Origin of the sequence: Gemmobacter fulvus (genome assembly GCF_018798885.1) — a bacterium.
Taxonomy (GTDB): domain Bacteria; phylum Pseudomonadota; class Alphaproteobacteria; order Rhodobacterales; family Rhodobacteraceae; genus Gemmobacter; species Gemmobacter fulvus.
On record NZ_CP076365.1, the window covers coordinates 57,672 to 114,585 of the forward strand.

A 56,914-nucleotide genomic window follows, 5' to 3' on the forward strand; every position below is an offset into this window, starting at 1 on the left:
GAAGGTAGGTATGATCGACACCGAGCAACTCGGCCGCCTCACCGCTCGTCAAGCTGCGCATCACCTTCTTCGCATCGGGTGGGAAGTGCGCTGCACGTTGTGCATGCAGGTTCGAAGCCAAGAGTTCGGCGTAGTGACCAATGGCGACGTCCAGGTCTTTGTCTATCTCGGTCATGCCCCGCTCGATCCGTGGGCGCGATTTTTATGTGACCGCGCGTTATTTTTCGAGACTATTGCCTGACCGATCAGATTCGCGCAAGCACTTTCTAAATCTGGTGTCAGCCACTGCGTGACGCACAAGAGTAGCCCAAGCTCGCGGACAGGCTTGCCCATGTAGCTAGTTTGATATACATTACTGATCGTATATCCACGCAGGAGGCCAAAATGCAGGTCGCAAAATGGGGCAACTCGCTTGCCGTCCGCCTGCCCGCCGAGCTTGTTCGGGAGCTTGGCCTCAAGGAAGGCGATCAGATCGACCTGGTCAAGGACGACCGCCAGGTCAGAGTCCGTCGTCTGGCGCGCGCGGATGAGGTGCTGACGGGTCTGCGCCAGTTCCGGGGCAAGCTGCCCGCTGCAGAGCGCCTGAGCCGCGATGACGCGCATGAGCGCTGAGTTCGCGGATACGAATGTCGTTCTTTACCTGCTCGACGACGGCTCGAAGGCCGATCGCGCCGAGGTCATCCTGGGGCAGGGGCCCCGGATCAGCGTTCAAGTCCTGAACGAGACGCTGGTCAACTGTCGCCGCAAGGCTGGCCTGAGTTGGGAGGAAGCAGGGGCGTTTCTCGAGGGCGTGCGCGCCTTGTGTCCCGTCGAAGACCTGACCCTTCAGACCCATGACGTCGGCCGCGCCTTGGCGGAACGCTACGGCTTCTCGATCTACGACGCGATGATCGTGGCCAGCGCTTTGGTTGCAGGCTGCACCACGCTGTGGAGCGAGGACATGCAAGATGGCCTGCTGGTGGAAGGCCAACTTCGCATCATCAACCCCTTTGCGCGAGCGGACAGTTTCTGAGCTTGTGTCGCGTTTGGTTCCCGATTTCAATTGAAGCGATTAGCTGAAATCTGAGCGGTCGCGTTCGAGCTTATCATTTCACTAAAGGCGCTGCGGTGGGGCAGGGGGGTCACAATCCCGCGGCCTTGGTCAGGTTCACCCGGAACCTGTCGCGGCGTCGCTGGTATCGGCGGGTCATCTCTGCGCTGGCATGACCAAGCTGCTTTTGAACGTAGCGCTCATCAACTTCCGCGCTGCTGGCAAGGCCTGCGCGCAGGGAATGGCCCGAGAACAGCCGCACGCGCTCGGCTTCAGGCAGATCAGGGCGTAGCCCGGCCTCGCGGGCGCAGGACTTGATCAGCCGGGCGACGTGCTTGTCCGACAACCGCTCGCTCGTAGCTTTCAGGCCGTTGCGTGACGTGGCGACGAAGATCGGGCCGAAGTCGATCCTTGCGTAATGCAGCCACTGCGTCAGGGCATGGACCGGGCAGGTCTGATCTGATGAGCCGCGGGCGATTTCGACCTCGCGCCAACCGGTCTTGCCGCGCAGGGTGAGGAGCACGCCGTCCTCCAAGATCTCGACCCAGCCGCCGGAGTCAGGCGTGTCATCCTTGCCGTGGTCGAGGCTGACAATTTCGGACCGACGCAGGCCACCAGCAAAGCCGATCAGCAGGATCGCCCGGTCGCGCAGGCCGCGCAAATCGTGGGGGAGGGTTGCCAGCATGTCGCGCAGGTCTTCCGGCAGAATGGCCTCTTTCTGTGCTGGTGGCCGTGCGTGCTTGCGGCGGATGCCAGCCAGGACGCTGGCAATGTGCCGATCTTTGCGGTCGAGCCGCTCTCCGCGCTGCGCATAGCCCCAGGTCAGGCCAGACAGCCGCCGTTCTATAGAGGAGGCCGAGAGGGCAGGTGCTTTGCCGCTCGGCGCTGCCAGATCGGCGATGTAGAGGCCGATCAGCTGGGACGACGAGGGGAGAGGGTCCGCGCCACGCATCCGGCACCAGCGCGCGAAGTGGGCCCAATCCTTGGTGTAGGCCTTCAGCGTGTTCTCCGACGCCGCCTGACGCGCATAGTCACGCGCCGTTTCGACCAGGCGGTCGAGCGTGCCCGAGCCAGCGACATGGGAGGGCAGGGCGATCGTGTCGCGCTCCGTATCAGCGCTGTCGTCCCGCTCATGGCGATCGGGACGTTCCGGGGGTTCTGAAGGCGATTTCTCGGGCGTTTCGGTCATACCGTCGAGCATACTCCCGGCACGTCCGATAATGCAACATTATTGGACATAATGGCGCTGACAAAGCTGCGGCGCTATTGGTGCATTTAGCTGGTAGAAAGCGCCGTCATAATGTAGGCTGCCGGCATGAGAAAACCGCGCGCCGAGCCTTTGGAAACCTTGCCGATGCTGCCCCCGCTGCCGGGCTGGATCGGTGCTGCCCCGGCAGAAACCCTTGAGGCAGCGGCCTTCCGCTCTGGGGCCGCGCTGGCGCATCTGAGCCAAGTGACCGCGGCCGGGGATGTGCCTGTGGCGCTGTGGCGGGACCGCTTGGCTTTGGTGGCGGCCGGGAACTGCGCTGAAATGGCGGGGCGCAGGGAAGGGCCGGGCGCCTTGCGCGATGCCCTGCACCTGACGGGTCCGGGCGACGACCCCGGCCCGGCGGGACGGCTTTTGCAGCAGTGGTCACGCGCGGTGGCCCGGCCTGTCTCGGTCGCGCATCTGACCAATGCGCTGCAAGGGATCGTGGCCGAGCGGATCGCGCTGTGCCTTGATGCCATGGGGCAGACCCCGGTCGACCGCGCGGCGCATGTCATTGAGGCGGTGCTGACAGATCACCCGCGGGCCGAAACTGCGGCGCTGATCCTTGCCGATGCGGTTCTGGCAAAGGGGGTGGGGGCAACGCATGTGCTGCCACTTCTGGCGCTGACGCTCAGGCCCCGCGACCTGCGCCTGCGGGGCGATGATCTGCGTCTGGCCTGTCACCGCGCCGTGGTCTCTGCCATCGGCGGGCAGGTGCTGCCACTGGCCGGGGACTTGGCCCGGGCGGCGGCCCGCCTGCGGGCGGTGGCCCCAAAGCTGCGCGCCAAGGCGGCGGGCCGGGCGGTCGATCTGTTCCTGTCGCGCGATGCGCTGGCGCCGGGGGCATTGGCCTTTATGTCGGATCGGGCCGCGCGACGGCTCTGCGACCGACTGGTTGCGCTCGGCGCCGTGCGCGAACTGACAGGGCGGGACACGTTCCGTCTGTACGGGGTCTAAGCATGGGGCGGCGCGAGGACACAGAACTTGACCGCGAATTGGCCGTTCTTCCCCCTGAGATGCGCTGGCGGGAATGGATGCGACGAATCGAGGCGGTGCTGTTTGCAAGCGCGACCCCGGTGGCGCGCGAGGATCTGGCGCGGGTCGTGGGGCAGGGGGCCTCAGTCGATCTGTTGATCGAGGATCTGGCAGTGGATCTGGAGGGCCGACCCTATGAGGTGGCACAGGTGGGCAAGGCGTGGATGCTGCGCACGCGCGCGGCCTATGCCCCAGCGATCCGCGCCGCGGCGGATGTGGACGGCCAAGCGCTGAACCTGTCAGAATACGATCTGGCCGTGCTGGCGGCGATCGCATTCCACCAGCCGGTAAGCCGCGACGGGCTGAAGGACATCTTCGGCAAAGAGATCAGCCGTGATCTGATCGGCAGGTTGGCCGAGCGTGACCTGATCGGCACCGGCCCGCGCGAACCCCGGCGCGGCGCGCCCTACACTTTTGTCACCACCGAGACCTTCCTTGCCACCTTCGGGATGGCGTCCTTGCGCGACCTGCCCGATCCCGAGCAACTCGCAGATGCCGGCCTCGCGGGCAGGTCGGAGGCTCACGACATTTAAGGAGCGGGTTGAGCTTCGGCCGCAGATCGGCGGGCTTCATGAAGCTGGGTCGCTGCCCGCAGCAGGGCGGCCAGATCAGTCGCTCTGGGGGAGGAGGCCCGCCGCAGCCCTGCAGTTTCAGCAAGCTGATCCGTGAGTTCCTTGACCAATCCGTTGTGGTTTCCAGCGGCATTGGCAAGCCGGACCCAAAGGTTCAGCGGGCCACCACCTTTGTGGCCAACTATTCCGCTCTGCCCTTCCGACAGCCGCCGGAAGAAATCGTGGCGAATCCGATGCGACAGTTGCGGGATCGTTGATGTCGTCGTACCGACGGGCACCGGGCATATTGCAATCCTCTCTGGCAGGGTTTTCCGTTTGCCCCGGCCCACGCCAAGTGCGAGCCCTGCTGTGTCAAGACGAAGCAGATCGTCGATCAGCCGCTCGAGACGCCGGGCGCCTGGGTTTGCCGGGTCCGTCGGTTTGGCGAGAGGAGCGTCGCAGAAGGCGCAGTATTGCTGTGAAACAAGGCGATCCTGTCTGAACGGCGCAAGGCCCTGACCGCAAGACGGGCAGCGGTCGCGCAATCGGCAGCCATGGCGAAAGCAGGACACGCGGGTTGCCAGAGTCCAACTCTGCCGGAAATAGGGCGCCTCGTCTTCCCGCAGGCAGGTGGGACAGAACTGCAGCCAACAGGACTGCGCCGTCGATGTCCCTGCATCTTGCGGCCGGCTCCGCAGCTGCAAGCGCACGCTCGACAAGGGACTGTGGGCCAGACAAAGTCCGTCAATATCTTCGGGGCAGATCGACGTATGGTCGAGCAGGATGCGGCGAACTGCCTCCGGAAGATGCCGGTCAAGTTGTGCCGACCATGTCTCGCCGGCCACTCCGAGCACCGCTCCAAAATAGCGCGGCGGCACACCATTGGCATGTGCAAGCCGATGCAGCCAGCTTGACAAAAGCTCGCCAGGAGCCGGCCTGATGTCCACCGGCCAGCGATGTCCCGCCGCCACTCTATAGCGGCGGGCCGGGGAGACGATGATCCTCGGCGCATTGCTGGTCATGTCATTGAATGGCGCAAGGCCGAGTTCCGTCGCCGTGACAGCGGCACATAGCCGAGGGCCATGACGGTGCTGGACGTGATCCGTTCCTCACCGCTCTCAATAGCTGCAACCGCCGCCCGGGTGACGATGTCGACCACCTCGCCAATCAGCCCTTCCGACAGATCATGGATCATTCTGGCAAGGGGCAACCGCGAGAGGTTAGAGGCTTGGGCAAGCGGAATGCTCGCCTCGAGACTGTCGAGAAGGGCTGCAAAATCCTCGTCGAAACCCCACCGCGGCACTGGGACCGTATCAAATCGTGATCCCATTTCATCGGTGTCGTGCAGCGCATCGTAGACGGCGATTTCGCCGACAAGCACGGGCGAGATGTCATGCACCCGTGCGATCCGCCGCAGGAACGAGAAGATTGCCTTCACATCCTGCCTGCGCCCACGCAGCGCACTATAGAACTCGTCGAAGATGAGCAGGCGCGGCTTCAGGCTGTCGAGAAGATGATCGACCTGTTCGCTGGCGCGGGACAGGCTGCGCCAGCCGGCAGCCTGCGGGGCGCGCAGTCCGGACAGAATGCTGGCGTAGAAATGCGACAGGCCTGCCCCCTCCCGGGTCTGGATCACCCAGACCCTTTGCCGGTCGGCACGGCGCAGATGTTCGACGGCGAAGCGTTCGGCGATCATGGTCTTGCCGTTGTGATAGGGACCAGCAATCAACAAGCCGCGTGGGCGGAGTGATGGCGGACGTTCCAGCAGCTGCCGCAACGCATCATGTGCCGCAGAGGCACCGGGATGGCCTATCCAGCGTGGCGCCCGAATATGAGCAATGCGGGTGGCAGCATCCGCATCGAGCAACGCTGAGGTTGATGGTAGGAGATGGTCGGCCATGCTACCAGGTCTCCACAGGAAAGACGCGGCGGGGTCGGTCAGGTTCTGGTCCGGTATGGGTCGCCTCTGAAACGTGCCCGACATTTTGATACGCCTTCGGCGCGTCTGCGGCGTGTCGGGCCCGGGTCATTTCCCGCAGGTGAGCCTTCGTGGATCTGGCCCCGGCGACCGTTGCCGCGATTTCCCGGCGCAGAAGCGTCTTTTCCTGCGCCGGTCGTTGTTGGCTCTCTCGCATGCGCGCTCGGTCGGCTTCATGCTGCCAAAGGGTGATTGGCATGGTCACCCCGTCCCGCCGCTTTACCGGACGCCAGATCCGCGTGTCGGGATCGGCGATGTAGATCCGGCTGATGTCCCGGGGGTCGTAGCATAGATCCAGAGGTGGCAACCGGTCACGGCGGGCGACGAGAGGCCCAAGCCATTGCTCGAAGTAGTCGATGGCGAACACGCTGACGCCTTGGGGAGAGATGCGGCGTGTTGTGCGGGGGAGAAAGTTGAGCAGGACTTGGTCAGGATCATCGATCGGCCGGTCCGTCGGTGGAAGTCGCCGCTCCCATTCGAGGCGAGGCACGGTCAGCTTGCGCGCGTTCTGGGTCTGGTTGTGATCGATGATTGCCAGGGCAATGCAGCGCTCGAGGGCCGCGAAGGTCAGACTTGCCCGCTTGTCGGACGAATAATCTCCGCGGTCCGCGATCGACCGACCGGTCTTGCCGGGAAGGGAGCGAAGCACCGTGTTCACCTTGCCCAGGAGCCGTTCGACAACGCCACCCCGGTGAACCGTTCCCTTGTTCCGGGTGCGGACGCTGATGCCGAAATCGGCACATCCCGTCGTGAAGGTGCTGCTCTGGAACTCCTTAGCGGAGTCCACGACGATCTGCTTGGGCCGGCCATGCATCGCCCATGGATGGGCAATCCCGCGTTCTGCCAGCCAGTCATCCTTGCGGCACATCGCGTGCGCAAGGCACAATGCCACCGAGAGTCGGGAAGGGCGCTCGAGGGTGAGGCAAAAGCCGATGATTGCACTGGTCGCCACATCGGCGGCGATGGTCAGATAGGGTCTACCCACGAAAACGCCGTGGTCGTCGATCACCTCGACGAACTGGATATCGGCCGGCGTGTGATCGATCTGGACGACGTCAAGGGAGTGGCTGGCGCGGATATATCCCGGACGCGGCTTCAGGCGGTGCAAGTGTTTGCCACCGGAAAGCCGCCGCCGCGCGATCTCCTCGGGGGAGAACAGTTTGGCAATCCGTCTGGCAACCGTGACATAGGCCGGGGGCTTTAGCCCTTCGTCGGCACAGCGCGCGCGGATTTCGTCGACGATCGGGGCGAGATCAGGTTGCTCCGGCTGCAGCCACATCTCCCGCAACGTCTCGGAAATGATGGCTTCAACGCCGATCGATATCCTCGCACGCCGCGCACCGTTTGTTCGCGGCAGAACCGACGACACACGTCGCTCCCCACGATACCGGGCGAGGTGATTGTAGACCTGACGGGTCGACAGGCGCAGTTCCACCGCTGCCCGGCTGACAGCCTCCCGCATTGGCAAGTCCCCGTCCAGAACGCGGTCCAACTCGCGGGCAATCCGAACCGCCTTCGACCAAGCTTCCTCTGAAGCGCGGGAAGCTGCCCGTTCCAAGGGCCGATCTTTGCTGAGCGTTGTCATTCCGCCGTGCCCTTCGAACCCTATTGAAGCCCTAAATGAAATTGAAATTGCAAAGCAAAAACCCTCGCCGCTTCCAGAGCTACCTTGTGGAAATCATGTGAAAACCACGCAGTGAAATCGTGAAGGAAAAGCGACACCGGCTTTTCGGGCCGACCGAGGCGGGCAGGGATCTTGCTCCCAGAGGCGCGACCAGATCTGCCCAATGGCTGCCAGAGGTAAAATGACCCCTTTGCCCCGCCACATGGCCCCGTAGCCTCCATCAAGCTGGGGCAGGCGCAGGTGGCCCAAAGTTGCCGGTTGGCATCCAGGAATACGACGACAGACACGTGCCGGGTGGTCCGCAACGGCGGCGGCTGAGCGGGGGCGCCCCTGCACGATCGGAAAGGCCTGCCACATCGGTGGCAGGGCCTTTTTCCGTTTGATGCCGCGCCGCAGCGCGACGGCCTTAAGGTCTTGCGGTGCCGATCCTGATCAGCACCCGGTCAACAGCTGCAAGGAACAGGTCGACGTGTTCGGCCTGGCAGATCAGCGGCGGGCGCACTTTCAGCGCATCCTCGTTGGCGCCGGTGGTGCTGACCAGCACGCCGTCGTCACGCAGCGCATTCACGACATCCTGAGCCATGGCGCGGCGGGCTGCCGGGGCCATGCTCTCGGTGCCCATGTCCACGCCGAAGAAGAGACCGGCGTTGCGGATGGCCCGGATCCCGGGCCGCTGCTTGGCCAGCCGTTCCAGACCGGCCCGCAGGCGCAGGCCCATGGCAAATGCGTTCTGTGGGATCTGGTCACGCTGCAGGATCGTCAGCACGGCATCGGCGGTGGCGATCCCGATCGTATTGCCGGCAAAAGTGTTCGAATAGCGCGCCGTGGTGCCGAAGCGGTCCATCGCTGCGTGCCGACCGACAACAGCGCCAATGGGAAAGCCGTTGCCCATCGGCTTGCCCAGTGTCACCAGGTCGGGTACCACGCCGTGCCGTTCAAAGCCCCACATATGAGCACCGGTGCGCCCGAAGCCCGGCTGCACCTCGTCCGAGATCACGAGCCCGCCTGCTGCGCGCACTGCGTCGACGCCGCCTGCGATGAAGCCCGGGGGATCGACCCAGACACCGTCGCTGGAGAAGATGCTGTCGAACAGCAGGGCTGCAACGCCAATGCCGCGGCGGTTCAGATCGGTGATGGCCGCACGCACCTGCGCCTGGAAATAGTCCGCCGCCTGGGCGTCGGGAATACCCGCCGGGCCGGGCAAGGTGACCATGCGCACGTTGGGGCTCAGCATGACCGCGTCGCCAAGGTTCGGCGACACGGCCGCAACGGCGGCACTGGTGCCGTGATAGGCGTAGTTCGACACGATCACGCCCTCGTTGCCGGTGACAAGGCGGGCGATGCGCAGGGCAAGGTCATTGGATTCACTGCCGGTGCAGGTGAAGACCACACGGTCCAGTTCGGGTGGAAAGGTTGCCACCAGCCGCTCGGCATAGTCGACAAGCCTTGGTTCCAGATACCGGGTGTTCGCGCTGATCCGTCCGGCTTGTTCGGCCATGGCGGCGTTCACTTCCGGGTGGCAGTGACCCAACGATGGGACGTTGTTGTAGAAGTCCAGATAGGCGCGCCCGTCCGGATCATAGAGCCACATGCCCTCGCCCCGGAGGAAATGCACCGGGCGGCGATAGTGCAGCCGGTAGGAGGCGCCAAGGACCCCGTCACGGCGGGCGATCAGCGCCGCTTCGCGCTGGGGAAGTTGGGCTTCGCCTGGGCGGTAGCGGTTGGGCATAAGGTCGGTGGACATGTGCATGCGCCTTTGAAGGGGTGGCTTGATTGGTCCGTCAGGGACGGTGGGAGATTGCGGCCTCGACGGCAATTGCGCCTGACCGTTGGTCCAGGTCGGTCAGGATGCCGAGGCCGCGTTCAGCCCGTGCAACGTTCTTCTTGATATATTGCGCCTCGGCCGGGAACAGGTGCGCGCGCCAGTGGTTTATCAGGATCAGCGCGCTTTGCCGGGCCTTCATCAGGCCGACGAGCAGGCTTGTTTCGACCCCTGAAAGCGGGATGACCGAGGCATAGCCGGCAATCAGGTCGCCGGCCCCGCCTAGGGGCAGGGCTGGATCGGTGACGACATGACCAGCCGCGATGGCAAGGTCCTGAATCCGGGGGCTGTGGCACCCATCGCCAAAGTCGATGAAGCCAAGGCCCTGATCCGTGACCATCATGTTGAACGGGCTGGGGTCGTTGTGGGTCACTTGCCAGCACAGATGGCCAAGCCGGGGTTCGATGGTTTCCACGTAGTCGCGCATCGAATGGCTGACCTGCACTGCAGTCGGCCCCGGCGGCAGGTGGCCGACGAATTCCATAAGCCGTGGCCAGCATCCGATGTGCCACAGAAGCGGGCGGTCGGTGGCTGGTAGGTGCAGCGGCGCAAGGGCCAGATCGAGCCGGGCCAAGGCCGTGCCCGTCCGGAACAGGAGATCGGGCGTTGGGTCCGCCTGATTCAGCGCAGTTCCGTTCAGCCGGGTCTGCAAATAGCCGCAGATGCCTTCATCCACGAACATCAGGTCACCGCTGAGGGTCGGAAGCACGTCAGGGGCAACAAAGCCCGCTGCCCCGCGAACCCCGACGATGGCCTGTGCCTGAAAGGCAAAGCTGTCCAGCGCCTCGGGTCTGGTCGACGTCTTCAGGATCAACCGGCGGCCATCCACCAAATCGACTGCCACGGTACGCTCCACCTCGGAGGACAGGGTGGCCAGCGATCCGTTCAGGCCATAGTAGCGCTGCAACAGCGCTGCCGAGCGGTCCGCTTCCGACGCATCCGCCTGAACGGCGAGGGCTGCGGCGGCCGCACGGAAGCAGGTTTCGGTGGCGGGATCATGGCGCGCATCCAATTCGAAGTATCCTTGCCGGACCGGGACCGGTCGCCTTGCCGTTTCAAAGATTGCAGCGCCCCGGTGCCGGAGCGCCACCAGTTCAAGCGCTGGATCAGAGGCCGAACACGCCGGGCAGGTGCGAGACGTCGGGGATTTCGGTGTATTCGTAGAAAGGGTTGGCCGGTTCGTGGCCACGGTTGACCCATACCTTGCTTTTGATGCCGAGATCATAGGCCGACATCAGGTCGTGGCGGAAGGACGAGGACACATGGGTGATGTCCTCGGGCCCGCAGCCCAGCGTGTCGAACATATATTCGAACGCCTTGAAATGCGGCTTGTAGGCGCCTGCCTCTTCGGCGGTCAGAACGGCATGGAACGGCGCGCCGAGCTTGGCGATGTTCGACGGAATCTGCACCTTCATCGAGTTGGTGATGGTGACCAGCGGAATCTCCTTGGCCAACTTCGCCAGCCCCGCCGGGACATCTGCATGCGGGCCCCAGGTCGGAATGCGGTTGTAGATCATCAGCGCGTCTTCTGCCCGGAAGGCCAGGCCATTGCGGCGGCAGGCACGTTCCAGCGCGTTGTGGACGACGTCGGCATAGGGCTTCCAGTCCTGCATCACCTCGTCAAAGCGGTAGCCCTGGAAGTTGCGGATGAACTCATTCATGCGCGCTGCGTCCAGCAGGTTGCCGTAGAGATCGCGGGCGGCCTCCGCCATCTGGAAGTTGATCAAAGTGCCGTGGGTGTCGAACGTCACGTATTTTGGGCGAAAGCGTTCCATGTCCTTGGTTCCTGTCAGATTTGCCTGTTGGCCAAGCTTAGGCGCAGGCCTCTGGCAGAATCTGCCGCAATACCCGGACATGCAGTACATACCCCTCCAGTCGACCGCCAAACCGGCACGGGCTTTTGCAGCGCTGTCCGGGCAAACAGTGCTCGCCCCAACCGAAGAGAAGCCGGAACCGCGACAGGCCCTCAATCGGATGGCGCTGTTGCAGCTTTGCGACCTGTTTTGGGGTCAGCGGGCGCGGCCTGATCCGGCGAAGGGGGGTGAAAGCCTGACGGTTGCCTGCAACTCACGGGTCGCACGCGTCACCTGGTGCCGCGTGCGGCTCTGACCTGGCGCCGGGCCTGGACCGAGGTCACGCCGTCCGAGAATGGGGTGCGGCCCGCTACGACAGATGTGCAAAGATCTTCCTCTCTGCCGTCGCACTCGCCGCAACCGTCATGTTCTGGCTTTGACGATCAATGGGTCTGGAGTCTAATTCACATCTGTTTAATCTGAACGCACATTGCGGGTATCGGAAACCGGATCACGCAAATCTTATTGTGCAAGGTGTGCCTCTTTAATTTTTTGTCTGATTGCTGAATGCGTATGTCTTTTATCTGATCACATAAGGCGTGTCTCGCCAAGCACAATCCTGAACACACATCCCTGATGCCATAAAACGCATCTCACACATCCTTTCTCCGGACACTGAACGCTGAACGCGAGGCTCCGCACGTTAAACAAACAAGGCTTTAAGTCCATATTCACAAGGAAAATCCACCTCTGATCACGTGGCTCGGGGTGCGCCGTCCCTGGTTAACCTTGTGTATTGCGCGATCAGCGAAACGCATTCAGTGGCGGGGGATTTACGCAAGACGGTGCAATCTGAAAGGGAATAAACCTCGCAGAGATTGTGCTTGAAAGGGAGGTGTAGGAAGGGGTAAGGAAGAGTGGCAGGAAATGCGATATGTCTACAAATAATCGGTGGCGGAAGTTGGTGGTAAAATCAGAGCCTCGCAAAGCGCGACTGAAGTCGCAGCCCAATGTCTTGGCGGGAGTTGGCAATGGAATTGCTGACCCTGCAGCGCAGCAAGGCGCCGGATGCCGTCGGCAAGCTGTGGCGCTGTTCCGCAAGGTTGCGGAACCTCAGGAGGGCGCGCGCCATGGTTAAGCTTGGATCGCGGCCCATCGGGTTGGCAGAGGCGGTTCTCGGCGAGATCAACGTCCTGCGGCCTCAACGGGGCGGGGTGAAGGCGGGCAACGCCGCGCCCAAACACGGGTTCAGCTTTTCGAGCCGGGCCAGCCAGCTGTGGCGGTTTTCGCTGGGCTCAAGCGCGGCGGTGCTGAAGAAGATCGGCAAGGGCGGGACGGCCAACGCCAAAGAGCTGGCGGCGCAGATGGACTATCTGTTTTCGAAGTCGGCCTCGATCTTCGGCAACGGGGTCGTTCTGGATGCCGATGCCAAGGGGCTGACCAAGGACGAGCGCAACGAGATCGTCGGCGACTGGGTCGAGGATTGGCGTGGCGCGCCGAAGAACGGCCACACCACCCATCTGCTGATGAGCTTCCCGTCGCATGTGCGGCCGGAGAAGGCCAAGCTGATCGCCGAGGCCTGGGCCTTCGAGATGTTCCAGTCGGGCGCGCATCAGGATGATGTCTGGGCCTATGTCGCGGCCCTGCACAGCGACAAGGCGCATCCGCATGTCCACATGGTCGTCAACAACCGGGGCACGGTGAAGGACAGCTGGTTCTACATGGCCAAAGAGCATGCCTTCAATCTGGAGGTCATGAAGGCGCGCATGGTGGTGATCGCGGCCGAGGAGGGTGTGTTCCTCGATGCCACCTCGCGCGCCGAGCGTGGCTTGCTGACTTATGGGCCGTCGCGCGCAGAAATCGAACGGGCCCGCGTTGAAGGCCGGGCGCCCGGGGAACGGCCGCGCGAGGGCAAGGCTCTGGAGGATGCCTTGGTCACAATGACGCGCACGGCGGAAGCTATGCGCAGCCTGCAGCATGTGGCGGCACTGACCGGGCTGCCGGAGATTGGCGAGAAGATCGCCAGGGCGGAAGAGGCCCTGCGGCGGGGTGGGGTGTTGCAGCCGTTTCCGGGTGATGTGGCGACAGCGGAGCGGGCCGATCTGGACCGGCATTTCAGCGGCTGGATGGCAGATGCCGAGGGCAAGATCCGGAAGATGCCGGTCCCCGAGCGCAAGGACATGCGGGATGAGCTTTATGGCTATGCCATCGACATCGCCAAGGGCCTGGGCGATGCTCGTGGGGCGCAGCTGTTGCAGATGCTGCCGCAGACCAAGCTTTACGCGACGGCTCTTGAGGGGGACCGGCTGACGCAGGGCAAGGCGGTTGTTGACCTGGAGCCTGGGGCCACGGATCGGCTGAAATCGGACATTGTCGGCAAAGCGGTGGGCTTGGGTCTCAGCGGTGACCGGGTGGCCGAGCGGCTGGAAACCGGTGCCGCCAATGCCTGGGAAGAACGCGATTGGGTGCGCAGTGACTTGGCAACCCTGTCCGGGCGGCGGCGTGCCGACCTTCGCACCCCGGATCAAAGCCGGACGGTCGTCGATGATCTCGACGGTTTCTACGAAGCGGTGGCCAAGTTGATTGAGCATGCCCGCGCGCATGAGGTGGTGCCGGACAATGCGCGGTTGCTGCGCGCCCTCGGGTCGATGGGCCGTATCATGCAAGCGGATGGCAAGGTGGAGTTCCGGGGAGATGCCCATGCGCAGCGCTTCGCCGATGAGCTGCGGCAACGGTATGGCAAAGGGATTGTGGCGGAACTCGCCAGCGGGCGGACGGATGCGCTGGCAGGGGAGTTCGAGGATGCGGACCAGCGGAAGTGGATCGCGCGGGCGGTTGTTTCTGCAGCCAAGTCGCATGTGGCGTTCGGGTTGACGCTCAAAGAGGCACGGCACGCTGAGCGAGATCTGATGGGGGGATCGAAACGCGACAGAGATTGGGAGCGATAGCTGTCATACTGGTGGAAAGCGGGTGATCGCCACGCGTGCCAGATTGCAGTTTCGCCATTGGCAGACATTTATGCTTTGCCTTGACAGGCGAACAGAAAATCTGGGATGCCTTTGGGCATGGGGATGCGCGACCTCCCCACGAGGCGTCAGCTGAAGATCGCGTTCCACTCCTGTCCATCTTTTCCGAGGGGGAACGCAGATGCCTGCACCTGACGCCATTTCCTGTGAACAGTTGACCCGCCTTCTGGGCACCCCGAAATCTCCGACCCTTCTGGATGTTCGCCGGGAGGCTGTTCGTGCCAATGACCCGCGCCAATTGCCTGGGGCGCGTGTTTTGGCGGAACATGAGCTTGCACCAGATCCCTTGGCTGCCCTTGCCAGAGACCTGGCAGGCCCCGTGGTCGTGGTTTGTGCCGAGGGGCATCGTCTGAGCCAGGGCACTGCGGCGTGGCTGCGACACGAGGGGGTGCAGGCGGAATATCTACTCGGCGGTCAGGCGGCATGGGCGGCATCAGGATTGCCGTTGGTCGACCCAGGCAAGATCACCGCGCGTGACGGGCGGGGCCGATCCCTCTGGGTGACGCGGTCACGTCCCAAGATCGACCGCATCGCCTGCTCCTGGCTGATCCGTCGCTTCATCGACCCGCGCGCGGTGTTCCTGTTTGTTGCCCCGGGCGAAGTCCAGGGTGTGGCAGAGCGGTTCTGCGCGATGCCCTATGACATAGAAGACGTGTTCTGGAGCCACCGGGGGGATCTGTGCACCTTTGATGTGCTTCTGTCCGAATTCGGCCTGTCGACCCCGGCGCTGGACCGGCTGGCCACCATTGTGCGGGGGGCCGATACAGCGCGGCCTGATCTCGCGCCCGAATGTGCGGGGCTTCTGGCGGCATCATTGGGGCTGTCGCGGATGTATTCCGACGATCTCGCACAGCTTGAGGCCGGGATGGCGCTTTACGATGCCTTCTACCGTTGGGCGCGTGACGCAACCGACGAGGCGCACAACTGGCCAACCAAGGCGGGAAAAGCAAAATGAGCGATCACAAGGATTTTCCAACATTGGGCGAGGCCACACGGGTCTGGGCAAGGATTGCAGCCCTGTCCTTTGGCGGGCCTGCGGGACAGATTGCGGTGATGCACCGTATCCTCGTTGAGGAGAAGCGCTGGCTGGGTGACGGGAGGTTCCTGCATGCGCTGAACTTCTGCATGCTGCTGCCCGGCCCCGAGGCGCAGCAACTGGCGACCTATATCGGCTGGCTGATGCATGGGGTGAAGGGGGCCCTGATGGCAGGTCTGCTGTTCATCCTTCCCGGTATCCTCGCGATCATGGGACTCAGCTGGGTCTATGCGATCTGGGGGGATGTCGCCGTTGTTTCTGCGCTGTTCTTCGGGCTGAAGGCCGCAGTGCTTGCCATCGTGCTGCAAGCCGTGGTCAGGGTGGGCAAACGCGCGCTGAAGAACAATGCGATGCGCGGCCTCGCCGCGGCCTCCTTCGTGGCGATCTTTGCGTTTGGCGTGCCGTTTCCGCTGATCGTGGCGGCGGCGGCGCTGATCGGCTGGTCAGGCGCAAAGGCGGGGATTTCTGCGTTTCAGGGCGGGGGCGGGCATGGGTCGGTCGGCAAGGCCCATGTCGACGATTCCGCCACGCTGTTGGGCGCGGAACATGGTGATCTGACCAGCGCGGCGCGCGCAGGCGCCTTCTGGGCGGGGGCGGTTGCCTTGGTCCTGTGGATCGTCCCTGTGGTGGCGCTGCTGCTGTTGGCACCGGACAGCGTGTTCACCGACATTGCCACCTTCTTTTCCAAGTTGGCGGTGCTGACCTTTGGCGGGGCTTATGCGGTGCTGGCCTGGGTCGCACAGGAGGCTGTCGGCACCTATGGCTGGCTGGAACCGGGCGAGATGCTCGATGGTCTTGGCATGGCCGAAACAACGCCGGGGCCGTTGATCATGGTGCTGCAATTCGTGGGGTTCATGGGGGCCTTCCGCGAGGCGGGCTGGGCCATGCCGTTGCTGGCGGGCACATTGGGCGGACTGCTGACCACATGGGTCACCTTTGCCCCCTGCTTTGCGTGGATTTTCCTTGGTGCGCCGTTCATGGAGGGCTTGCGCTCCAACAAGGCCCTGTCGGCCGCCTTGTCGGCTGTGACTGCCGCTGTGGTGGGTGTGATCCTGAACCTGTCGATCTGGTTCGCAATCCATGTGGTCTGGCGCGAGGTTGCGATGGTCGACGCGGGACCGCTGTCGCTGGAACTGCCCGTCATGCGGTCGATTGACTGGATTGCGGCGGCGCTGTCAGCCTTGGCTTTGGGGGCCGTGTTCCGGCTGAAGCTGGGTATGGCAACCGTGCTGGGGGGCGCGGCAGTGTTGGGGCTGGCTCTGCATCTGGCGGGTTGGGTGTGAGCCTCAGGCTTCCCTGACCATTGACGCGGAGGCGGTCGCAGCGTTGCCGGACTGGTCGGCTGTCATGACCAGCCGGTTCCGGGAGGTCAGTCCCCAGCTTTCGCCCGCATCACCTGGCCTGCCGGGAGGTTCCCGGCAGGACCACGCGTGGGGCTTATTGTGCGGCGCCGATGGCGGTCAGGCCTGCGATGGCACAGGTGGTGTCGATGTCGCCCGACGGCGCGCCGCCGACGCCGATGCCGCCGACCAGCGCCTCGCCGATGCGGATCGGCAGGCCGCCTGCCTGAATGACCATCCGCGCGTCCATGTCGCGCAGCCCGTCATTGGCTGGTTTGCTGGCGATGAACTCGGCCAGCCCTGCCGTATCGCGGCCCAGGGCGGCGGAGGTGAAGGCCTTGCCGGTCGCGCTCGCGCCGGTATGCGGGCCGGAGCCGTCGGCCTTCAGCACGACCTTGGTGGCGCCGTCGCGGGCCACGATGGCCACACTGACGGTATGGCCCTCGGCGGCGCAGGCCTGCACGGCGGCGTCGGCGGCCTTCACCGCCAGGTCCAGCGGCAGATAGGGTGCCGTCGGCAGATCTTGTGCGGCGACGGCGAAAGGGGCCAGCAGGGCAGTGGCCAGAACGGGGATACGGATCATCGGGGGTCTCCTGTCATGGGGGGATGACAGGACCCTAGCCGCACCGCGCCGGGCCGGGTATTCGTAGGCCTGACAGGTGGTCTCCGTAGAACTACGGAGCGGTGTTTCCCTCCAGCCAGAGACGGGTCATTTCTGCCTGCGAAGTGGTGCCGAGCTTGGCCCCGATGGCCGCACGGTGGCTTTCCACCGTGCGGGGCGACAGGCCCAGCCCTTCGGCGATCTGGCGGGTGGTGAAACCTGCGGCGATGCGGTCCAGCACTTCAGCCTCGCGCGGGGTCAGGGCCGAAAGCAGCGCCAGTGTCTCGGCCCGTTCGGCACGGCGATCCAGCTGCAGATCAAGGATCGCCTGTGCTTTCTGGATGGCGTCGATCAGATCCTGTTCATCGACCGGCTTCGACAGGAAGTCGATCGCGCCATTGCGAAAGGCGCGGCGGCAGGCCTCGATATCACCATGGCCCGACATCACGATGGTCGGCCAGTCGATGGCCAGATCGGCCAGCCGCTCCTGCAGCTTCAGGCCGGAAATCACCGGCATGCGGATATCGAGGATCAGACAGCCCGGCGACAGCTGCGGCAGGCGGACCAGAAAGGCTTGCGGATCGGCAAAGCCGGTCACCGGGATATCGACGGTCGACAGCAGCAGCGTCAAGGCCTGCCGCACCGCCGCATCATCCTCGACCAGATAGACGGGATGGATCATGGTGCCCTTTCCAGCGGCAGGGTGATGCGGAAGCTTGCACCTTGGGCGCTGTCTTCCAGCACGATCTCGCCCCCGGCGCGTTCGACCAGCCGCTGGCTGAGCGCGAGGCCAAGCCCGGTGCCATCCGCCCGGGTGGTGGTGAAGGGGGTGAAGAGCCGCGCCCGCAGATCCCGCGCGATGCCGGGGCCGTTGTCGCACACCGTCAGCGCGGCGATACCTGCCTGCCCGCGCAGGGTGACATGGATCTGCCCTGCGTTCCTGTCTCTCAGGGCCTCCAGCGCGTTACGCAGGAGGTTGAAGCCGACCTGCTCCATCTCCACCGGATCGGCGCGGACCGTGACCGGATCGGCGGGCAGATCGAAGGTGAGCGTTACGCCCTGCGCCCCGGCCTGCGGTGCGAGCAACGCTGCAACATTGTTCCAGGCATCGCGCAGGTCGAAGGTCTGAACCGGGGCCGCCTGCGGGCGTGACCAGTTGCGGAACCGTTCCAGAATGGCCGAGGCGCGGCGGGCCTGGGTCACGGTGTCGTCCAGCACCGGGGCCAGTCGGCCCCACTCATCGCGCGCAAGCAACCGCCGTCCGGCCTGTGCCTGCGCCAGAATGGCGGTCAGCGGCTGGGTCAGCTCATGCGTCAGGCCGCTGGCCAGCTCTCCCAGCGCATTGACGCGCGCGGCATGGGCCAGCCGCGAGTCGAGCGCACTGAGCCGCGCCTGTTCCAGGGCCTGACCCGCGCGCTGCCGCTGACGCAGAAAGGCCAGTGCGGCCCCGGCCAGAAGCGTGGCGACCAGCACCGTCAGCCCGCTGCGCAGGGGCGGGAAGAGATCGGCCATGGTGATGCTGCGGGCGGTCTCCAGCAGCAGGGGTTGCGAGGCGCTGCCGAGGGTCCTGGTCAGCCCTGCCTGCGCCGCCGTGCCGTGCTGATAAAGCCGCGTCCCATCCGGCAGCGACAGGGCCACATGGATCCCGGACCGGTTCCACAAGGCCCCGGCATCGTCCAGCAGACGGGCCGCGTCGATGAAGATCGTCAGCCCATAGCGCGCGGCTTCGGAATTGGGGCTGCGCTTGACCATGATGTAATGGCCGGTTTGACCCGGATCGGCGAGAAGCGCGATCTCTCCGTCGGAGGCCTGCGCCGCCGCCCGGACCTGTGCTGCAAGTGCCGGGGTCAATGCGGCCCCCACCGAAGCCCCGTCTGACGCCAGCGGCATCAGCGCGATGGCACTGATGCGCGGATAAAAGCGGGTGATCGTCGCCGCCACCTCCAGAAACAGCCGCTGTTCGGGATCGTCACTGGCCACTGCAATCGCGGAAAGCGCTGTCAGATGCGCGTCATGCTGATCGGCGCGCTGCGAGGCAAGGCGATGCAGCACGGCGGTTTCCTGCATCAGTTCGCCGGTCAATGCCCGATGCTGCAAGCTGCCCATGGTTACCAGCAGCAATGCAAGCAGACCGGCCCCCAGAAGGGCCAGCCTTGCAGGGCTTTCCAGAAAGGGAACGGGGCGCGTCATGGTATCAGTCTGGCAGGTTGGGCGTTCTAGGGGAATGGGCTGATGCGGCAGCGGATGGCGCGCAGCTAGGGGGCCGATGCGCGTGTCGTCATCTTCAGCGATCAGTGTCCGCACTCCGCTGACTGGCAAGCACATCCTGAAGGGACGTGAGGCCATCGACTGCAACCCGCAGCTTCCGTAAAGCGCTTTGCGGCGCGCAACGTGGGCGGGATCACCACAGTCCAGAACGTCGCGCATGACGACAGCGACGCCGATGGTATCGTATGGGCGTGATCGTGGCGCCCACGCAGGGGCCGTTGCTCCGGCTACCCCAGCGGCCGCACGCGGGTCACGTAATCGGCCACGAAATCCGAAAACTGCGTCAGCCGCACCGGCAGCCGGTCATAGGGCGGGTAATATAGCGTGAACCAAAGCTCGGGCGGGATCCAGTCGGGCAGGATCTGCTGCACCCGGCCCGAGGACAGGCCCGCCTCCAGCATGAAGCGCGGCAGCAGCACGATGCCTTCGCCGCTTTCGGCCAGACCGGCCATCAGGTCGCCATTGTTGGTGGCGATATGGCCGCCCGCCCGGATGCGCCGCAGGGTGCTGCCCGCGCGCAGCTCCCAGGTTTCGGCCTGTGCATCGCTGTCATGGGCGATACAGGCATGCTGGGCCAGATCATCGGCATGTTGCGGGATGCCCTGCCGTTTGAGGTAATGCGGCGAGGCGGCGAGGATCCGCTCCACCCGGCAGATCTTGCGCCAGATGCTCAGCGTGTCGCGCGGGGGGCGAGAAATGCGGATCGCCAGATCGAAACTGTCATCCACGCTGTCGACAAAGCGGTCGGTCAGCGTCACCGAAAAGGTCACACCGGGATAGAGCACCCGGAACTGCGCCAGAATATCGGGCAGGAAGCGCAGGCCGAAGGTCATCGGCGCGTTCAGCCGGATCAGGCCCGCCGTCTCGCCATGCCGTTCGCGCAGCTCGTCATTGGCCAGCGCCAGATCGCGGACCAGCGGCGTGATCCTGGCCGCATAGGCCGCCCCGGCGGCGGTCAGCGACACGCGCCGGGTGGTCCGCACGAAAAGCTGCACCCCGAGCCGGTCCTCCAGCGCGGCAATCGCCCGCGTCACCGATGGCGGCGTCATCGCCATGGCCCGGGCGGCCCCGACGAAACTGCGCGCGCGTGCCACTGCCAGAAACAGCCGCAGGTCTTCGATCTCGCCCATGGCAGGCCTCCTGCAGAACGGGCAGGCCCGGAGGGGCCTACCGGGGGGCACTGTGATTGTTGCGCAAACTGAAATCAAGAATGGAAAATTATTGCCATTCTGCCGTGGCTGCCTTTCGGCCATGCTGACCGCCAGAGCGCCGCCCTTGCTGCGGCCAGACAAGGAGTGTGTCATGTCCATCCTCATTCACGGCAACATGAGCCGGGGCCGCAGCCAGAAGGGCTGGGCCGAGGCCTTTCACAGCTTTTCCTTCGGGGATTTTCTGGATCCGGCCCGCATGGGCTTTGCCCGGCTGCGGGTGCTGAACGAGGATCGCATCGTGCCGGGAGCCGGGTTTGCGCCGCATGACCATGCCGATATGGATATCCTGACGCTGGTTCTGGCGGGGCGCATCCGCCATGAGGACAGTCTGGGCACAGTCAGTGATCTGGTGCCGGGCATGGTGCAGCTGATGCGGGCGGGCAGCGGCATCACCCATTCCGAGGTGAATGCCTCGGACCGCGAGCCGGCGCATGTGGTGCAGATCTGGCTGATCCCCGACCGGGCCGGGGGGCCGCCCTCCTATCAGACCCTGCACCTGCCGCCGGGCGACGCGCTGATCGCGGCGGGTGATGGCACGGCGCCGCTGCATCTGGGGTCGGACAGCCGCATCCGGCTGGCGCAGCCGCGGGACGGCACGGTCAGCCGGATCGTGGTGGCTCCGGGCCGGGCGGTGTTCGTGCAGATCCTGGACGGCATGGCGCGGATGGAGGGTGAACGGCTTGTCGCGGGCGACGGGCTGCAACTGACCAGCACCCCGCCCGATCTGCACTGGCAGAGCGATGGCCGGATGCTGATTTTCGACATGCCGGCCTGAGCGGTGGCGGCGGGGGCCCAATGTGGCCCCCGATGCGGCCCCGATGCGGCGATGAAACTGCCCGGCGGCCCCAAAACTTTGCCCGCAGCCTATTGAACACCCACAATCATTGCCTTCATAAGGGACGGGCTTCCCCTGTCAGATCCGGCCCGCCGCTGCGCTGTTTGGTCGATCCTGTGTCACACAGCATCTGGCCTGCGGGGCACCCTGTCTTTTGCCCCGCAACGAGGAGCCGCCACCCCCGGATGATCGAGCAGAACCTGATCCTGATCCTCGTCGCGCTGCCGTTTCTGGCCGCGCTGATCTGTGCCACGCTGTCGGTCCATACGCATGATGCGGCGGCCTGGGTGTCGGGCCTGTCGATGGTGGCGGGGCTGGGGATCCTGCTGGGCTTTCACGGGGCCATCACCGAGGGCACGGTGCTGCGCGCCACGCTGCGCTGGATCCCGTCGCTGAACCTGAACCTGACCTTCCGACTGGACGGATTTGCCTGGCTGTTTGTCACGCTGGTGCTGGCCATCGCGGTTCTGGTGGTGATCTATGCCCGTTATTATCTGGCGAAAACCGATCCGGTGCCGCGGTTCTATGCCTTTCTGATGGGCTTTACCGGGGCGATGCTGGGCATGTTGCTGTCGGGCAATCTGCTGATGCTGGTGGTGTTCTGGGAACTGACCTCGATCCTGTCCTTCCTGCTGATCGGCTATTGGCATCAGGGGCAGGCCGCGCGCGATGGCGCGCGCATGGCGCTGATCGTGACGGCAACCGGCGGGCTGTGCCTGCTGCTGGCGATGCTGATGCTGGGGCAGATCACCGGCAGTTACGATCTGGATCGGGTGCTGGCCTCGGGGCCGGTGATCCGCGCGCATCCGCTCTATCCGGTGGTGCTGGCGCTGTTCCTGCTGGGGGCCTTCACCAAATCGGCGCAGTTCCCGTTCCATTTCTGGCTGCCCGGCGCGATGGCCGCCCCGACGCCGGTTTCGGCCTTTCTCCATTCGGCCACCATGGTCAAGGCCGGGGTGTTCCTGCTGGTGCGGTTCTCGCCCGCGCTTGGCGGCACCGAGCTGTGGTTCTTTGCCGTCACCGGCACCGGCATGGCGACGCTGATCCTTGGCGCGGTCATCGCGCTGTTCCGGCATGATCTGAAGGGGCTGCTGGCCTATTCCACCATCAGCCATCTGGGCCTGATCACCGCCTTGGCCGGGATCGGCAGCACCGGGGCCATTCTGGCCGCGATCTTTCATATCGTGAACCATGCGGTGTTCAAGGCCTCGCTGTTCATGGCGGCGGGCATCATCGACCACGAGACCGGCACCCGCGACATGCGCCGACTGAGCGGGCTGATCCGCTTCATGCCGGTGACGGGCACGCTGGCCATCGTCGCCTCGGCGGCCATGGCCGGGGTGCCGCTGATGAACGGGTTCCTGTCGAAGGAGATGTTCTTTGCCGAGGCGGTGGATTGGCACAATGGCACCTGGCTGGACGATGCGCTGCCCTATCTGGCCACCTTTGCCAGCGTCTTTGCCGTGGCCTATTCGGTGCGCTTCATCGCCACGGTGTTCTTCGGCCCGCCCGCCGAGGGCCTGCCCAAACAGCCGCATGAACCCTCGGCCTGGATGCGGCGGCCGGTGGAACTGCTGGTGCTGGTCTGCCTGATCGTCGGCATCCTGCCCGCCGTCACGCTGGGGCCGATCCTGAACATTGCGGCGCGCGCGGTGCTGGGGCCGGATCTGCCCTATTACGACATTGCGATCTGGCATGGCCTGACCCTACCGCTGATCATGAGCCTGGTGGCGCTGGCCGTGGGTCTGCTGCTGTATGCCGTCTTCGCGCGCCGCATTTCCGAAGGGCCGGAAGGCCCGCCGCTGCTGCACCGGATCCGGGCGCAGCGGCTGTTCGAGCGGCTGCTGCTGACCCTGTCGTGGAAGGCGCCGCGCGCGCTCTACCGGCGCATGGGCACCGAACGGCTGCAACCGCAGCTGCGGCTGATGGTGCTGATCGCCATTGCCTGTGCCCTGATCACGCTCTGGGGCGGGCTGCGCCTGGCGGCCACGCCGCTGGCGACCGGGCTGAACCCGGCCTTCGGGCTGATGTGGCTGGTCGGCATCGCCTGCGCCATCGGCGCGGCCTGGCAGGCCAAATATCACCGCTTTGCCGCGCTGGTGCTGCTGGGCGGGGCGGGGCTGGTCACCTGTCTGACCTTCGCGTGGTTTTCGGCCCCCGATCTGGCGGTGACGCAGCTTCTGGTCGAGATCGTGACCACGGCGCTGCTGCTGCTGGGGCTGCGCTGGCTGCCCAAACGCCGCGCCGAAATCGCCGAGGACAAGCTGATGCCCGCCCGGCTGCGCCGCATCCGCGATCTGGTGATTGCGGTGGTGGCGGGCGGCGGCATCGCCGCCATCGCCTATCTGGTGATGACCCGGCCGCTGATCCCCAATGTCGGCGACTGGTTCCTGCGCAATGCCTATTACGAAGGCGGCGGCACCAATGTGGTGAATGTGATCCTGGTCGATTTCCGCGCCTTCGACACCTTTGGCGAGATCACCGTTCTGGCGATTGTCGGGCTCACGGTCTTTGCGCTGCTGCGCCGGTTCCGCCCGGCGGCAGAAAGCGTGGGCCTTCCCGATCCGCAGCAGGAGGCGGCGGATGAGGAGCTGCGTGATTATCTGCTGGTGCCTTCGGTGATCATGCGCTGGATGTTCCCGGCGATGATCGTGATGTCGGCCTATTTCTTTCTGCGCGGGCATGATCTGCCGGGGGGGGGCTTTTCGGCGGGGGTGACGCTGGCGATTGCCTTCCTGCTGCAATATCTGGGCCATGATGTCCGCTGGGCCGAGGCGCGGCTGACCGTGCTGCCGATCCGCTGGATGGGCTTCGGCCTGCTGATCGCCGGCGCGACCGGCGTCGGCGCCTTTGCCTTCGGCTATCCGTTCCTCACTGCCCATGCGCAATATCTGACCCTGCCGCTGATCGGGCAGGTGCCTGCGGCGACGGCGCTCTTGTTCGACGCCGGGGTGTTTGCGCTGGTGGTCGGGGCGACGGTGCTGATGCTGATCGCGATTGCCCACCAGTCGCTGCGCTCGGCCCGCCTGCGCGAACATGAGGCCGAGATGGCCGAAGCGGCGTCCCCGGTCCAGCCCTCTGCAAACACGGAGGTCCGGTGATGGAGCTTGTCCTGTCTGCCGCCATCGGCATCCTCGCCGCCTCGGGGATCTGGCTGTTGCTGCGCCCGCGCACCTTCCAGGTGATCATCGGGCTGTGCCTGCTGTCCTATGCGGTCAATCTCTTCATCTTCTCGATGGGGCGGCTGGCCTTGGGCGCGCCGCCGATCATGCCGCGCGGCGGCTTCATCAACCCTGCCGCCTATGCCGATCCGGTGCCACAGGCGCTGGTGCTGACCGCCATCGTGATCAGCTTTGCCACCACCGCGCTGTTTCTGGTGGTGATGATTGCCTCGCGCGGGGTCACCGGCACCGACCATGTCGATGGACAGGAGCGTGAGGAATGACGGCCGGTCTCGATCATCTCGCCATCGCCCCGGTGCTTGTGCCCTTCTTTGCCGGGGCCCTGATGCTGCTTTATGATGACCGGCGGCGACGGGCCAAGCTGCTGATCAGCCTTGGTGCTGCGCTGCTGCTGCTGGTCATCGCGATCGAGCTGCTGATCCGGGCCAAGGGCAGCGCCCTGTCGGGCGGCAATGACATCGGCTTTTACCTGCTGGGCGACTGGGCGATGCCCTTCGGCATCGTGCTGGTGATCGACCGGCTGTCGGCAATGATGCTGGTGCTGACCGCCCTGCTGGCCATTCCGGCGCTGATCTATGCGGCGGCGGGGTGGCACCGGCAGGGCCAGCATTTCCACTCGTTGTTCCAGTTTCTGCTGATGGGGCTGAACGGGGCCTTTCTGACCGGCGACCTGTTCAATCTGTTCGTGTTCTTCGAGGTGCTGCTGGCAGCCTCTTACGGGCTGCTGCTGCATGGGTCGGGCCAACTGCGGGTGCGGGCCGGGCTGCATTACATCGCGGTGAACCTGACCGCCTCGCTGCTGTTCCTGATCGGGGTCAGCCTGATCTATGGCGTGACCGGCACGCTGAACATGGCGCAGCTGTCGACCATGGTGCCGCTGCTGCCCGACAGCGAACGCCCGCTGTTCCATGCCGGGGCGGCCATCCTTGGTTTGGCCTTCCTGATCAAGGCGGGGATCTGGCCTTTGTCCTTCTGGCTGCCCACCGCTTATATGGCCGGGGCGGCCCCGGTGGCCGCGATGTTCGCCATCATGACCAAGGTCGGGGTCTATGTGATCCTGCGCCTGTCGATGCTGATGTTCGGCGCCGGGGCCGGGGCCTCGGCGGGGTTCGGCGGGCCGGTGCTGATCGCGGGCGGCATGGCCACGGTGGTCTTCGGCTTTCTGGGCGTGCTGTCGGCGCAGGGGCTGGGCCGGATGGCGGCGCATCTGGTGCTGGTCTCTTCGGGCACCGTGCTGGCGGTGACCGGCTTTGCGCTGGCGGGCGGCGGGCCCGAGATGCTGGGCGGCGCGCTGTTCTATCTGGTCGGCTCCACCCTTGCCACCAGTGCGCTGTTCCTGCTGCTGGAACCGATGAGCCGCGAGGAAGGCGGCATCGCCGCCCTGCTGGCCCTGACCGCCGATGCCTATGGTCTGGACGAGCGCGAAGAGGACAGCCAGCCCGAAACCGGCCTTGCCATTCCCGGCACGCTGACGGTGCTGGGCCTGTCCTTCGGCATCTGCATGATCGTGCTGGCTGGGCTGCCGCCGCTGCCGGGCTTCATCGGCAAGGTGGCGATCCTGCAAGGCGTGATGGCCAATCCCGAGGTGCCGCAGGCGCTTGGCTGGCCCTTCGTCGCGCTGCTGCTGGTTTCGGGGCTGGCCACGATGATCGGGCTGGTGCGCATCGGCATCCAGACCTTCTGGGCCTCGGACGGGGTGGTGCCGCGGGTTCTGGCGCTGGAGATCGCGCCGGTGCTGGTGCTGTGCGGCATGATCCTGCTGCTGACGGTCAAGGCTGACGAGACGCTGCGCTACATGCGCATGACAGCGGCGGCGCTCTATCGCCCGGCGATCTATGCCGAAGGCGTGCTGAATGCGCCCCGGGTCGAGGATGCGGCCCGCGCGGCGGCGGCGGCTGCGCAGCAGATGCCCGCCCCCGCCGAACCGCAGGCGGATCCGACGGATGCGGAGGGGCCGCAATGACCCGGCTCGTGCCCCATCCGCTGCTGTCGCTGGTGCTGATGCTGGTGTGGCTGCTGCTCACCCGTCTGTCGCCGGGCAATCTCGTGCTGGGTCTGGCGGTCGGGCTGCTGGCCGGCTGGTCCTTTGCCCGGCTGGAGCCGGAGGGCAAACGCCTGCGCAGCCTGCGGCCCTTGCTGCGGCTGATGGCCATCGTCAGTCAGGATATCCTCCGCTCCAACCTCGCCGTGGCGCGGCTGATCCTGCGCGGCGGCCAGCACGGGCAGCGGCATTCGGCCTTTGTGGAAATTCCGCTGCGACTGACGGATCCCGCGCCGCTGGCATTGCTGGCCATGGTGATCACCGCGACGCCGGGCACCGCCTGGATCGCCTATGACAAGGACAGCGGCATCCTGTTGCTGCATGTGTTCGATATGGTCGAGGGCAGCGACTGGTCGCGGCTGATCCGCGACCGCTATGAGGCTTTGTTGCTGGAGGCATTCGCATGACCGCCGGAACCCTTCTGTGGCTGGCGCTGAGCTATGCGCAGCTGATGCTGGCGCTGGCGGCCTGTCTGGCCGCGTGGCGCACCCTGCGCGGCCCCCGCGCCCAGGACCGGGTGCTGGGGCTGGATGCGCTTTATATCACCGCCATGCTGCTGTTCATCGTCACCGGCATGCGGCTGGGCACGCCGTTCTTTTTCGAGGCGGCGATGGTGATCGGCGTCTTGGGTTTTGTTGCCACCGTGACGCTGGCCAAGTTCCTGATCCGGGGCGAGGTGATCGAATGACGCCGCTGGATACTCTGCCGCTCTGGCTTGCCCTGCCGGTCGCCTTGCTGCTGGTGATCGGCAGCACGCTGACCTTTCTGGGGGCGCTGGGTCTGGTGCAGCTGAAAAGCTTCTATGACCGCATCCATGCGCCGACGCTGGGCACCAGCTGGGGCACGGCGGGCATCCTGCTGGCCTCGATCTGTGCCTATTCCTGGGGGGCGGGCCGCCCGATCCTGCACGAGCTGGTGATCGGGGCCTTCGTGATGATCACCACGCCGGTCACGCTGATGCTGCTGGGCCGCGCCGCGCTGCACCGCGACCGGATCGAAGGGCAAAGCGGCATGCCGGTCTGGCCCCCCGCCCGCTCCTCTGCCACCCCGGAGGCGGCCCCTGATCCGGACAGCAGCCCCGCACCGGCAGCGGCGCAGGACGGCTGACGGGATCCGGGGCTGCGGCGCGCGATGCTCACGCTGCGTGAGGCGCTGCGGCTGCCGCTCATGCCCCGGATCTGGCGCAACCGGGGCGTTTCACGACAAAACCCGCAGGCCAAGCCCGCGTCCTTGCCCGGGCCATCCCTCATTTTCTAAGCTGTGCGGGCGGCACTGGTTTTTCTGACTGCGGCCAGTGGACGCCTCAAACTCCCCCTCGCTGACCCCCAATTTCAGCGAGGGTTTTTTTTGGACTCATCCCCCCGCCTCAGCCAAGCGCACCCTTGCGGCCGATCACCTGTGTCGCCAGCCCATGCGCCGCGGCCAGACAGGCCTCGGGCGACAGCCCGGCGCTGTGGCTGACCAGCCAGCCTGCGTTGAACGCATCGCCCGCACCAGTCGTATCCACCGGGGTGACCGGGGTCAGCGGCACATGGATCTGCTGCCCGCCGATGGCGATCAAGACATCCTGACCGCCATTCTTCACGATGACGGTGCGCCCCTCGGCGGCACCATAGCGGCGGGCACAATCGGCGAGGCTCGCATCGCCGAAATGCGTGGCCTCATCCTCGAAACTCGGCAGGATGATGTCTGACAGGGCAGCGGCCTGGCCGATCACCGCGCGCATCACCGCCGCATCCTCCCACAGGCGCGGGCGGATATTGGGATCGAAAGCCACCTGCACCCCGTTCTGCCGGGCGCGGGCCAGGGCGGCCAGCAGGCGGTCCCGCGCCGCAGGCGATAGGATCGCCAGCGTGATGCCACTGAGATAGGCCATCCCCGCCCAGGACAGGGCAGCGCTCAGCGCCGCCGGATCCTCGGCCAGCCGCCGGGCTGCCGACTGGTCGCGCCAATAGGTGAAGCTGCGCTCGCCCTCGGAGAGCGAAATGGCATAAAGCCCCGGCCCGCGCGCCGGGTCGCGCCGGATGAACCGGGTCTCGACGCCCGCCGCCGCGATGAACCCGGCAATCCGGTCCGAAAACGGATCCTGACCCAGGCAGGTGAGATAGGCCACCTCGGTCTGCGCTCCTGCCAGCTGCCGGACATGCCAGGCGGTGTTGAACGTATCGCCCGCCACATTCATCGCCCAAAGCGGCGGTGCCTGTTCCGACAGTTCCAGCATGGCCTCGCCGATCGCCAGAAAACGCATGGGTCAGATCCTTGTCTGCGCGGCTTCGCGCGCGATGACGGCGGCCATGCCTTCGCTCAGGATCAGCGACAGGCTGTCGCGCAGGGCAGCGCCGAAGGCCCCGCCGGTCAGGGCGGGCGGCAGAATGTCGGGGCAAAGGGCCGCGACCGCCGCGATACTGTCGGCCGCCCCGCGACAGGAGGCGAGGGCTGCGGCCAGCGCCGCGGCTTCGGGATCGTCCACCGGCAGCAGGCGCCCATCCGCCTCTCGGCGCAGCAGATAGGCAAGCCAGGCGGCCAGCGCAAAGGCATAGGGGCGCGAGGCAGTGCCGGTCGCCAGCGCCTCCAGCGCCGGGGCGGTGATGCGCTGCGGCAGTTTCTGGGTGCCATCCATCGCGATCTGCGCCGTGGCATGGGCAATCGCCGGATTGGCAAAGCGCGCCGCCAGGGCATCGGCATAGGCGTCAAGGTCGATGCTCAGGCCGCGCAACGTGGCGGCGGCGGCGGCCAGATGGCTGCGCACCAGAGCGGCATGGGCAGGATCGGCCATCACATCGCGCACGAAAGCCTTGCCCGACAGCTGGCCACTATAGGCCAGCATGGAATGGGCGCCGTTCAGCATACGCAGCTTCATCTGCTCATAGGGGGCCACATCGCGCACGAACAAAGCCCCGCCCAGATCCCAGGCCGGGCGGCCCGCGCAGAAATCATCCTCGATCACCCATTGCGCGAAGGGTTCGGTATCGACGGCGGCCTGATCTTCATAGCCGGTCAGCTCTGCCGCGATGGCCGCCGTGGCAGCGGTGGCGGCGGGGGTGATCCGGTCCACCATGGTGGAGGGAAACCGCGCTTCCGAGGCGATCCAGCCAGCCAGGTCGGCCCCGCCGGTGTCTTGGGCAAATTCGAGCACGGCGGCGCGCAGCTTCTGGCCATTGTGCGCAAGGTTGTCACAGCTCAGCACGGTCAGGGCGGCCAACCCCGCCGTGCGCCGCCCGGCCAGTGCCGCCACGATCAGGCCGATCACCCCGACCGGGGCGGCGGGCTGCGCCAGATCGGCGCGCACGGCGGGGTGGCTGCGGTCCAGCCGCCCGTCGCTGGTGATGCCATAGCCCTTTTCGGTGACGGTCAGGCTGACGATACGGCAACCCGGCGCCTGCATGGCGGCCAGCGCTTGCGCGCCCGCATCCGGCCCGGCCAGCACCTCCGCCAGCGCGCCGATCACCCGCGCCGAAGGGGCGGCCCCCTGGGTCAGCAGCGTATAACGCCCGTCCTGCGGGCGCAGGCTTTCGGCCACGGCGGTGCCGCGCAGCGACACACCGGTCACCCGCCAGTCGCCGCCCTCTGCCGCCAGCGCGGTATCGGTATAGGCGAGCAGATGGGCCCGGGCAAAATTGCCCAGACCCAGATGCACGATGCCCACCCCGTGATCCTCGGGGCGGTAGCCGGGCCAGTCGGCCCGACCGCCCGGAACAGCCTGCGCCGACAGCCGGGTCATGGCGCGGCCTTCACCGCCGGATGCGCCAGCGCGGTCATGATGCCGCGCAGCTCGGCCAGCCCCTTCAGCCGTCCGATGGCCGGATAGCCGGGCTGGGCCTTGCGCTTGAGGTCATCCAGAATGTCCTGCCCGTGATCGGGGCGCATCGGGATCTGCCAATCGGCGCGACCGGCGGCGCGGCGGCGGCTCTCTTCGGCCAGAATGGCCGCGATCATCGCCACCATATCGGTATTGCCCTCCAGATGCGCCGCCTCGTGGAACGATCCGCCAAGCGCGCGGTCTTCCAGCGCCACATTGCGCAGATGTAGGAAATGCACCCGGTCGCCCAGCCGCGTCATCATGCCCGGCAGATCATTGTCGGCGCGCGCGCCCAGGGATCCGGTGCAGAGCGTGATGCCATTGGCCGGAAGATCCACCGCCGCCATCACCGCCTTGTAATCGGCCTCGGTCGACATGATGCGCGGCAGGCCCAGCAGCGGGAAGGGCGGATCATCCGGGTGGCAGCAGAGCCGCATACCTAGTTCCTGCGCCAGCGGCGAAACCTCGGCCAGAAAATCCACCAGATGCGCGCGCAGCCGGGCCGCCGGGATATTGTCGTAATGCGCCAGATGGGTTTTCACATCCTGCATCGACATGCGCTCTGCCGCCCCCGGCAGACCGAAGACCACATTGCCTGCCAGCTCGTCCTTGCGCGCGTCACTCATCGTGGCGAAGCGGGCGCGGGCCTGTTCCAGCACCTCGGGCGCATAGCTGTCGGCAGCACCCCGCCGCTCCAGCAGGAACAGATCGAAGGCGGCAAAGTCGATGGCGTCAAACCGCATGCAGGTGGCGCCATTGGCCAGCCGGTACGCCAGATCGGTGCGCGTCCAGTCGAGGATCGGCATGAAATTGTAGCAGATCACTTCGATCCCCGCCGCGCGCAGATGGCGCATCGAGGTTTTCCAATTGGCGATATGTGCCTTCCAGTCGCCGGTCTGGCGTTTGATGTCTTCCGACACCGGCAGGCTTTCCACCACATCCCAGGTCAGGCCCGATGGCGCGCCATCCGTCATCACCGCCAGCTCGGCCTGCCGCCGCGCGATGTCTTCCGGGCTCCAGACCGTGCCGGTGGGCACATGGTGCAGGGCGGTGACCACGCCCTCCACCCCGGCTTGCAGCATGTCGTCGATGGATACCAGGTCCTTGGGGCCGAACCAGCGCCAGGTCTGTTTCATGGGGATGTCTTTCCGTCTGAAATGCCGCGCTCAGGCGTCGGCAAAGGAGAGTTGAACCTTGACCGACTGCGCGCGGTCCGAAGCGGCCCGAAAGGCGGCCAGCGCCTCGGTCACCGGATAGGTGGCGGTGATCATCGGGCGCGGGTCGATGGCGCCCGATCCGATCAGCGCCACGGCATCAGCGAATTCCCGGTCGAACCGCTGCGATCCGACGAACAGGATTTCCTTGCCCACCATCACGTTCAGCGGCACCGGCGTCGGCCCGGCGACCCCCACCTGCACCAGCGTGCCGTGCGGGCGCAGGCAGCTGACCGCATCGCGGATCGCAGGGGCGGCGGCGGAACATTCGAACACCAGATCCACCCGGCCCTTCACGGCCTGCCACGGGGCCAGCCCTTCGGGGGTGGTGGCGGTGTTGATCGCATGATCGGCCCCCATCCTGCGGGCCACCGCCAGTGTCGCATCCTGAATGTCGGTCACGATGATTTCGGCAGCGCCGCGCTGGCGCGCCACCGCCACACAGAGCGCCCCGATCGGGCCCGCTCCGGTCACCAGCACCGTCTTGCCCGCCAGACTGCCCGCCACGGCCTCGCCCCGGTTGGCGGCGTGCAGGCAGACGGCCAAGGGCTCAGCACAGGCGGCAGCGCCGGGCTCGATGCCCTCGGGCAGCGCAAAACACTGGCCCGCGCCGATCACCATCAGGCTGCGGAACATGCCCTGCTGATGCGGCAGATACATGGCCGAGCCCTTGAACTTCATCGCGGTGCAATGGATCGGCAGGCCCTGCAGACAGAAATCGCAGGTGCCGCAGGGATGCGAGGGGTTCATGGCGACCAACTGGCCCACTGCAACGCCGGTGACCCCCTCACCGAGGGATTCAACCCAGCCTGCGGCCTCATGGCCCAGAATGATCGGTTCGCGCACACGGATGGTGCCGATACCGCCCTCCAGCCAGTAATGCAGGTCAGAGCCGCAGATGCCGCCCGCCGCAACGGCCACCCGCACCTCGCCCGGACCCGGCGCCACAAGCGCGCGGGTCTCCACCTTCAGATCCTCCTGCCCATGCAGGATGACCACCGTGTTTTCAGACCGTTCCGTCATGGCGCCCCTCACGGCATCAGCGTGTTGGGCAGCCAGGTCGCCAGCGGCGCCCAATAGCTGACCATCAGCAGGACAAGGATATTGGTGAGGATATAGGGGATGATTGCCCGGATCACCGGCGACAGCGGCAGCCGCGCGATGTTCGAGGCGACGAAGAGGCAGACCCCCACCGGCGGCGTGGTCAGGCCGATCATCAGGTTCAGCACTGCGAAACAGGCAAAGTGGATCGGGTCGATCCCCACGGCCATGGCCAGCGCCTGCAACGGCACGAACAGGATGATCAGCGCGGCGATCGTTTCCATGAACATGCCGACGAACAGCAGCAGGATGTTGATCAGCAGGATCACCACGAACTTGTTGTCGGTCAGCGACAGCACACCATCGGCCAGCATCTGCGGGATGCGTTCGGCCACCAGGATCCAGCCGAACACATTGGCGGTGCCGACCAGAACCAGAATCCCGGCCGAGCTGACGGCGCTGTCGATGATGATCTTCGGAATGCGCGCCACCGGCAGTTCGCGGTAGATGAACAGGCCGACAAGGGCCGCATAAAGGCAGGCGACAATCGCGGTTTCGGTCGGCGTGGTGATGCCGATCAGCAGCCCGCCCACGATCAGCGCGGTCATCGCGATGGCCCAGATCGCCCCGGTGAAGGACGAGAACAGCTCGCCCATGCCCTGCCAGGCCTCGCGCGGGAAGTTCTTTTTCTTGGCGATGAAATAGGTGGTCACCATCATGGCAAAGCCCATCAGCAGGCCGGGCACGGCACCGGCCAGGAACAGCTTGCCCACCGACAGGCCCGACAGCGAGCCCACGATGATCATCGGCACGCTGGGCGGGATCATAGGCCCGACGGTCGAGGAGGCGGCCGTGACAGCCGCCGAGAAATCGCCGGGATACCCCGCCTTTTTCATGCCGGGGATCATCATGCCGCCGACCGAGGCCACATCGGCCACTGCCGTGCCCGAAATGCCGCCGAACAGCATCGAGGCCGCGATATTGGCCTGCGCCAGCCCGCCGCGCATCCAGCCGACAAGGGCATTGGCAAAGCGGATGATGCGTTCGGTGATGCCGCCCGAATTCATCAGATTGCCCGCAAGGATGAAGCCGGGGATGCAGAGCAGCACGAAGCTGTCCATGCCCGCGTACATTTTCTGCGGGATCACCACGAGCGGGATATCGGCGAACAGCAGATAGGCCATCGACGACAGGCCCAGTGTCACCGCGACCGGCAGGCCGATGGCAAGGCCGAGCACGAAGGTGCCCAGAAGCAGGGTCAGACCCATCAGTTGTCCTCCGCAGTCAGAATGGGGCGGCCATCATGGCGGCCGGTCAGCATCTCGTAGGCGCGCATCAGGGCCCAGAGTGCCAGGGTGACGAACAGGATCAGCATCGTCCCGTGCAGGAAATCCATGCGCCAGCCCAGCGACGGCGCGGTCTGGCGGCTGCCGACCTGCGTATAGTCCCAGGCAGCGGGCAGCAGCAGCAGCGCGAACAGCGCGGTCAGCCCGGCACTGAGCAGACGCAGCAGATAGGGGAGGCGCCCCGGCAGGCTTTCACACAGCAGATCGACATTCACCATGTCGCCGCTGCGCAGGGCGAGGCCCGCGCCAAGCGCGCCGATATAGATCAGGCAGAACCGCGTCAGCTCTTCCGTCCAGACCGGGGCCGTGGGCAGGAAGGTGCGCGAAAAGACCTGGAGCAGCACCGAGGCCGCCAACAGCAGGAATGCCGCGAGGATCAGGAGGCGGCACAGCCCCTCCAGCCCTTTGAATAGATGTGTCATGGAACCCTCCGCGACAGCCCTGCCGGATCCGCCCGGCAGGGCCTGCTGCTGTCAGTTGTTGAAGATCTGCTCGACCATCGGGCGGAGCTCTTCGGCAACCGATCCGATCACCGCATCGCGCGCCTTGGCGGCGAAGGCGGCCTGATCGACCTCGACGAAGGTCACGCCCCGGCCTTCCAGATCGGCGACCAGTGCGGTTTCATCGGCCAGGAACAGCTCGCGCTCATAGGCCTGGGTGCGTTTGGCCGCTTCCAGCAGGGCGGCCTGATCGGCTTCGGACAATTTGCCCCAGCTGCGTTCCGAGATGGTCAGATAGATCCAGGAGCGCACATGCTCGGTCTTGTTGACGACCTTCTGCACCTCGTAGAAACCGCCCGACTTGAACAGGGCCAGCGGGTTTTCCTGCCCCTCGATCGTGCCGTTCTGCAGCGAGGTGAACACTTCCGAAAACGCCATCGGCGTCGGGTTCGCCCCGATGGCCTGCCAGGCCGACACGAAGATCGGCACATTGGGCACACGCAGCTTGAAGCCGTTCAGATCTTCGGGCTTGGTGATCTCGCGGTTGGCCGACAGGTTGCGCGGGCCACGGGCGAAATAGGTCAGCGGGCGGATGCCGGCCTTGTCGACGATCTCGGCCTCGATCTGCTGGCCGATCTCGCCCGAGGCGACCTCATCCATATGCGCCAGCGATTTATAGGCATAGGGCAGCGCCAGCAGGGCGGCGCGCGGCGCCCAGTTCTGCAGGCTTTCGCCGGTGATCGTCATGTCGGCGGTGCCAAGCTGCATGCCGTTGATCACGTCGATTTCCTTGCCCAGCGACTCGTTGGGATAGATTTCCACCGCCACACGGCCTTCGGTCAGCGCCGCAGCCTCTTCGGCGAATTTCAGCGCCGCCTTGTGCCAGATGTTCTCTTCATTCGCGAGATGGCCCAGCTTGAGCGTGACCTCCGCCGCAGCGGCGGCACTGCCCATCAGGGCGACCATCGCGCAGGTTGCGGCAAAATTGGCCAGTTTGTGGAATGTCATCGTGTGCTCCTCCTCCAGGACGATGCGATCGCGGCCGGGGCCGGGATCAAAGAAAATATTCGGGACGTTCCTGCTTGATCAGCGGCAGATCGGTCAGGATGCCTTGCAGGTGCAGCCGCATCGACCTCTCGGCGCGGGCCACATCGCCGGTGGCAATGCCCTCCACCACCTCGCGGTGCTGGTCGATCAGGCGGTCCACCGGGAATTTCATGCTGGACAGAAAGCGCACGCGGTCCATCTGCGCCTTCATCTCGACGACGGTGCGCCAGGCCTTGCCCTTGCCCGCCCCCTCGGCCAGCGTGCGGTGAAAGATCTCGTCGGCTTCCATGAAATCGCGGGCCGAGCCGCCGACCAGATCCTGCTGGCGCACCAGCTGGGCGCGCAGGTCGGCCACAAGAGCGGTATCCGGGGTCTGTGCCAGCAGTTTCACGATATCTGCCTCGACCGCCTCGCGCACGAAGCGGGCATCCATCACATCCGACAGGGAAATCTTGGCGACGAAGGTGCCGCGCTGGGGCCGCACCTCCAGCAGGCCTTCATTGGCCAGGGTGATGAAGGCCTCGCGTACCGGCTGGCGGCTGATGCCATATTGCTGCGCCACCTCGGCCTCCGAGATACGCGTGCCGGGGCTGAGCGCATTGTCGATGATGGCGGCGCGCAGGGCCGCATAGAGCTGATCCACGACGCTGATGCGCTGCGGTTGCAACAAGACCGATGGCGATGCGTGATCTGACATGATGCGACTCCTCCCCCGGCGCATCACTATACCATACTACCATACAAGTCAATGCGAGGCCGCGCGGCCCCGCAGAGATGCGTCCTGAAAGGTCCGGGGAGGCCGTCGGGCCGCCCCTCAGACCGGGCAGGCCAGCCGGGCTGCCATGCCGCGCCGATGCCCCAGCCAGACCAGCCCCAGCCCGGCTGCTGCCAGCAGCCCGCCCGCCACCGGCACCGCCGCATAGCCCAGATCCGCCCCGATCACCGCGCCGCCCAGGGCCGCCCCCAGCGCATTACCCAGGTTGAACGCGCCGATATTGATCGAGGAGGCCAGACCCGGCGCTTCGGCGGCGGCCTGCATCACCCGCATCTGCACCGGCGGCACCAGCGCAAAGGCGGCAGCGCCCCAGACCGTCAGCAGGATCGCGGCGGCCAGCGGGCTGCCCAGCCCCCAGGGCGCCAGCAGCATGAGCCCGGCCAGCGCCGCCATGAAGATCGCGGTGGCCCCGGTCAGCGACCAGTCGGCCAGCCGCCCGCCCAGCCAGTTGCCGATGGTGAAGCCGATCCCGATCAGCACCAACGCCAGCGTGACGAATGCGTCGGAGGCCTCGGTCAGCACCGTCAGGATCGGCGCGATATAGGTGTAGAGCGTGAACATCGCCCCCGCGCCCATGACGGTGGTCAGCATCGCAATCACCACCTCGGGCCGGACCAGCACGCCCAGTTCGCGCCGCACATCGGGCCGCTGGCCGGGGGTGCCCTGCGGCAGCGCCAGCCACAGCGCAGCAATGGCAACCAGACCCAGAGCGGCGGTGCCCGCAAAGGCCTCGCGCCAGCCGATCTGCTGGCCCAGCCAGGTCGCCGCCGGAACCCCGCCGATATTGGCGATGGTCAGCCCCATGAACATGGTGGCCACCGCGCTGGCCTGCCGGTCTTTCGGCACCACGCTGGCCGCGACCACCGCGCCCAGACCGAAAAACGCGCCATGGTTCAGGCTGGTGACCAGCCGCGCGATCAGCAGGGTCCAATAATCCGGTGCCGCCGCCGACATCAGGTTGCCCAGCGTGAAGATGCCCATCAGCGCCATCAGCGCCGTGCGTTTGCCAAAGCGGCTGAACAGCAGGGTCATCACCGGCGCGCCGAGCATGACGCCGATGGCATAGGCGCTGACCAGCAGCCCCGCCGCAGGGATCGAGACATCCACCCCCTCGGCAATCACCGGCAACAGGCCCATGGGGGAAAATTCGGTGGTGCCGATGGCAAAGGCACCGATGGCCAGCGCCAGCAGCGGCCAGGCCGCGCCGCGTGGCGCGGAGGACGGGGTTACAGTCACGGTCATGTCTCCTCAGAGGGTCCAGTCAGGGGCGAGGCCCGGCGGGCTGACGATGCGGCCATCGGGCCGGGCAAGCGCATGGATGGCCGCCATCTCTCCGGCGCTCAGGCTGAAATCGAACACGGCGATGTTTTCGGCCACCCGTGCCGGATGCGCCGTCTTGGTCAGCACAATATGACCCTGTTGCAGCAGCCAGCGCAGCCCGACCTGGGCCGCGCTTTTGCCATGGCGTGCCCCGATCTCCTGCAACAGCGGATCGCGCGGCACCGCCCCGTCGGCCATGCCGTAATAGGCGGTGAGCGCCACACCGCAGGCGCGGGCCGCCGCGATCATCGCCCCCTGATCCAGATAGGGGTGCATCTCGATCTGGTTGGTCAGCAGCGGCGCGGCGCTCTGCGCCACCGCCGCGCGCAATTGCTGGCGGTTCTGGTTGCTGACACCGATGAACCGGGTCTGCCCGGCCGCCTGCACCTGGTTCAGCATCTCGATCTGCGCTGCGACCGGCACGCTGTCACCGGGCCAGTGCAAGAGCAGCAGATCGACCTGATCGACGTGCAGCTTGTCCAGGCTTTCCGCCACCGAGGCGGCAAAGCGCGCGGGGCTGTAGTGGCTGACCCAGACCTTGGTGGTCAGGAACAGATCCGCCCGCGCCGCCCCGGCCCCGGCCAAGGCGCGGCCAAGGGCCGCCTCGTTTTCATAGATCTGGGCGGTGTCGAAATGGCGGAACCCGGCCTCCAGCGCGGCAGGGATCACCTGCGCCACCTCGGTCTCCGTCATGCGGAACACCCCAAAGCCGAGTGCGGGCACACGCGCGCCCTGCACGGTTACATCGTCCATGATCTGTCCTTCTGCCTCGTGGCGGGATCGCGGCCACTGCGGGCCACTGCCCTGTTGTGCTGGCAGAGATACGCAAGGGTGCCGGGCTTGATAATCCCCCGCCTTCCCCTATCATCTGTGAAGCAAATTCACAGACACCCCGCTGCACAGGCAGGCCATATGGACAATCGCGCCGGCGAAATGCAGGTCTTCCTGCGCGTGGTCGAAAGCGGCAGCTTTTCCGAGGCGGCCCGCGTCCTGCGCATGACGCCCTCCACCGTCAGCAAGCTGGTCGCCCGCATCGAGACCCGGCTGGGGGTGCGGTTGCTGGAACGCTCCACCCGCCGCCTGTCGCTGACCGCCGAGGGCCAGATCTATTACGACCGCAGCCAGAGCCTGCTGGCCACGCTGGAAGATATCGAACGGGATCTGTCGCAGGGCGCGGGCAGCATGGGCGGCACGGTGCGGGTCAGCGCCTCGGTCGGCTTCGGCATTCTGGGGGTGGAGCCGCTGCTGCCCGCCTTCTGGGCCTGTTATCCCAATATCGTGGTCGATCTGTCGCTGTCGGACGAGATCGTGGATCTGTATCTCGACCGGACCGATGTGGCCTTTCGCGTCGGCCCGCTGCCTGACTCAGGAATGACGGCGCGCAAGCTGGGGGCCGCGCCGCGCAAGATCGTGGCCGCCCCCGCCTATCTGGCCCGGCACGGCACGCCGCAGACCATCGCGGATCTGGCCGATCATGCCTGCCTCGGCTTCAACTTCCGCCGCGCCGCCCCGGTCTGGCCGCTGCGCGACAGTGGCCGGATCGTCGACCGGCATCTGACCGGCCCGCTGATTGCCAATAACGGCGAGACGGTGCGGCGCATGGCGCTGGCCGGCATGGGGCTGGCCCGGATGGGCGAATTCCACGTGCGCGAGGATCTGCGGCAGGGCGCGTTGGTCGAGGTGCTGACCGAGGCGGTGGCGGGCGACAGCGAGGATGTGCATGCCCTGTATCTGGGCGGCCCGCATCTTCCGCACCGCCTGCGCGCCTTCCTGGATTTCATGTCACCCCGGCTGCGGCTGTTTCTGGCGGGCGGCTGAGCAGCAACCGCTTGCTCCGCGGGCATGCCCCCGTCAGAAAAAGTCTTCGGCCCCCAGCTGTGCCCGCGTCACCCCCATCACGGTCAGCGTCAGCCCCGGCTGATCCTCGAAGCTCAGCCGGACACCGCCGGTGACCGCCGTCTCGGTGGCATCGCGAAAACGCAGACCGCCGCTCAGGTCGATCCGGTCCTGGCCATTGCGAAAATCGGTGATGACATCGCGGCCAAAACCGGTGCCGAAGACAAACACATCCCGGCCCAGCCCGCCGATCAACCGATCATCGCCCCGGCCGCCGTTCAGCGTGTCATTCCCCGCACCGCCGAACAGCCGGTCCTGCTCTGTGCCGCCCGACAGCGCGTCGCGGTCCGCACCGCCCAGCAGGCGGTCCTTGCCGGAGAGGCCCGAAAGGATGTCCCGTCCGGCCCCGCCCAGCAGCACATCGGACCCGCCCCCCCCGTCCAGCCGGTCGCGGCCCGCGCCGCCGAACAGCGCATCATCGGCACGGCCACCCAGCAGCCGGTCATTGCCCGCGAGGCCAAACAGCACGTCCCGCCCCGCGCCACCGTCGAACCGGTCATGGCCCGCCCCCAGCAGGAATCTGTCACCATGCGCGGTGCCGTTGAACAGCGCGGCCTCACTGCCGACAACCAGGGTCACATCCGAATTGCGTGACCCGAAAACGATATTGCGCACCGTGGGGCCCGCCCCCGGGATCAGTCCGACCAGATCGGCGACGAAATTGCGCACCGCGCTGTTGGCCCGTGCATCAAGCGCCTCGACATCCAGCGTGCCGTCGAAATAGCCATCCACCCCATATTGCAACACGTCGCCGAATTCTTCGCCGGCATCGGCCCCGACCTGCCAGGCCTCGGCCAGATCGCTGGCGGTGCCTCCGGCCTGGATCAGGCCGCCCAGCACCCCGTCCGCCTGCCCGAGGATCGTCACGACTGCATCGCCGACCACTTCGCCCACCGCCGACAGGAAGGCCCCCGCCGTGCTGCCCGCAGCACCCTGCTCCGGCGCATCGCCCAGCACGGCCCAGCCGCCATCGGCATCGTCAAAGCGGAAGGTCGGCGAGGTAAAGGCGAAGCTGTCCGCCTCCGCGTCGATCTGCCAGCCATAGGATTCCGCATGGTCTTCCAACTGCGCCGCCGTGGTCGGAAAATCGTGAAGGTCAAAGTCGATGTCCGGCCCGTCCGGGTCTTCGGCAAAGATCTCGCCCAGCACATCGCTGTCGGCATATCCGTCGACAAGGCTCAGCCCGTCCTCAAGCAGGCGCACGATATTCTCGCCGCGCTGCGCAATCGCCTCCTGCAGCAGGGCATAAACATCTGCGGGCAGGTGTGACGAGATGTCGGGATCGTCGAGCAGTTCCTGCATCGACGACCAGTCGAAGGCGCGCAGCGCCGCAATCGCGTCATTCAGCAGGGTGCGATACTGCCCCACCGTCATTGCGTTGATCTCTGCCTCGGTCAGCAGCGGCACGCCGCCAAAGCCGCCAAGACCATACAGCTGGTCAAAGAACCCCTCTTGCGTATCTGAAGCGCTGTAGGACGCGCCAGTCCTCCGGGCAAATGCCATATCCGGTCTCCTGAATGAATCGGGCACCCTCAAAGGCGGCGTGGCGCCCTGTAAATATCAATTTGCGATAGAGGAATGAGACCAGACCGGCGGGCCTTCTGTCAACTGGCCACACCGGTCATCGGGATCGCTACGCGGGATCCCCCTGCCGGAGGCCCGCCGCATCCAGCCACCAGCAGATCACCTGGCCTTCGGGGCGCAGGCGGTCGTGGTCGGCTGTGGCAGGCGCGCTCAGGCTGCGGTGGCAGGCAAGATTGGCAATCTGCATCGTGCCATAGGTGCTGTGCCCGAGATGGGCCGACATCACCTTGTCGATCAGATAGGGGCTGAGCTCGTCCGGGCGGGCACAGGCGGGATCGGCGATGATCTCGGCCAGACGCTGACGACGGCTGTCCTCCTCGGCCAGGATCCGGTCCACCGCGGCGCGGAAGGCGGTTTCCGTGGCCGCATAGGCCTCGAGCGCGGGCAAGGACCGCAGCGCCGGTTTTTTCAGCTTCAGATGCCCGGCATGATAGAGTGCCAGCAGCACCCGCGCACCGATGGGCGAGGTCAGCGGCACCGAGGTGTCCTGAAACGCCAGTTCCTTCTCGTCGCCCGACAGCCGGAGCACCGCCGGGCGCCCGTCCAGCACGGCCCGACGCAACAGCGTCAGGGCCGGGGTGCGATGGACATTGGGGATCAGGTCGATGACCGACAGGGCCGGTTTCATGAGGGCGCGGATCTCCCATAACATGATGTGGCTCCTTTGATGCACAGACACGGGCGTCGCGCCGATGGCGCGCAAACACGGGCGTCCCGTCCTGATAGCGGCCCGGCAGGGCAGCGTCCATCCCGCCGGGGACCGGGGGGCGACGCTGCCGCATGACCGGCCCTGCCAGCGGCAATCCCCCGGCCCACATTGACGCTTGGACCCAATCTGCCTAGAGAAAGCCTGCTAGAGAAGGCCTGCGCCACGAATCCCGGGATGAAGATGCAGAACGATTGCCCTGTTTCCGCTTTTGTCCCCATGCCCGCCGCGTGCCCTGCCGGGGTATTGGCCGGGTGCGGGACCGCAGGTTCCGTCTCATCCTCCTTCTGGCTCCGCCGCGCTGCGCCTTGCCATCCCGTATCCAAGCCATCCCGTATCCAAGGAACCCGCATATGACCGCGCCGGAACAGACTTATGACGTTGGAATTCTGGGCTGGTGGTATGGCAAGAATTACGGCTCCATCCTGACCTATTACGGGCTGAACCGCGCCATCGAGACGCTGGGGTTCAGGGCGCTCATGGTGCATGAGGCTCTGGGCTACAATGGCTATCGCGTGCTCTGGCCCGATGACATCCTATCGATGGAATTCGCCCGCCGCGCCGGGTATCATTACACCAGTCAGGTGCATTTCTCGGAATTGCCTGCGCTCAATGCCCGGGCGCGCACCTTCATTGTCGGCTCCGACCAGCTGTGGAACCCGGTGATCGGCCGGGTGAATGACGATCTCTTCCTTGATTTCGTCAGCCCCGAAAACCGCCGTGTCGCCTATGCCACCTCGTTCGGCAATCGCGGCACCGCGAAGTTCAAGCCCGATTTCGTGGCCAAACACAGCGCCAACCTGCAGCAGTTCAACGCCATCTCGGTGCGCGAGGGCTATGCCGTCGATACTGCGCGCGATATTTTCGGCGTGGTGGCAACCCAGGTGGTGGACCCGGTGTTCCTGCTGCCCACCAGCGCCTATGACGCACTGGCCGACATGGCGAGTGTCGAGCTGTCGGGCGATTACCTGGCGGTGTTCTTCCTCGATCCCAATCCCGAAAAGCGTGATGTCGCCGTGGCGCTGGCCGAACGGCTGGGCCTGGCGCGGATCGTGGTCATCCCCAATCCCGATGGAGGCCGGCCGCTGGCGGAAGAGCTGTTCGCGGATCCGCGCTTCGAGATCCTTGACGAGGACGCGCCCGAGAACTTCCTGCATGCCTACCGGGCGGCCAGCTATGTGGTGACCGACAGTTTCCACGGCACCGCCTTTGCCACGATCTTCGGCAAGCCCTTCTCGTCGATCTACAACACCCATCGCGGGGTGGACCGTTTCAAGAACCTGCTGAACTGGCTGGGCTTCGGCGAGAGCCGCCGCCTGCTGGAAACCGATACGGCCGAGACGCTCGCCGCCAATCCGAACCTCAGCCTGACGCTGGATTATACCAAGACGAATGCGCGCATCGCCGAGGGGCGCACGCGCTCGCTGGCCTGGCTGCAGGCCGCGCTGACGACAGAGCGGGGCACCACTGCGGCGCTGCCCGCCACCGACGGCGCCCCGCAGAGACCGGGATCCAAGCCCCCTGCCCCCTTCACCGCCGGCAATGCGGCCTGGCAGGTCTCCGCCCGGGGCGCGGGGCAGGATCTGAAGGTTGCGCCCGATGGTGCGGTGCGCGGCAATCAGGTCTGGTGCGATCTGCCGCCGCAGCCCGCGCCCGGCAGCGCCTGCCGGCTGACCCTGGACTGGACCGTGCGCAGCACCGCCCCGGCCCTGAACCTGCATCTGCGCAACCCGCAGACCGGTGCCTTCCATGTCATCGGCAAGGTGGCGGTAGAGGGCCGGGTGAATGTGGTGCGGCGCGATACGGTCGATTTCATCATGCCGCCGGGCGGGTTCAGCCAGTTCATGCTGGGGGCGGTGCATTTCTCCGGCCCGGGCGGCGGCGCCTGGATCACCGGCCTTGCGCTGGACGAGATCAGCCCGGCCGAGATGCAGAAGGCCCCGGCCAAGCCCAAACCGCCCACCCATGCCGAGCTGGCGCGGAAACTGGCGCTGGACGACCATGACCGTTTCGTCAAGGCACATGCCGAGGCCGGCCGGTCGCTCACCAGCGCGCGGGCCCGGATCATGTTCCATGCCCATGCCATCGAGAAGGGCCTGAGCCGTCTGGATTTCCGCGGCGGCTTCGGCAAGATCTCGGTTCCGGCGCTGGCACGCGAGATGGGGGCCTGGCTGCAGGCCGGGCGCGATCCGCAGGATGCCTATTTCCGCACCGCCGCCGCCGTGATGCAGGCCTATTTCGAGCGTCACCGCCAGATTGATGTCGATGTTTCGGCCTTCCGCGCGCTGTTCGCAGCACCCGTGCTGGCGCAGATCGAGGCCGCCGGGACGGCCGAGGGCGGCGTGCTCGCCGCCGCCGCCGACCGCGAGCCGGTGCCGGAGGTGAATGCCGACAACCGCTTCCTCGATGTGGTCTATGGCCGCCGCAGCATCCGCGATTTCACCGCCGATCCGGTGTCGGACGAGGATCTGCGCCGGGCCGTGCAACTGGCCATGCAGGCACCTTCGGTCTGCAACCGTCAGGCCGGGCGGGTGCATGTCTTTTCGGACCCGCTCCGCATCCAGGCCGCCATCGACATTCAGGGCGGTTTCGGCGGCTACAACACCCCGCCGCGCCTGCTGCTGGTCACTGCCGATCTGAACGCCTTCCTCTTTGCCTCGGAACGCAATCAGGCCTTTGTCGATGGCGGGCTGTTCATGATGGGGCTGCTGCTGGGGCTGCAGCATGTGGGTCTGGGCGGCTGCCCGCTCAACACCGCGATGAATACCCAGCGCGAGGCGGCGCTGCGGGAGCTGCTGGACATTCCGGAAAGCGAAGTCTTCATCTCCTTCGTGGCGGCAGGCCATTACGATCCGGCGATCCTGACGCCGCGGTCGCGCCGCGTCGGCGTGGAGCAGGTGATGCGCCACCATGACCAGCCCGCCACCGATGCCGTTCCGGCCTTCCGCCAGGACGAGGCGGTGAAGTGACGCAAGACCGCCAGCCCGCGCCCTTCCACGCGCTGCAACCTGCGATCTGGCCCGAGGTCGGCATCTCCACGGAAACCGCGCCCTATCTGGGGCTGACGGGGCCCTGTGCCACCTCGCTGGACCATGGCGGGGTGATCTTCGCGCCGGGCGGGGCGGTCATGGTGGATGGGTATTTCAACCTGTTCAACCTGAGCAAATGGCGCGACTGCTGTGGTGAGATGCCACTGTCGCTGCAATTGCGCGGGCGCGGGCGGTTCCAGCTGACGGTCTGGCTGGCCAGCCGCGAACGCTCGTGGGAGCGCATCCATTGCGAGCCGGTGAGCATCGAGGGCGATCTTGTGCTGCCGCTTGATCTGTCGGCAGCGACCCTGCCACGCATGCTGCTGTTCTTCGAGCTGGTCGCGCTGAGCGAGGGGGCGCTGGAGGATTTCGCCTGGGGCACGCCGATGCCGCCGCGCCAGACCCCCGATCTGATGCTGTCGGTCACCACCTTCCGGCGCGAAGCCGAGGTGGCCGATACCGTGGCGCGCTTCCGCCGCTTCCGCGCCACCTCGCCCCTGCGCGACCATCTGCGCATGCTGGTGGTGGACAATGGCCAGTCGGTGACGATTGCGCCGGGCGACGGCGTCAGCCTCCTGCCCAATGCCAATCTGGGCGGCGCAGGCGGCTTTTCGCGGGGCCTGCTGGAGGCGCGCGCCACCGGGGCCAGCCATTGCCTGTTCATGGATGACGATGCCTCGGTGCATATGGGGGCCTTCACCCGCACCTGGATGCTGCTGGCCTATGCCACCGATCCGCGCGTGGCGGTGGCGGGGGCGATGATCAATGCCGATTACCGCTGGCAGATCTGGGAAAACGGCGCGGTCTTTGACGGCGGCTGCCGGCCCCTGTTCCATGGCACCGACCTGCGCAACCGGGTTTCGGTCTTCGAGATGGAATTCGACACCACCGGCCCGGCCCCTGCGGGCCATTATGCCGGCTGGTGGTTCTTTGCCTTTCCGGTGGACCGGGCAGAGCACATGCCCTTCCCCTTTTTCGTGCGCGGCGATGATGTCAGCTTCTCGCTGGCCAATGAGTTCCGCTGCGTGACGCTGCCTGGCGTGGCCTCGTTTCAGGAAAGCTTCACCGACAAGGCGGCCCCGCTGACCTGGTATCTCGACCTGCGCAGCCATCTGGCGCATCACCTGAGCCTGCCCGCCAAGCAGATCGGCTGGCGACGGCTGATGCGGATGGTGGCGAGCTTCTATCTGCGCACCGTGCTGCGCTTCCATTACGACAGCCTGTCGGCGGTCAACCTCGCAATGGAAGACGCGCAGCGCGGACCGGCCTTCTTTGCCGAACATGCCGATATGGCGACCCGGCGGCAGGATCTGAAGGCGCTGACCGTGACCGAGGCCTGGCAGACGCTTGACCCGCGCGCGCCGCGGCCCGGGATCCGCCATGGCCGGTTGTCGCGCTGGCAGCGAGCGGTGCTGCTGCTGACGCTGAACGGTCATCTGCTGCCCTTTGCCAACCGCTTCGGCAGCGATCTGGTGATCGAGGCCGCCCATCGCGAGAACCACCGCGAGGTCTATGGCGCGCGGCAGATCACCTATCTGAACGCGCCCCGCACCGCCACCTATACGGTCAGGCGCGACCGCCGCCGCTTCTGGGCGGAAAGCCTGCGCCTGATGAAGAACTGCCTTGCGCTGCGCCGCAATCAGGCCCGGTTGCAGGCCGAATGGCAGGGCAGCTATGCCGACATGACCTCGGAACGCTTCTGGCAGGACAAGCTGGGGATCGCCGACGAAAGGCGTGATGCCGCCCAATGACAGCCGCCCCCTCCGACCCGAAGGAAAGTCAGAACCGCATGTCCTCTGCAGAGAAACAGCTTGTCATCCACATCGGTGATCCGAAAACCGGCACCTCGTCGATCCAGCGGGCCCTGCAGAACGACCTGATCACCAGCCGGAACGGCAAGGTTTCGGGCTTCATCAGCGGCAGGAGCAGCGCCAATGCCGTGACCGTGGCGCGCGGCTTCCACGGCCGTGATCCCGAGCGGGTCCGGGCTGCCATGAAACAGCTGGCACCCTGGATCGCCACGGCCCAGGCAGAGTTTCTGGTCCTGTCTTCGGAGTTCTTCATCGACGCGACACCCGGGGTCCTGAAGCGGGCCTTTCTGCGGCGGCACCCGAGCCTGGCCGCGGATATGCAGGTCATGGCCTACGCCCGCCCGCATGTCGGGCGCACCCTGTCTGCCTATGCCGAACGGGTTAAATGCGGCTATACGCTCAGAAGCTTTTCCGACTGGCTGCCCCATTTCATCGCAGATGGATCGCTGAACTATTCCACCCGGTTCCAGAAATGGCGCGAGGCCTTTGGCGATGGCTTTATCCTGCGACCCTTCCTGCGCGAGGAGTTGCGGAATGGCGATGCGGTCGCCGATTTCTTCAGCATCGTCACCGGAGACCCGGAGGTTGCCGTTGGCAATCTGCCACATGAAAATCAGACGCTGAGCCTGCGGGCGCTGGCGGGGTTGCGTGCCTTCAACCGTTACATGAACGAGGCCGGCATCCAGGGACGGCAGCGTATCCCGCTGTCGCGCAGCATCGCCCGGGCCGTGACGCCGCACCCGCTCGACAGCAAGCCGGAGCTCGATCAGGACAGTCTCACCCTGATCGCCCGGACTTGCGCCGCCGACGCTCAGGCACTGGACGCAGCCTATTTCGGGCGCCCGGTCTTTGCCCCGGCGCTGGAGCAGATGACCACTCGGGCGGCAGGCAAACCGCTCGATCTGGCGCTGGATGCCTATTTCAGCCCGGCAGAACAGGCAGAGATGATGCAGCATGCCAGTGCCGTTCTGGGACTGCTGGGCGCGGACTGGGGCCGTTGGCACGAATACTATGCCAACACGCGCGCACAGCTGAATCTGGGCCTGCCCGTGAACGCCAAAGGCGGAGGCCAGATCCAGGCGCATCTGAGCGATCTGGGGCGGCTGTTCAGCCTGCCTGTCTGAGCGTCGCTCGCGCGGTCAGGCCTGCCCGTGATATTGGCATGCAAATCTTCCTGAAGCGCGCGGCTTCCATGTGATCTTGGTGAACGCACGCTACACCAAGAATGAGCCGGGGCGCAAATCCGGCATAATGTTTCATGCTGCGCTTCCTTCCTGATGCTTGTGTCTGCTTCATAGAGACCACGATGTACAATCAGCTCAAAGCGCAGCACCTCCACGAACGTCAGCGTTGAGAATGGGGCGCAAGCCGAATACCCCATCTGCTAGGGGCGTTGCGCAATTGCAGCCTAGGGCGTGACCTCCCTTTTCCCGCCGGTTTCAGAACACGCGAACGATTTCGGCAGTGCTGATCGCTGAAAAGCGGCTCATCAGTGCGACGCGGATCTGGATTTCGGCGGTTTGGTGGTGGGAGTCTCTTGCGCTGATGCGCTCACCGAAGGCGTTGAGGCACAGCACTATGCCTCGATCCGGCTCTTGCATGGTATCCTGTTCAGTGCTTCCAGAACGCCCCTTGGTCGCCGAAGGATTAGCTGGACGTCAGGTGTGAGAAGTCTATCATCTCATCCGTGCTCAGGAAGGTCTGGCGGCGCAGCACCTCGTCGCGGCTCATCCAATCGCGGAATCTTTCGGCAACCACCCCACGCGGCGGAGCGTTCCTGCGATGCATGGCCGAAAACTCCATCACGGCCAGAAGGCGAAGGGCCAGAAATTTTTCCTTGCGACTGTCCATTGCCATGTCTTGGCGCGCACCCTGTGGCGATGATGGCGCAGGAAGCCAGTCGCAGCCCGGCCCGTCGCCGTCTGTCTCGTTGCTGACAAGATACCTGCGCGCGATCAAAAGACGCACCGCTCCCCCCAGTTTCCTGTGTCCTGCGGCATGGGCCTGCAGCATTTGCGCCACTTGCTGGCGCAGCGCAACGGGCCGCTCCGGCTCTGGCATCGACAGGGTGTCGCGCAGGCGGATCGCGCCACCACTGGCGGTTGCCACAAAAGGCAGCAACCGGGTGGCTAGCGGACGATACCCCGAGGCAAAGCGCCCCGATGCGTCAAACGCCGGGCGCCGCAAGGTCTCGGACCGCAGATCCGCCATCAGGGTCAGATCGCCCTCCTCGTCGCGCACCACCAGTGGAAAGTGCCGCGCAATCTGATAAAGCTCGGTCAGCACGACCGGACAGGCGCGCAGATGGTGCAGGCGATCATCAAAGGCCCGGTCCGGCCAGGAGGCCAATGCGCCATCCGACAGCGGATCGGCCCCGGTCACGCCGGGAAATACCTCGAACCATTTCACGCCGCAGTTCCTTCTGCTGCCGCGATCAGGCGGCCCATCGTGTAAAGCGACATCCGCTGCGCAGCCAGAAAGCGCGCGGTCAGGGGCCAGTGTTCATACGGAATATCTTCGAAGATCAGGGCGTCGTCAGGGAAGGGCAGCACGACGAAAAAGTCGGGCAGATCGTATTTCGCAACGATTTCATCCGGCAGAACAACGGGTTCGATCAGGCCGTGGCGAAAGACGGCGGCCGTCAGGCGCAATCGGGTGTCGGCATCTGCCTGAAAGGCCTCCAGCGCCCCGAGCTTCATTTCCGCCCCCGGCAGCAGATTGCCCTGCGGATCGTGAATGTAAGATCCGGCATCCCCCTCCCGCATCGGGGCGGACTGGTCCACCCCGATCTCCGTGCCGCGTGCTGTGTCCCGAAACCGAAAGGGGAAGGCCTGCAGCAACAGCGGCAGCGCCAGCCGACTTTGCGCCCGAGCGCCCGGAATTTCCGCCTTTGCGTCCAGCCCCCGCAGCACGACAAGCTCCGGGTCGCCATGCAGATCGCGCCGCCAGATCACTGGATAACGTTCGGCAAGTGGCAGCGCTTCGGACAGGCTGATTGGCACAATGCGTTCATAAAGTGCGGGCCGATAAGAAAACGGATCATAAATCCGCAGCGCCGCGCGCGTCGCCGTGTCCCAACTTTCATAGGCCATGTACATGCTTGTAACTCACCTGCAGTTGTGATCCCTGAACCTGTACATTTTGGGAAGATGCATGAAGGTCTCTTCTGTAATTCATAAATCTCGCGGTAGCTATGTGCGAATCTGGGGGCAAAGCATATTCAGTGCCGTGCTTGCACTCAGCCCGTTCCTCTACATGATGCAGGTGACAGAGCGCGTTTATTCCAGCCGGAGCTGGGAAACGCTGGGATTCATCACGGTGCTGACTGTCTTTTTGATGATCGTCTGGGCGGTTCTCGATCATTTTCGTGCCAGTGCCTTGTTTGCCGTCGGGCATAGAATTGACCATGAGTTGCGCGAAGGAGTGTTTGACGCGGTGCATCGCGGCAACAAGCCGGAGGCATTCCGCGCCTATGGCGACATCACAACGGTGCAGCAAGGCTTGACGGGGCCTCTGATCGAGGCGGCGATGGATGCCTCGCTCTCGCCGATCTACATCGTCATCCTGTTCCTGCTGCATCCCGCTTTCGGCTTCATCGCGATCGGCTATATCTTGCTGCTCGCCGTGCTGAGCAGCCGGTCCAAGTCCATCTGGCAGCGGGTCCGCGCGGAATCGCGCGAACATGAGGACCGGGCCTTTTCCTTCGGCCTGGCAACGGCGACACGGCGCGAGACGATCCGCGCGATGAACATCCTGCCGGGCGTGCGGCGCGAATGGTCGGGTCTGGAAAACAAGGCCTCAGGCATCCTGCTCCGGGGGCAGACCACGGCCAACAGGATCGACAGCGTCATCAGCCTGCTGCAACAGGGCCAGATGGTCATCCTGATCGGGGCGGGTGCAGTGCTTTATCTGCTGGATGCGGCCTCGGTGAATGCCGGCATGGCCGCCTTCATCGTGATGATGCGCGGAGTAAACCCTGTGGTCTCGGTGGCGCGCAACTGGTCCATGATCAACGATGTGCGCAGCGCCATACAGCGGCTCGACATCGTGCTGGCCGATGTGCCCGCCGATGCCACGACCCTGCTGCCCGAGATGCAGGGCCAGGTGTCATGCGACAATCTGGTGGTCATGGGAACGGACGGAAAACCCGTGCTGTCCGGCATCCGCTTCGATGTTCCGGCGGGCTCTGTCGTCGGCATTGTCGGGCCTAGCGGGGCGGGCAAATCGACGCTGCTGCGCATGTTGTCGGGCGCGGGGCGTCCGTCATCGGGTAGCGTGAAGATCGACGGTTTTCCCCTGCATCAATGGCCCGAGGCGCAGCGCGGCCCGGACATCGGCTATTTGCCGCAATCGGTGGATCTACTGCCCGGCACTATCATGCAGAATGTCACGCGCTTTGGCCCGGTGACCGACGCGCAGGCTATCGCGGCCTCCGAGGCATTGCGCCTTGCCGGGGCGCTCGACATCGTTCAGGCCCGTGGGCGCGGTCTGGACTTCCGCCTGCAAGAGGACGGGGCGCCGCTGTCGGGCGGGCAACGTCAGCGCATCGGGCTGGCGCGCGCACTCTATGGCCAGCCGAAGGTGCTGGTACTGGACGAACCGAACTCGGCGCTGGATGCGGCAGGCGAAAAGACCCTGCTGGAAAGCATTACTGCCGTCAGCCAGCGGGGGACCACGGTGTTCTTCAGCACCCACAAGGTCAACATGCTGGGGATCTGCGACTACATCCTGGTGATCATGGATGGTTACATGCATTCGTTCAGCACACGGGAAGACATGCTGCGCCGCCTGACCGTGGCCGGAAACCCGCTGCTTTCCAATGGCCGTGCCGATCACCCCAACGGCGAGGCCCGGGTATGAACGTCGTAAACCTGCCAAGCGCCGCCCCAACCAGCCGCCCGTCCGCAGCCACAGGACCGTTGCACCCGCATCCGTCCACCGCACCACAGACTACGATCGAAACCTGCGACCGGCAGTTGCAGCGCTCGCTCCGGGCCTCAGCCATCACGATCCTGCTCTGTTTCGGGTTGGTAGGGGGCTGGCTTGCCGTCGCCCGGCTCGACAGCGCCGTCGTCACCAGTGGCGTTCTGGAAAATGCCAATACCACCCGACAGATACAGCATCTTGAGGGTGGAATCGTGCGCGAGATTTTTGTGCGCAGCGGTGATCAGGTGAAAGCGGGCGATCTACTGCTGAGGCTTGATCCAACGGAAAGCGCCGCCACCGCAGAGCTGTTCGATACACAGATCCTCGGCAGCCGGGCCCGGCAGGAACGGCTGGAGGCCGAACTGCGCATGGCGGATACGCTGACATTCAGCCCCGCCCTCGTCGCGCAGCTTGCGGCTGATCCAGCGATCGCCCGCGTTGCAGAAAACGAAATCCAGCGATTCGACATCCAGCGCAGTGAACTGCTTCAGGCGCGTAACCTGCTGCAGACCAATATCGCGCAGGCCGAAGAAGAGATCCGTGCCAACACCGTGCGCCGCAGCATCGCTGAACGTGAGACAGTGCTTGTGAAAGCCGATCTTGCCGATCAGAAAAGCCTGCTAGAACGGGGGCTGACCAGTCAGACGCGTGTGACCCAACTGGAACAGGCCAGCCTGACGCTGGAAGAAAAGATCGCTCAGGCGGATATCGAAATTGCCCGCATCCGGCAGTCGATCATCGGGTTCCGTCTGCAGATGACCCAGCTGGAACAGGAATATCGCAGCCGTGCCGCCGAGAATCTAGAACAGGTTTCCACCGAGATTCGCTCGCTGGAACGCGATGCCATCATCGCGACGGATTCGCTGAACCGGGTCGAAATCCGTTCACCGGTCGATGGCACGGTGCAGGAAAGTATTCTGGGCACCATTGGGGCAATTGTGCGCGGCGGCGACACGATCATGAAAATCGCCCCGGCCGAGGCAGATTACATCATCGTCACGCGCGTTTCGCCCAATGATATTGACGGTCTGCTGCCGGGATCGGACGCGCTCATTACCTTTCCTGCCTTCCAGCTGCTGAGCCTGCCCCCCGCCGAGGGCGAGTTGCTGACCCTGTCGCGCGACCGCGTTGTCGATCCTGTCACCCGTACCGATTATTACGAGGCGCGGGTCCGGCTGGACGAGGCCACCTTGCCGGATGAACCGCGCGAACGGCTTGTCGCCGGGATGTCAGCGACGACCATCCTGCCGACAGGCAAGCGCACCGCGCTCAACTATCTGGTCGGCCCTATGCTGCGCCGGTTCCAGTCCGCGATGCGTGAGGAATGAACCTGTCCGACCTGCCCACAGAACTCCCCGAGAGAACATGATGTATGAAAAGCTGGAACTCTCACCCCAGGTCTTCTGACGCTGCGCTATGCTAAGCCCGCAGCGGACGAGGCAAATGCGGTGGTCCGGGCGATTGGGCATCTCGCTGCGCAGCACCAACAGCTCAGGGTCGCCATGATCGTCCGCTCGCCTTCGGTCAGGTGCGAGTTTTCCGAAAGGCAAACCGGCACGATGCGCTCGTGGAGGGCAGGACGGTAGGCGAATGGGTCATAAATCCGCAATGCAGCGCCCGTCGCCTCCTCCCAGCGATCAAATGTGCTGTACATGCTTGTTTCCGGCTTCCAACTGTGGTCCCTGACCCCGAATTGACTCAGGAACGCTTATGATGACGGTTTCCCCTGTATTCCAGAACGCCCGCGGCAGCTATGTGCGGATCTGCGTGCACAGCATCTTCATTGCCTTGCTGGCGCTGAGCCCGTTCCTTTACCTGATACAGGTGACCCAGCGTGTCTATACCAGCCACAACTGGGAGACGCTGGGATTCATCACCGCCCCGATCGGTTTTCTGATGCTGGTCTTGGGGATAACCGCGAGAGCGGTGCCAGAGGGCCAAACCCATGTATGAAACAGTAAAACTGCAGCCGGGTCTCCTGACACTGACCTTCGTCGCCCCGGCCGAGGGAAGTGCCGATGCGCTGATCCGCCCAGTGGTGATGCCAGCCTCGCGTCAGGCGCTCAGCCTGATGTTCGAGGCGGGAAATGTCGCCGGGGCGCTGACCTCGCCAGGCGAATTCTGCGTGATCCGCTGCGGTCGCCCTGCAGTGCTGGGCATCGAGATCAGCGCGCGTCAGACCGGAGCAATGCCGCGCGGCGGGATCGAACTGAACTACCTGTCGCGCCGCGGCCCCGACCCGGCACCGGACGAAACCACCGGGGCAGATTACATCCTGCATCTCGCAGGCCATGGCGATCGCCCGGCAAGCTTCGGCAGCTGGACCGGCGGCGACACACCCGACCAGGCCATCGCTGGGCTGATGATCCGGGCACGCACCGGTCGACCGCGCATCGTCGCTCAGGATCCCGCTACCGGGCAGATCGCCCAACCCGGCGATTTTCTGGGCAGCCGGGGCGGCTTCAGGCCGTTTTCCGAGTTGCAGCTGTGGATCGACGAACCTGACGGGCGCTACCGGTTGGGCGTCGAGGCCGAATTCGCCGAAGCCGGGCGGGTGAGCGCCTCGGGCACGATGGTCAGCCTGCACGGCATGAGCACCGGCGACAGGCTACTGCGTCTGAGGATGGTGCTAGAGCAGATGTCGGCTGACAGCGAAAAGCGCGCAACCGCACGTCGCAACGACCGCATCCGAATCTTCCGCAAAGGTTGAACTCTTGCAGGCCGAAACAGGAGAGGCTGATGACCTCCCGATCCTCGACTACATCTTTGAACTCGGCTCAACTATTCAGCGCAAGCATATAATTTTTGCTTCTTTGAAAGAAAAGAGCCTCTTAGAGCAACTCAGGCCTTCTTGATCTTGTTACCAACGGCTGCTAGCAAGAGAATATTGTTTGTGAATCCTCTTCACAGTGTTTTTGGCTGAGTTCAGTCATCCAGGACGAGTATTCCAACGCAATCATTTGTGGAGATAACGCCCATGTCCTCATCCGAATACAGTTCACTTGAAGACGTCGGGGAAGGCCTCGACGATCTTGGGTTGAATGAAGCGCAGATCAACAGCATCCTCAGCAAGCTGCCGGATGACGAAGATCTCACTGTCTCAATCGTAGGCCCAGGCGAAGAGCCGGATCCAGATGCCGACCTTATCGTGCGGCAGACCGGCAGTGGCATGGTCGTGATTCGCGTCCCGGGATACCAAGACAAAACTGTGATTGGGTCGTCGGAAGGCGACAGCATCGTCGGTGGTGGCGGTGAAGACACCCTGATCGGAGGCGAAGGCAAGGATCTGATTGCAGGCGGCGAGGGTGATGACACTGCCTTGGGCGGTGGTGGCAACGACAAGCTTGCAGGCGGTCAAGGCAACGACAAGCTTGCAGGCGGTGATGGCAAAGACACTCTCATAGGCGGTGATGGCAAAGACACTCTCATGGGCGGTCAAGGCGATGACATGCTCTATGGCGGGGTTGGCAGCGACATGCTCTATGGCGGTAGCGGTAGCGACACGCTCTATGGCGGTAGCGGTAGCGACACGTTGAATGGCGGTAGTGGCCATGACACGCTCTTCGGCGACGGCGGCAACGACAAGCTTGCAGGCGATGAGGGTGACGATACGCTTGGTGGCGGTGATGGCAACGACAAGCTTGCAGGCGGTGATGGCAACGACAAGCTTGCAGGCGGTGATGGCAAAGACAAGCTTGCAGGCGGTGATGGCAAAGACACTCTCATGGGCGGTCAAGGCGATGACATGCTCTATGGCGGGGTTGGCAGCGACATGCTCTATGGCGGTAGCGGTAGCGACACGCTCAATGGCGGTAGCGGTAGCGATACGTTGAATGGCGGTAGTGGCCATGACACGCTCTTCGGCGACGGCGGCAACGACAAGCTTGCAGGCAATGAGGGTGACGATACGCTTGATGGCGGTGGGGGCAAAGACACTCTCATGGGCGGTCAAGGCGATGACATGCTCTATGGCGGCGCTGGCAGCGACACGCTCAACGGCGGCGACGGCAGCGACTTGCTCTATGGCCGCAGCGGCAACGACACGTTCAGTGCAGGAGCAGGCGATACCGTTTATGGGGGCGCGGACGATGATACTGTCACGCTCAATGCCAACTTCGACGATGTCAGCATCCAGACGGTCGGCGCAAAGACGCTTATCACCTTCTCGGATGGTAGCTTCGTCACGGTGTCCGGCGTTGAACATCTCAACTTCAACGACGACAAAGACATCGATCTGTGAACCTGATCTTTCAGCCGCCCGAGATATTCGGGCGGCTGTTCTCTGAGCGCCGACCTGACGCCGCATGAGCAAGACGTCTGGACAACTGAGTCCTTTCCAAACCGTAGATCGGCTGGTGGCCCTTCAGACAGCGCTGCACGATTCTGCAGCGTCTTCGGCTTTTATCGAGAGGGCCATGCTTCTGCAAAGCCTCGGCTATGTCGGACTGGCGCGGATCGATGCGCGCCATGCCCACCGGCTTGATCCATCGAGCCCTGATGCTATGGTGCTGTTTTGCAGTCTGGGCGCAGCGCGAGATGACCCCTCGGACACCCATGATATCGCGACAGCTCTACTGAACAGCCCCTTCGCCAGCTCAGCAGAGCGGCGACTGGCGCTGGTCGCGCTTGACCCCAAGCGAATGCCACTGCTGCTGCACCAAAACTTGGCCCTGAACGTGCGGCTGACTCTGCTGCAGCGGCAGGGTGACAGCATTGCGCTGGAAGGCATCGGACCGGACGACCGGGTCGAGGCACTGGGTCAAGCTGGCCGCCACGGGATCGTTGCACTGGATTGCCATGTCGCACGCCCTGCCACCGGATCACGTCACCTGACCGTTCTGTCCGACGGCGGCACCGCGCAGCTGATCAACATCGACGCTCCGGCGTCACCGCAGCCACTGCCCGCCCCCAAGGGCCGTGCTCGTGCACGACTATGGATAGTCATACCTCTGAAGGATGGCGGCACGATACTGGCGCGTTGCCTACAGTCGGTTCTGGACAATCTTCACCGACTGCGCGGTGCGCGGCTCATACTGGTCGACGACGGATCTGAGCTGCCCGAGACACAACGGCTTCTGGCCGATTGCGCCCAACACCCGGGCGTCAGTGTAACCCGGACACCGGAAACCCTTGGCTTTACCGGCGCAGTCAATCATGGACTGCGACAGATTGGCTCTGGCCCGGTCCTGTTGCTGAATTCCGATACTTGGTTGCCGCGGCAAACCCTGCCCCGCCTGCTGGCCCATCTGCGTGCGCCCGAAGTGGGAACCGTCACGCCGCTATCAAACAATGCTGGTTCGGTCTGCCTATTGGGACCAGGGAAAGCCGCGCTCATGCCGGATCCAGCGATCTGCGATC

50 protein-coding genes and 1 pseudogene (2 of these 51 only partly in view) are annotated in these 56,914 nt (G+C 65.2%); 24 read left to right on the plus strand and 27 right to left on the minus strand.

Annotation, left to right across the window (positions count from 1 at the left end):
- On the minus strand, positions 1-175 hold the beginning of the coding sequence (gene repA / locus KM031_RS21175; protein ID WP_010400282.1) for a plasmid partitioning protein RepA. Its footprint begins 1,019 nt before the window's first position; the window shows 175 of its 1,194 coding nt (coding positions 1-175); its start codon is at positions 173-175; the stop codon falls past the left edge of the window.
- Positions 176-384: 209 nt separating this feature from the next.
- On the opposite strand from repA, the gene KM031_RS21180 reads away from it, so the two are divergent.
- Together KM031_RS21180 and KM031_RS21185 are read left to right on the plus strand one after the other, a co-directional pair.
- Positions 385-612 (plus strand): AbrB/MazE/SpoVT family DNA-binding domain-containing protein, encoded by a 228-nt coding sequence (locus KM031_RS21180; protein WP_215507926.1) that lies wholly within the window; start codon positions 385-387, stop codon positions 610-612.
- The gene (locus KM031_RS21185) at positions 602-1,012 is read left to right on the plus strand and encodes a PIN domain-containing protein (protein ID WP_215507927.1); all 411 of its coding nucleotides are present in this window, start codon (positions 602-604) and stop codon (positions 1,010-1,012) included. The genes KM031_RS21180 and KM031_RS21185 overlap by 11 nt, the downstream gene beginning before the upstream one ends.
- 109 nt (positions 1,013-1,121) lie before the next feature.
- On the opposite strand, the gene KM031_RS21190 is transcribed toward KM031_RS21185, so the two are convergent.
- Positions 1,122-2,219 carry a tyrosine-type recombinase/integrase gene (locus KM031_RS21190; RefSeq protein ID WP_371879026.1) on the minus strand — a complete coding sequence of 366 codons (1,098 nt, stop codon included), beginning with the start codon at positions 2,217-2,219 and terminating at the stop codon, positions 1,122-1,124.
- Between the two features lie 126 nt (positions 2,220-2,345).
- Between KM031_RS21190 and KM031_RS21195 the strand changes: the two genes are divergently transcribed.
- The gene (locus tag KM031_RS21195; protein ID WP_215507973.1) at positions 2,346-3,236 is read left to right on the plus strand and encodes a DUF1403 family protein; all 891 of its coding nucleotides are present in this window, start codon (positions 2,346-2,348) and stop codon (positions 3,234-3,236) included.
- A gap of 2 nt (positions 3,237-3,238) precedes the next feature.
- A complete protein-coding gene (gene scpB / locus KM031_RS21200; protein ID WP_215507975.1) occupies positions 3,239-3,847 on the plus strand; it encodes an SMC-Scp complex subunit ScpB in 609 nt (202 codons plus the stop codon).
- Here scpB and KM031_RS21205 read toward each other — a convergent pair.
- The 6 genes from KM031_RS21205 to KM031_RS21230 all read right to left on the minus strand — a co-directional run bounded on the left by KM031_RS21205 (position 3,844) and on the right by KM031_RS21230 (position 11,064).
- The gene (locus tag KM031_RS21205; protein ID WP_215507977.1) at positions 3,844-4,887 is read right to left on the minus strand and encodes a TniQ family protein; all 1,044 of its coding nucleotides are present in this window, start codon (positions 4,885-4,887) and stop codon (positions 3,844-3,846) included. The genes scpB and KM031_RS21205 overlap by 4 nt on opposite strands.
- A complete protein-coding gene (locus tag KM031_RS21210) occupies positions 4,884-5,765 on the minus strand; it encodes a TniB family NTP-binding protein (protein WP_215507979.1) in 882 nt (293 codons plus the stop codon). The genes KM031_RS21205 and KM031_RS21210 overlap by 4 nt, the downstream gene beginning before the upstream one ends.
- A gap of 1 nt (position 5,766) precedes the next feature.
- Positions 5,767-7,428, minus strand: coding sequence for a TnsB C-terminal domain-containing protein (locus tag KM031_RS21215; protein WP_246567487.1), 1,662 nt, complete (start codon positions 7,426-7,428; stop codon positions 5,767-5,769).
- A 445-nt stretch (positions 7,429-7,873) separates the two neighbouring features.
- Positions 7,874-9,211, minus strand: a complete 1,338-nt coding sequence (locus tag KM031_RS21220; protein WP_215508022.1) for an aspartate aminotransferase family protein — start codon at positions 9,209-9,211, stop codon at positions 7,874-7,876.
- A gap of 37 nt (positions 9,212-9,248) precedes the next feature.
- Complete coding sequence (locus KM031_RS21225) at positions 9,249-10,301, minus strand: phosphotransferase (protein ID WP_215508024.1); 1,053 nt, start codon at positions 10,299-10,301, stop codon at positions 9,249-9,251.
- A 94-nt stretch (positions 10,302-10,395) separates the two neighbouring features.
- The gene (locus KM031_RS21230; protein ID WP_215508029.1) at positions 10,396-11,064 is read right to left on the minus strand and encodes a haloacid dehalogenase type II; all 669 of its coding nucleotides are present in this window, start codon (positions 11,062-11,064) and stop codon (positions 10,396-10,398) included.
- A gap of 1,049 nt (positions 11,065-12,113) precedes the next feature.
- On the opposite strand from KM031_RS21230, the gene KM031_RS21240 reads away from it, so the two are divergent.
- From KM031_RS21240 to chrA, 3 genes are all read left to right on the plus strand, one after another.
- Positions 12,114-14,030: a relaxase/mobilization nuclease domain-containing protein gene (locus KM031_RS21240; RefSeq protein WP_260692247.1), complete on the plus strand. Its 1,917-nt coding sequence runs from the start codon at positions 12,114-12,116 to the stop codon at positions 14,028-14,030.
- 199 nt (positions 14,031-14,229) lie between these two features.
- Positions 14,230-15,063 (plus strand): chromate resistance protein ChrB domain-containing protein, encoded by an 834-nt coding sequence (locus KM031_RS21245; RefSeq protein ID WP_215507218.1) that lies wholly within the window; start codon positions 14,230-14,232, stop codon positions 15,061-15,063.
- A complete protein-coding gene (gene chrA, locus KM031_RS21250; protein WP_215507220.1) occupies positions 15,060-16,427 on the plus strand; it encodes a chromate efflux transporter in 1,368 nt (455 codons plus the stop codon). The genes KM031_RS21245 and chrA overlap by 4 nt, the downstream gene beginning before the upstream one ends.
- Before the next feature lie 154 nt (positions 16,428-16,581).
- On the opposite strand, the gene KM031_RS21255 is transcribed toward chrA, so the two are convergent.
- The 4 genes from KM031_RS21255 to KM031_RS21270 all read right to left on the minus strand — a co-directional run bounded on the left by KM031_RS21255 (position 16,582) and on the right by KM031_RS21270 (position 20,483).
- Positions 16,582-17,067 carry a GlcG/HbpS family heme-binding protein gene (locus KM031_RS21255; protein WP_215507222.1) on the minus strand — a complete coding sequence of 162 codons (486 nt, stop codon included), beginning with the start codon at positions 17,065-17,067 and terminating at the stop codon, positions 16,582-16,584.
- Between the two features lie 91 nt (positions 17,068-17,158).
- Positions 17,159-17,767, minus strand: coding sequence for a response regulator transcription factor (locus KM031_RS21260; RefSeq protein ID WP_215507224.1), 609 nt, complete (start codon positions 17,765-17,767; stop codon positions 17,159-17,161).
- A complete protein-coding gene (locus KM031_RS21265; RefSeq protein WP_246567307.1) occupies positions 17,764-19,275 on the minus strand; it encodes a sensor histidine kinase in 1,512 nt (503 codons plus the stop codon). The genes KM031_RS21260 and KM031_RS21265 overlap by 4 nt, the downstream gene beginning before the upstream one ends.
- Positions 19,276-19,580: 305 nt before the next feature.
- The gene (locus tag KM031_RS21270; RefSeq protein ID WP_215507226.1) at positions 19,581-20,483 is read right to left on the minus strand and encodes a LysR family transcriptional regulator; all 903 of its coding nucleotides are present in this window, start codon (positions 20,481-20,483) and stop codon (positions 19,581-19,583) included.
- 172 nt (positions 20,484-20,655) lie between these two features.
- On the opposite strand from KM031_RS21270, the gene KM031_RS21275 reads away from it, so the two are divergent.
- The 7 genes from KM031_RS21275 (at position 20,656) to mnhG (ending at position 27,729) form a co-directional block, all read left to right on the plus strand.
- Entirely contained in the window at positions 20,656-21,339 is a 684-nt protein-coding gene (locus KM031_RS21275; protein WP_215507228.1) for a pirin family protein, read from the plus strand.
- A gap of 245 nt (positions 21,340-21,584) precedes the next feature.
- A complete protein-coding gene (locus KM031_RS21280) occupies positions 21,585-24,500 on the plus strand; it encodes a monovalent cation/H+ antiporter subunit A (protein ID WP_215507230.1) in 2,916 nt (971 codons plus the stop codon).
- Positions 24,500-24,844 (plus strand): Na+/H+ antiporter subunit C, encoded by a 345-nt coding sequence (locus tag KM031_RS21285; protein WP_215507232.1) that lies wholly within the window; start codon positions 24,500-24,502, stop codon positions 24,842-24,844. Before KM031_RS21280 ends, KM031_RS21285 begins: the two co-directional genes overlap by 1 nt.
- On the plus strand, positions 24,841-26,544 hold the full coding sequence (locus tag KM031_RS21290; protein WP_215507234.1) for a monovalent cation/H+ antiporter subunit D: 1,704 nt from the start codon (positions 24,841-24,843) through the stop codon (positions 26,542-26,544). Before KM031_RS21285 ends, KM031_RS21290 begins: the two co-directional genes overlap by 4 nt.
- Positions 26,541-27,029, plus strand: a complete 489-nt coding sequence (locus KM031_RS21295) for a Na+/H+ antiporter subunit E (protein WP_215507235.1) — start codon at positions 26,541-26,543, stop codon at positions 27,027-27,029. Before KM031_RS21290 ends, KM031_RS21295 begins: the two co-directional genes overlap by 4 nt.
- A complete protein-coding gene (locus KM031_RS21300) occupies positions 27,026-27,310 on the plus strand; it encodes a K+/H+ antiporter subunit F (RefSeq protein ID WP_215507237.1) in 285 nt (94 codons plus the stop codon). The genes KM031_RS21295 and KM031_RS21300 overlap by 4 nt, the downstream gene beginning before the upstream one ends.
- Complete coding sequence (mnhG, locus tag KM031_RS21305; RefSeq protein WP_215507239.1) at positions 27,307-27,729, plus strand: monovalent cation/H(+) antiporter subunit G; 423 nt, start codon at positions 27,307-27,309, stop codon at positions 27,727-27,729. The genes KM031_RS21300 and mnhG overlap by 4 nt, the downstream gene beginning before the upstream one ends.
- Before the next feature lie 259 nt (positions 27,730-27,988).
- Here mnhG and KM031_RS21310 read toward each other — a convergent pair whose 3' ends face one another.
- From KM031_RS21310 to KM031_RS21355, 10 genes are all read right to left on the minus strand, one after another.
- Positions 27,989-28,870 (minus strand): sugar kinase, encoded by an 882-nt coding sequence (locus KM031_RS21310; protein ID WP_215507241.1) that lies wholly within the window; start codon positions 28,868-28,870, stop codon positions 27,989-27,991.
- Between the two features lie 3 nt (positions 28,871-28,873).
- Complete coding sequence (locus KM031_RS21315; protein WP_215507243.1) at positions 28,874-30,343, minus strand: mannitol dehydrogenase family protein; 1,470 nt, start codon at positions 30,341-30,343, stop codon at positions 28,874-28,876.
- The gene (uxuA, locus tag KM031_RS21320) at positions 30,340-31,557 is read right to left on the minus strand and encodes a mannonate dehydratase (protein WP_215507245.1); all 1,218 of its coding nucleotides are present in this window, start codon (positions 31,555-31,557) and stop codon (positions 30,340-30,342) included. The genes KM031_RS21315 and uxuA overlap by 4 nt, the downstream gene beginning before the upstream one ends.
- A 30-nt stretch (positions 31,558-31,587) precedes the next feature.
- Positions 31,588-32,658, minus strand: coding sequence for an L-idonate 5-dehydrogenase (locus KM031_RS21325; protein ID WP_215507247.1), 1,071 nt, complete (start codon positions 32,656-32,658; stop codon positions 31,588-31,590).
- Between the two features lie 8 nt (positions 32,659-32,666).
- The gene (locus KM031_RS21330; RefSeq protein WP_215507249.1) at positions 32,667-33,944 is read right to left on the minus strand and encodes a TRAP transporter large permease; all 1,278 of its coding nucleotides are present in this window, start codon (positions 33,942-33,944) and stop codon (positions 32,667-32,669) included.
- On the minus strand, positions 33,944-34,444 hold the full coding sequence (locus tag KM031_RS21335; RefSeq protein ID WP_215507251.1) for a TRAP transporter small permease: 501 nt from the start codon (positions 34,442-34,444) through the stop codon (positions 33,944-33,946). Before KM031_RS21335 ends, KM031_RS21330 begins: the two co-directional genes overlap by 1 nt.
- 51 nt (positions 34,445-34,495) lie before the next feature.
- Entirely contained in the window at positions 34,496-35,470 is a 975-nt protein-coding gene (locus tag KM031_RS21340; RefSeq protein WP_215507253.1) for a TRAP transporter substrate-binding protein, read from the minus strand.
- A 46-nt stretch (positions 35,471-35,516) separates the two neighbouring features.
- Positions 35,517-36,206, minus strand: coding sequence for a GntR family transcriptional regulator (locus KM031_RS21345; RefSeq protein ID WP_215507255.1), 690 nt, complete (start codon positions 36,204-36,206; stop codon positions 35,517-35,519).
- A gap of 117 nt (positions 36,207-36,323) precedes the next feature.
- Positions 36,324-37,526, minus strand: coding sequence for an MFS transporter (locus tag KM031_RS21350; protein ID WP_215507257.1), 1,203 nt, complete (start codon positions 37,524-37,526; stop codon positions 36,324-36,326).
- Positions 37,527-37,532: 6 nt separating this feature from the next.
- On the minus strand, positions 37,533-38,357 hold the full coding sequence (locus KM031_RS21355) for an aldo/keto reductase (protein ID WP_215507259.1): 825 nt from the start codon (positions 38,355-38,357) through the stop codon (positions 37,533-37,535).
- A gap of 159 nt (positions 38,358-38,516) precedes the next feature.
- Here KM031_RS21355 and KM031_RS21360 point away from each other — a divergent pair, with 159 nt between their 5' ends.
- Positions 38,517-39,422, plus strand: a complete 906-nt coding sequence (locus tag KM031_RS21360) for a LysR substrate-binding domain-containing protein (protein ID WP_215507261.1) — start codon at positions 38,517-38,519, stop codon at positions 39,420-39,422.
- Between the two features lie 33 nt (positions 39,423-39,455).
- On the opposite strand, the gene KM031_RS21365 is transcribed toward KM031_RS21360, so the two are convergent.
- Both KM031_RS21365 and KM031_RS21370 read right to left on the minus strand, forming a co-directional pair.
- On the minus strand, positions 39,456-41,003 hold the full coding sequence (locus KM031_RS21365; protein ID WP_215507263.1) for a calcium-binding protein: 1,548 nt from the start codon (positions 41,001-41,003) through the stop codon (positions 39,456-39,458).
- Between the two features lie 130 nt (positions 41,004-41,133).
- Complete coding sequence (locus KM031_RS21370) at positions 41,134-41,736, minus strand: hypothetical protein (protein WP_215507265.1); 603 nt, start codon at positions 41,734-41,736, stop codon at positions 41,134-41,136.
- A gap of 407 nt (positions 41,737-42,143) precedes the next feature.
- Here KM031_RS21370 and KM031_RS21375 point away from each other — a divergent pair, with 407 nt between their 5' ends.
- Genes KM031_RS21375 through KM031_RS21385 form a run of 3 tightly spaced genes read left to right on the plus strand, consistent with a single transcriptional unit; the run spans position 42,144 to position 47,754 of the window.
- Positions 42,144-44,759 (plus strand): polysaccharide pyruvyl transferase family protein, encoded by a 2,616-nt coding sequence (locus tag KM031_RS21375; RefSeq protein ID WP_215507267.1) that lies wholly within the window; start codon positions 42,144-42,146, stop codon positions 44,757-44,759.
- Positions 44,756-46,570, plus strand: coding sequence for a glycosyltransferase family protein (locus tag KM031_RS21380; RefSeq protein WP_215507269.1), 1,815 nt, complete (start codon positions 44,756-44,758; stop codon positions 46,568-46,570). The genes KM031_RS21375 and KM031_RS21380 overlap by 4 nt, the downstream gene beginning before the upstream one ends.
- A gap of 38 nt (positions 46,571-46,608) precedes the next feature.
- Positions 46,609-47,754 carry a nitroreductase gene (locus tag KM031_RS21385; protein ID WP_260692226.1) on the plus strand — a complete coding sequence of 382 codons (1,146 nt, stop codon included), beginning with the start codon at positions 46,609-46,611 and terminating at the stop codon, positions 47,752-47,754.
- Between the two features lie 315 nt (positions 47,755-48,069).
- Here the strand turns inward: KM031_RS21385 and KM031_RS21390 are convergent.
- The 3 genes and pseudogenes from KM031_RS21390 to KM031_RS21400 form a co-directional block, all read right to left on the minus strand.
- A pseudogene (locus KM031_RS21390) lies at positions 48,070-48,201 on the minus strand (IS5/IS1182 family transposase); the annotation flags it as partial.
- A gap of 76 nt (positions 48,202-48,277) precedes the next feature.
- Complete coding sequence (locus KM031_RS21395) at positions 48,278-49,039, minus strand: SapC family protein (protein ID WP_215507273.1); 762 nt, start codon at positions 49,037-49,039, stop codon at positions 48,278-48,280.
- Positions 49,036-49,722, minus strand: a complete 687-nt coding sequence (locus KM031_RS21400) for a SapC family protein (protein WP_215507275.1) — start codon at positions 49,720-49,722, stop codon at positions 49,036-49,038. Before KM031_RS21400 ends, KM031_RS21395 begins: the two co-directional genes overlap by 4 nt.
- 136 nt (positions 49,723-49,858) lie before the next feature.
- Between KM031_RS21400 and KM031_RS21405 the strand changes: the two genes are divergently transcribed.
- The 6 genes from KM031_RS21405 to KM031_RS21430 all read left to right on the plus strand — a co-directional run.
- Positions 49,859-51,490 (plus strand): type I secretion system permease/ATPase, encoded by a 1,632-nt coding sequence (locus tag KM031_RS21405; RefSeq protein WP_215507277.1) that lies wholly within the window; start codon positions 49,859-49,861, stop codon positions 51,488-51,490.
- Complete coding sequence (locus KM031_RS21410) at positions 51,487-52,884, plus strand: HlyD family type I secretion periplasmic adaptor subunit (protein ID WP_215507278.1); 1,398 nt, start codon at positions 51,487-51,489, stop codon at positions 52,882-52,884. The genes KM031_RS21405 and KM031_RS21410 overlap by 4 nt, the downstream gene beginning before the upstream one ends.
- 382 nt (positions 52,885-53,266) lie before the next feature.
- Positions 53,267-53,509: a hypothetical protein gene (locus KM031_RS21415; RefSeq protein WP_215507280.1), complete on the plus strand. Its 243-nt coding sequence runs from the start codon at positions 53,267-53,269 to the stop codon at positions 53,507-53,509.
- On the plus strand, positions 53,502-54,266 hold the full coding sequence (locus tag KM031_RS21420) for a hypothetical protein (RefSeq protein ID WP_215507282.1): 765 nt from the start codon (positions 53,502-53,504) through the stop codon (positions 54,264-54,266). Before KM031_RS21415 ends, KM031_RS21420 begins: the two co-directional genes overlap by 8 nt.
- A gap of 267 nt (positions 54,267-54,533) precedes the next feature.
- Positions 54,534-55,796: a calcium-binding protein gene (locus KM031_RS21425; protein WP_215507284.1), complete on the plus strand. Its 1,263-nt coding sequence runs from the start codon at positions 54,534-54,536 to the stop codon at positions 55,794-55,796.
- A gap of 64 nt (positions 55,797-55,860) precedes the next feature.
- On the plus strand, positions 55,861-56,914 hold the 5' portion of the coding sequence (locus KM031_RS21430; protein WP_215507286.1) for a glycosyltransferase family 2 protein. The gene runs 773 nt beyond the window's last position; 1,054 of the gene's 1,827 nt are visible here — the first part of the coding sequence; the start codon lies at positions 55,861-55,863; the stop codon falls past the right edge of the window.

Bases quoted from the DNA above. Each gene is read 5' to 3' on its own strand.
- KM031_RS21180 (WP_215507926.1), top strand. From the start codon at position 385: ATGCAGGTCGCAAAATGGGGCAACTCGCTTGCCGTCCGCCTGCCCGCC.
- KM031_RS21185 (WP_215507927.1), top strand. From the start codon at position 602: ATGAGCGCTGAGTTCGCGGATACGAATGTCGTTCTTTACCTGCTCGAC.
- KM031_RS21190 (WP_371879026.1), bottom strand. From the start codon at position 2,219: ATGACCGAAACGCCCGAGAAATCGCCTTCAGAACCCCCGGAACGTCCC.
- KM031_RS21195 (WP_215507973.1), top strand. From the start codon at position 2,346: ATGAGAAAACCGCGCGCCGAGCCTTTGGAAACCTTGCCGATGCTGCCC.
- scpB (WP_215507975.1), top strand. From the start codon at position 3,239: ATGGGGCGGCGCGAGGACACAGAACTTGACCGCGAATTGGCCGTTCTT.
- KM031_RS21205 (WP_215507977.1), bottom strand. From the start codon at position 4,887: ATGACCAGCAATGCGCCGAGGATCATCGTCTCCCCGGCCCGCCGCTAT.
- KM031_RS21210 (WP_215507979.1), bottom strand. From the start codon at position 5,765: ATGGCCGACCATCTCCTACCATCAACCTCAGCGTTGCTCGATGCGGAT.
- KM031_RS21215 (WP_246567487.1), bottom strand. From the start codon at position 7,428: ATGACAACGCTCAGCAAAGATCGGCCCTTGGAACGGGCAGCTTCCCGC.
- KM031_RS21220 (WP_215508022.1), bottom strand. From the start codon at position 9,211: ATGTCCACCGACCTTATGCCCAACCGCTACCGCCCAGGCGAAGCCCAA.
- KM031_RS21230 (WP_215508029.1), bottom strand. From the start codon at position 11,064: ATGGAACGCTTTCGCCCAAAATACGTGACGTTCGACACCCACGGCACT.
- KM031_RS21240 (WP_260692247.1), top strand. From the start codon at position 12,114: ATGGAATTGCTGACCCTGCAGCGCAGCAAGGCGCCGGATGCCGTCGGC.
- KM031_RS21245 (WP_215507218.1), top strand. From the start codon at position 14,230: ATGCCTGCACCTGACGCCATTTCCTGTGAACAGTTGACCCGCCTTCTG.
- chrA (WP_215507220.1), top strand. From the start codon at position 15,060: ATGAGCGATCACAAGGATTTTCCAACATTGGGCGAGGCCACACGGGTC.
- KM031_RS21255 (WP_215507222.1), bottom strand. From the start codon at position 17,067: ATGATCCGTATCCCCGTTCTGGCCACTGCCCTGCTGGCCCCTTTCGCC.
- KM031_RS21260 (WP_215507224.1), bottom strand. From the start codon at position 17,767: ATGATCCATCCCGTCTATCTGGTCGAGGATGATGCGGCGGTGCGGCAG.
- KM031_RS21265 (WP_246567307.1), bottom strand. From the start codon at position 19,275: ATGACGCGCCCCGTTCCCTTTCTGGAAAGCCCTGCAAGGCTGGCCCTT.
- KM031_RS21270 (WP_215507226.1), bottom strand. From the start codon at position 20,483: ATGGGCGAGATCGAAGACCTGCGGCTGTTTCTGGCAGTGGCACGCGCG.
- KM031_RS21275 (WP_215507228.1), top strand. From the start codon at position 20,656: ATGTCCATCCTCATTCACGGCAACATGAGCCGGGGCCGCAGCCAGAAG.
- KM031_RS21280 (WP_215507230.1), top strand. From the start codon at position 21,585: ATGATCGAGCAGAACCTGATCCTGATCCTCGTCGCGCTGCCGTTTCTG.
- KM031_RS21285 (WP_215507232.1), top strand. From the start codon at position 24,500: ATGGAGCTTGTCCTGTCTGCCGCCATCGGCATCCTCGCCGCCTCGGGG.
- KM031_RS21290 (WP_215507234.1), top strand. From the start codon at position 24,841: ATGACGGCCGGTCTCGATCATCTCGCCATCGCCCCGGTGCTTGTGCCC.
- KM031_RS21295 (WP_215507235.1), top strand. From the start codon at position 26,541: ATGACCCGGCTCGTGCCCCATCCGCTGCTGTCGCTGGTGCTGATGCTG.
- KM031_RS21300 (WP_215507237.1), top strand. From the start codon at position 27,026: ATGACCGCCGGAACCCTTCTGTGGCTGGCGCTGAGCTATGCGCAGCTG.
- mnhG (WP_215507239.1), top strand. From the start codon at position 27,307: ATGACGCCGCTGGATACTCTGCCGCTCTGGCTTGCCCTGCCGGTCGCC.
- KM031_RS21310 (WP_215507241.1), bottom strand. From the start codon at position 28,870: ATGCGTTTTCTGGCGATCGGCGAGGCCATGCTGGAACTGTCGGAACAG.
- KM031_RS21315 (WP_215507243.1), bottom strand. From the start codon at position 30,343: ATGACCCGGCTGTCGGCGCAGGCTGTTCCGGGCGGTCGGGCCGACTGG.
- uxuA (WP_215507245.1), bottom strand. From the start codon at position 31,557: ATGAAACAGACCTGGCGCTGGTTCGGCCCCAAGGACCTGGTATCCATC.
- KM031_RS21325 (WP_215507247.1), bottom strand. From the start codon at position 32,658: ATGACGGAACGGTCTGAAAACACGGTGGTCATCCTGCATGGGCAGGAG.
- KM031_RS21330 (WP_215507249.1), bottom strand. From the start codon at position 33,944: ATGGGTCTGACCCTGCTTCTGGGCACCTTCGTGCTCGGCCTTGCCATC.
- KM031_RS21335 (WP_215507251.1), bottom strand. From the start codon at position 34,444: ATGACACATCTATTCAAAGGGCTGGAGGGGCTGTGCCGCCTCCTGATC.
- KM031_RS21340 (WP_215507253.1), bottom strand. From the start codon at position 35,470: ATGACATTCCACAAACTGGCCAATTTTGCCGCAACCTGCGCGATGGTC.
- KM031_RS21345 (WP_215507255.1), bottom strand. From the start codon at position 36,206: ATGTCAGATCACGCATCGCCATCGGTCTTGTTGCAACCGCAGCGCATC.
- KM031_RS21350 (WP_215507257.1), bottom strand. From the start codon at position 37,526: ATGACCGTGACTGTAACCCCGTCCTCCGCGCCACGCGGCGCGGCCTGG.
- KM031_RS21355 (WP_215507259.1), bottom strand. From the start codon at position 38,357: ATGGACGATGTAACCGTGCAGGGCGCGCGTGTGCCCGCACTCGGCTTT.
- KM031_RS21360 (WP_215507261.1), top strand. From the start codon at position 38,517: ATGGACAATCGCGCCGGCGAAATGCAGGTCTTCCTGCGCGTGGTCGAA.
- KM031_RS21365 (WP_215507263.1), bottom strand. From the start codon at position 41,003: ATGGCATTTGCCCGGAGGACTGGCGCGTCCTACAGCGCTTCAGATACG.
- KM031_RS21370 (WP_215507265.1), bottom strand. From the start codon at position 41,736: ATGTTATGGGAGATCCGCGCCCTCATGAAACCGGCCCTGTCGGTCATC.
- KM031_RS21375 (WP_215507267.1), top strand. From the start codon at position 42,144: ATGACCGCGCCGGAACAGACTTATGACGTTGGAATTCTGGGCTGGTGG.
- KM031_RS21385 (WP_260692226.1), top strand. From the start codon at position 46,609: ATGTCCTCTGCAGAGAAACAGCTTGTCATCCACATCGGTGATCCGAAA.
- KM031_RS21400 (WP_215507275.1), bottom strand. From the start codon at position 49,722: ATGGCCTATGAAAGTTGGGACACGGCGACGCGCGCGGCGCTGCGGATT.
- KM031_RS21410 (WP_215507278.1), top strand. From the start codon at position 51,487: ATGAACGTCGTAAACCTGCCAAGCGCCGCCCCAACCAGCCGCCCGTCC.
- KM031_RS21415 (WP_215507280.1), top strand. From the start codon at position 53,267: ATGATGACGGTTTCCCCTGTATTCCAGAACGCCCGCGGCAGCTATGTG.
- KM031_RS21420 (WP_215507282.1), top strand. From the start codon at position 53,502: ATGTATGAAACAGTAAAACTGCAGCCGGGTCTCCTGACACTGACCTTC.
- KM031_RS21425 (WP_215507284.1), top strand. From the start codon at position 54,534: ATGTCCTCATCCGAATACAGTTCACTTGAAGACGTCGGGGAAGGCCTC.